The 57,671-nt window shown below is 40.5% G+C and carries 35 protein-coding genes (2 of these 35 cut by a window edge); 25 read left to right on the plus strand and 10 right to left on the minus strand.

What is annotated here, in order from left to right; translation table 11 throughout:
- Together asnB and ACFVSW_RS04655 are read left to right on the plus strand one after the other, a co-directional pair.
- Nucleotides 1-224: the 3' portion of an asparagine synthase (glutamine-hydrolyzing) gene (asnB, locus tag ACFVSW_RS04650; protein WP_387312817.1), read on the plus strand. The gene continues 1,621 nt to the left of window position 1, outside the view; the window shows 224 of its 1,845 coding nt (coding positions 1,622-1,845); the start codon falls outside the window, past its left edge; its stop codon occupies nucleotides 222-224.
- A 416-nt stretch (nucleotides 225-640) separates the two neighbouring features.
- Entirely contained in the window at nucleotides 641-1,999 is a 1,359-nt protein-coding gene (locus tag ACFVSW_RS04655) for a glucoamylase family protein (RefSeq protein ID WP_387312820.1), read from the plus strand.
- A 37-nt stretch (nucleotides 2,000-2,036) separates the two neighbouring features.
- On the opposite strand, the gene ACFVSW_RS04660 is transcribed toward ACFVSW_RS04655, so the two are convergent.
- The 3 genes from ACFVSW_RS04660 to ACFVSW_RS04670 all read right to left on the minus strand — a co-directional run bounded on the left by ACFVSW_RS04660 (nucleotide 2,037) and on the right by ACFVSW_RS04670 (nucleotide 8,642).
- Nucleotides 2,037-3,005, minus strand: a complete 969-nt coding sequence (locus ACFVSW_RS04660) for a LacI family DNA-binding transcriptional regulator (protein WP_387312822.1) — start codon at nucleotides 3,003-3,005, stop codon at nucleotides 2,037-2,039.
- Between the two features lie 109 nt (nucleotides 3,006-3,114).
- Nucleotides 3,115-6,459, minus strand: coding sequence for a GH36-type glycosyl hydrolase domain-containing protein (locus ACFVSW_RS04665; protein ID WP_387312825.1), 3,345 nt, complete (start codon nucleotides 6,457-6,459; stop codon nucleotides 3,115-3,117).
- Nucleotides 6,460-6,476: 17 nt separating this feature from the next.
- Nucleotides 6,477-8,642, minus strand: coding sequence for a glycoside hydrolase family 3 N-terminal domain-containing protein (locus ACFVSW_RS04670; RefSeq protein WP_387312827.1), 2,166 nt, complete (start codon nucleotides 8,640-8,642; stop codon nucleotides 6,477-6,479).
- A gap of 504 nt (nucleotides 8,643-9,146) precedes the next feature.
- Between ACFVSW_RS04670 and ACFVSW_RS04675 the strand changes: the two genes are divergently transcribed.
- From ACFVSW_RS04675 to ACFVSW_RS04685, 3 genes are all read left to right on the plus strand, one after another.
- Nucleotides 9,147-10,400 (plus strand): sugar ABC transporter substrate-binding protein, encoded by a 1,254-nt coding sequence (locus ACFVSW_RS04675; RefSeq protein WP_387313422.1) that lies wholly within the window; start codon nucleotides 9,147-9,149, stop codon nucleotides 10,398-10,400.
- Between the two features lie 85 nt (nucleotides 10,401-10,485).
- Nucleotides 10,486-11,373: a carbohydrate ABC transporter permease gene (locus tag ACFVSW_RS04680; protein WP_387312830.1), complete on the plus strand. Its 888-nt coding sequence runs from the start codon at nucleotides 10,486-10,488 to the stop codon at nucleotides 11,371-11,373.
- Nucleotides 11,374-11,403: 30 nt separating this feature from the next.
- Nucleotides 11,404-12,234, plus strand: coding sequence for a carbohydrate ABC transporter permease (locus ACFVSW_RS04685; protein WP_387313423.1), 831 nt, complete (start codon nucleotides 11,404-11,406; stop codon nucleotides 12,232-12,234).
- Between the two features lie 59 nt (nucleotides 12,235-12,293).
- On the opposite strand, the gene ACFVSW_RS04690 is transcribed toward ACFVSW_RS04685, so the two are convergent.
- Nucleotides 12,294-13,046: an ABC transporter permease gene (locus ACFVSW_RS04690; protein WP_387312834.1), complete on the minus strand. Its 753-nt coding sequence runs from the start codon at nucleotides 13,044-13,046 to the stop codon at nucleotides 12,294-12,296.
- Nucleotides 13,043-13,774, minus strand: a complete 732-nt coding sequence (locus ACFVSW_RS04695) for an ABC transporter ATP-binding protein (RefSeq protein ID WP_387312837.1) — start codon at nucleotides 13,772-13,774, stop codon at nucleotides 13,043-13,045. Before ACFVSW_RS04695 ends, ACFVSW_RS04690 begins: the two co-directional genes overlap by 4 nt.
- A 285-nt stretch (nucleotides 13,775-14,059) precedes the next feature.
- Here ACFVSW_RS04695 and ACFVSW_RS04700 point away from each other — a divergent pair, with 285 nt between their 5' ends.
- Complete coding sequence (locus ACFVSW_RS04700; protein ID WP_387312839.1) at nucleotides 14,060-18,988, plus strand: bifunctional 2',3'-cyclic-nucleotide 2'-phosphodiesterase/3'-nucleotidase; 4,929 nt, start codon at nucleotides 14,060-14,062, stop codon at nucleotides 18,986-18,988.
- A 706-nt stretch (nucleotides 18,989-19,694) separates the two neighbouring features.
- On the plus strand, nucleotides 19,695-23,489 hold the full coding sequence (locus ACFVSW_RS04705; protein ID WP_387312842.1) for a S8 family serine peptidase: 3,795 nt from the start codon (nucleotides 19,695-19,697) through the stop codon (nucleotides 23,487-23,489).
- A gap of 844 nt (nucleotides 23,490-24,333) precedes the next feature.
- Here the strand turns inward: ACFVSW_RS04705 and ACFVSW_RS04710 are convergent.
- Nucleotides 24,334-25,287, minus strand: coding sequence for a C40 family peptidase (locus tag ACFVSW_RS04710; RefSeq protein ID WP_387313425.1), 954 nt, complete (start codon nucleotides 25,285-25,287; stop codon nucleotides 24,334-24,336).
- A gap of 457 nt (nucleotides 25,288-25,744) precedes the next feature.
- On the opposite strand from ACFVSW_RS04710, the gene ACFVSW_RS04715 reads away from it, so the two are divergent.
- Both ACFVSW_RS04715 and ACFVSW_RS04720 read left to right on the plus strand, forming a co-directional pair.
- Nucleotides 25,745-26,854, plus strand: coding sequence for a lactonase family protein (locus ACFVSW_RS04715; protein ID WP_387312845.1), 1,110 nt, complete (start codon nucleotides 25,745-25,747; stop codon nucleotides 26,852-26,854).
- Nucleotides 26,855-26,947: 93 nt separating this feature from the next.
- Nucleotides 26,948-29,263: a xanthine dehydrogenase family protein molybdopterin-binding subunit gene (locus ACFVSW_RS04720; protein WP_387312847.1), complete on the plus strand. Its 2,316-nt coding sequence runs from the start codon at nucleotides 26,948-26,950 to the stop codon at nucleotides 29,261-29,263.
- A gap of 105 nt (nucleotides 29,264-29,368) precedes the next feature.
- Here the strand turns inward: ACFVSW_RS04720 and ACFVSW_RS04725 are convergent, their stop codons facing one another.
- The 3 genes from ACFVSW_RS04725 to ACFVSW_RS04735 form a co-directional block, all read right to left on the minus strand.
- Complete coding sequence (locus ACFVSW_RS04725) at nucleotides 29,369-29,524, minus strand: hypothetical protein (RefSeq protein WP_252286368.1); 156 nt, start codon at nucleotides 29,522-29,524, stop codon at nucleotides 29,369-29,371.
- 262 nt (nucleotides 29,525-29,786) lie between these two features.
- Entirely contained in the window at nucleotides 29,787-30,653 is an 867-nt protein-coding gene (locus ACFVSW_RS04730) for an alpha/beta fold hydrolase (protein ID WP_387312850.1), read from the minus strand.
- Nucleotides 30,654-30,914: 261 nt separating this feature from the next.
- Nucleotides 30,915-31,403 carry a hypothetical protein gene (locus ACFVSW_RS04735; RefSeq protein ID WP_387312852.1) on the minus strand — a complete coding sequence of 163 codons (489 nt, stop codon included), beginning with the start codon at nucleotides 31,401-31,403 and terminating at the stop codon, nucleotides 30,915-30,917.
- Nucleotides 31,404-31,696: 293 nt separating this feature from the next.
- Here ACFVSW_RS04735 and ACFVSW_RS04740 point away from each other — a divergent pair, with 293 nt between their 5' ends.
- The 4 genes from ACFVSW_RS04740 (at nucleotide 31,697) to ACFVSW_RS04755 (ending at nucleotide 35,265) form a co-directional block, all read left to right on the plus strand.
- Entirely contained in the window at nucleotides 31,697-32,890 is a 1,194-nt protein-coding gene (locus ACFVSW_RS04740) for an oxalate decarboxylase family bicupin (RefSeq protein WP_387312855.1), read from the plus strand.
- Between the two features lie 223 nt (nucleotides 32,891-33,113).
- On the plus strand, nucleotides 33,114-33,914 hold the full coding sequence (locus ACFVSW_RS04745) for an alpha/beta fold hydrolase (RefSeq protein WP_387312856.1): 801 nt from the start codon (nucleotides 33,114-33,116) through the stop codon (nucleotides 33,912-33,914).
- 21 nt (nucleotides 33,915-33,935) lie between these two features.
- A complete protein-coding gene (locus ACFVSW_RS04750; RefSeq protein ID WP_387312858.1) occupies nucleotides 33,936-34,916 on the plus strand; it encodes a sensor domain-containing diguanylate cyclase in 981 nt (326 codons plus the stop codon).
- A gap of 220 nt (nucleotides 34,917-35,136) precedes the next feature.
- Complete coding sequence (locus ACFVSW_RS04755) at nucleotides 35,137-35,265, plus strand: hypothetical protein (protein ID WP_387312861.1); 129 nt, start codon at nucleotides 35,137-35,139, stop codon at nucleotides 35,263-35,265.
- A gap of 220 nt (nucleotides 35,266-35,485) precedes the next feature.
- Here ACFVSW_RS04755 and ACFVSW_RS04760 read toward each other — a convergent pair whose 3' ends face one another.
- Nucleotides 35,486-37,255: a hypothetical protein gene (locus tag ACFVSW_RS04760; RefSeq protein ID WP_387312864.1), complete on the minus strand. Its 1,770-nt coding sequence runs from the start codon at nucleotides 37,253-37,255 to the stop codon at nucleotides 35,486-35,488.
- Between the two features lie 349 nt (nucleotides 37,256-37,604).
- Here ACFVSW_RS04760 and ACFVSW_RS04765 point away from each other — a divergent pair, with 349 nt between their 5' ends.
- From ACFVSW_RS04765 to ACFVSW_RS04820, 12 genes are all read left to right on the plus strand, one after another.
- Complete coding sequence (locus ACFVSW_RS04765) at nucleotides 37,605-40,271, plus strand: bifunctional 2',3'-cyclic-nucleotide 2'-phosphodiesterase/3'-nucleotidase (RefSeq protein ID WP_387312866.1); 2,667 nt, start codon at nucleotides 37,605-37,607, stop codon at nucleotides 40,269-40,271.
- 441 nt (nucleotides 40,272-40,712) lie between these two features.
- Nucleotides 40,713-44,513 carry a glycoside hydrolase family 30 protein gene (locus ACFVSW_RS04770; RefSeq protein ID WP_387312869.1) on the plus strand — a complete coding sequence of 1,267 codons (3,801 nt, stop codon included), beginning with the start codon at nucleotides 40,713-40,715 and terminating at the stop codon, nucleotides 44,511-44,513.
- A 247-nt stretch (nucleotides 44,514-44,760) separates the two neighbouring features.
- Entirely contained in the window at nucleotides 44,761-45,393 is a 633-nt protein-coding gene (locus tag ACFVSW_RS04775) for a YesL family protein (protein WP_387312871.1), read from the plus strand.
- A 132-nt stretch (nucleotides 45,394-45,525) separates the two neighbouring features.
- Nucleotides 45,526-46,878, plus strand: a complete 1,353-nt coding sequence (locus ACFVSW_RS04780) for an ABC transporter substrate-binding protein (RefSeq protein ID WP_387312873.1) — start codon at nucleotides 45,526-45,528, stop codon at nucleotides 46,876-46,878.
- Between the two features lie 69 nt (nucleotides 46,879-46,947).
- Nucleotides 46,948-48,783, plus strand: coding sequence for a sensor histidine kinase (locus ACFVSW_RS04785; RefSeq protein ID WP_387312874.1), 1,836 nt, complete (start codon nucleotides 46,948-46,950; stop codon nucleotides 48,781-48,783).
- Nucleotides 48,761-50,380: a response regulator transcription factor gene (locus tag ACFVSW_RS04790; RefSeq protein WP_387312876.1), complete on the plus strand. Its 1,620-nt coding sequence runs from the start codon at nucleotides 48,761-48,763 to the stop codon at nucleotides 50,378-50,380. Before ACFVSW_RS04785 ends, ACFVSW_RS04790 begins: the two co-directional genes overlap by 23 nt.
- Nucleotides 50,381-50,558: 178 nt before the next feature.
- A complete protein-coding gene (locus ACFVSW_RS04795; RefSeq protein WP_387312878.1) occupies nucleotides 50,559-51,503 on the plus strand; it encodes a carbohydrate ABC transporter permease in 945 nt (314 codons plus the stop codon).
- A 12-nt stretch (nucleotides 51,504-51,515) separates the two neighbouring features.
- Complete coding sequence (locus ACFVSW_RS04800; protein ID WP_387312881.1) at nucleotides 51,516-52,349, plus strand: carbohydrate ABC transporter permease; 834 nt, start codon at nucleotides 51,516-51,518, stop codon at nucleotides 52,347-52,349.
- Between the two features lie 14 nt (nucleotides 52,350-52,363).
- On the plus strand, nucleotides 52,364-54,190 hold the full coding sequence (locus ACFVSW_RS04805; protein WP_387312883.1) for a hypothetical protein: 1,827 nt from the start codon (nucleotides 52,364-52,366) through the stop codon (nucleotides 54,188-54,190).
- 14 nt (nucleotides 54,191-54,204) lie between these two features.
- On the plus strand, nucleotides 54,205-55,326 hold the full coding sequence (locus tag ACFVSW_RS04810) for a glycoside hydrolase family 88 protein (RefSeq protein WP_387312886.1): 1,122 nt from the start codon (nucleotides 54,205-54,207) through the stop codon (nucleotides 55,324-55,326).
- Nucleotides 55,327-55,383: 57 nt separating this feature from the next.
- Nucleotides 55,384-57,249: a DUF2264 domain-containing protein gene (locus ACFVSW_RS04815; protein WP_387312888.1), complete on the plus strand. Its 1,866-nt coding sequence runs from the start codon at nucleotides 55,384-55,386 to the stop codon at nucleotides 57,247-57,249.
- A gap of 197 nt (nucleotides 57,250-57,446) precedes the next feature.
- Nucleotides 57,447-57,671, plus strand: the beginning of a protein-coding gene (locus tag ACFVSW_RS04820) for a FadR/GntR family transcriptional regulator (protein WP_387312890.1). Its footprint extends 453 nt past the window's final position; 225 of the gene's 678 nt are visible here — the first part of the coding sequence; its start codon is at nucleotides 57,447-57,449; its stop codon lies off the right edge, out of view.

The raw sequence follows: 57,671 nt of genomic DNA on the forward strand, positions 1-57,671 counted from the left end.
AATATATGAAACTCGTAAAGAATAAGCTAACCGCCATCTTGGACCAGAAATCATCCCCCATCCATGAAATCGTTTCTAAGCAAAAGGTGAAAGAAATCATCGACTCAGACGGTTCCTCCTTCAAAACCCCGTGGTTCGGCCAACTCATGACCGGCCCCCAGTTGATCGCCTATCTCATTCAACTGAATCACTGGCTGGAACAATATCGGGTTAATATTGTGTAATGAAGCTATATCTAGAACCGATTTTCGCCATCCTTGTGGCGGGCTTCCCCTTTTATCTAAAGGCTGTGTTAAAGAACATGTTGATTTTGAGCACAATGTTGATTGGAGTGGAAGGCGCGAGACTCCTGCGGGAGCAGCGGGACAGGTGAGACCCCGCAGGCGCTATAGCGCCGAGGAGGCTCACCGCCCGCCCCGCGAACCGCTCGCGCCTGGAACGGAAATCAACATTCACTTTTAACACAGCCTATCTAAAAGAACCTAAGAGGCTAACTCTTTGGTTTTTTTGATTTGATATTTATTTGTAAAAGATTAATATTACATGAATATTTCAAATCGATTACATTGTTTGCGTTTTCATTTTTGAGTGTTATTCTATTATAGAAACGTTTCGATAAACAAAGAAGGGAGATTTTAAAATGGTCAAAATCAAATATATCATGATGATAGGTATATTGTTCTTACTTACTAGCTTAATAGTCTCACCAGCAGCCAATGCTAACGGAAATGGAAAAGGGAACGGAAAAAATATCGGTTTCGAAAAACAATTAGAATCGACAGCAAAGAAAACGTATCGTTACTTTCAGGACTATACTGACCCGAAAACAGGGTTAACTAGTGATATCGTCCGTTTTCAAAATGGTGAAGATGAAGCTAAACATACATCGCCAACAAATATTGGGATGTACCTATTAAGTACAGTCTCAGCTGAAGAGATGGGGATCATCACACGTAAAGAAGCGGTTTCCCGACTGCAAACAACATTAAACACTTTAGAGAAGTTAGAAAAATGGAACGGTTTGTATTATAACTGGTACAATACAGACGGCAGCTTAAAAACAGATTGGGGACAATTTATTTCACAGGTAGATAATGGCTGGCTATCGGCAGGTTTGATCGTTACGGGTCAAGCTTATAAGGAATTGGCGAAACAGTCAAACAAGCTTGTAAACGCAATGAACTATTCCACTTTATATGATCCAGAAGTTGGCCAGTTCCGCGGCGGATACTCTGTTGACGAAGGGAAGCTGACCGACCACCATTATGGCATGTTCTATACAGAACCCCGTTTGGCAAGCTACATTGCCATTGGAAAGGGAGATGTACCATCAGATCATTGGTGGAAAATGTACAGGACTCTTCCTGCAGAGTGGGATTGGCAAGCACAAATTCCAGAAGGACCAACTGTTACATATGATGGTGTCCCTGTATTTGAAGGTCATTACCAATACAATGGAGTAAGTTATGTACCGAGCTGGGGAGGAAGTATGTTTGAAGGCCTTATGCCAGGGCTGGTAATAAAAGAAAAAGAACTTGGAGCAAATGCACTTGGTTTAAACAACAAACGCCATGCTGAATTGCAAATCGCATACGCAAAAGAAAAAGGGTATCCTGCTTGGGGCTTTTCACCAGCAGCTACTCCAGATGGCTATAGTGAATTTGCAGCTACACCGCTAGGGACATCTGGATACAAGGATGATGGGACTGTAACCGCACATGCCACATTCCTCGGACTTGAGTATGCTCCTGAAGAAGCATACAAAAACATCAAAGCCTTAAAGGCATTAAATATGTACGGCAAATATGGCTTTTATGATTCGGTAAATGTAGTAACCGGTGACCTGGCCAAAGCCTATTTAGCCCTTGACCAAGGTATGATTATGGTCTCGATCGCAAACTATTTAGATGATGGCGTTATACGTAATCACTTCCATAAAAGTGAAATTGGCAGCAAGCCAGAAGAATTACTGAAGAAGGAAGTATTTTCAATTCAGTAAAACAACGGTAGGGACGAGAGGGACTGCCCCCATGTCCCTACCTAATTTCCTGCACTGATTTTCCCTCAATCAACGTCACATAAATTCGTTCATGTACCACTGGTTTATTGGCGATCAATTTTATCAATTGCTCAGCGGCTAGTGCTCCCCATTTCCGCTCAGAATAATCGATGGTTGCAAGACGCGGCTGTGTATACTGTGTTAATTCAATATTGTCAAACCCGATAATATGAATATGCTCGCCAACCTTAAACTCCGTTTTGGAAATGTAATTATACATGCCAATCGCCATTTCATCGTTGAGGCAAAAAACCGCCACCGGTTTAGTGTATTCCTTGATAATTTGTTCAGCAGCGCTTTCACCTGAAGGCTTATTGAAATCGCCTTCGATTTCGACGTATTCAATATGACGATACCGTTCAACTGCCTGCCTTGCTGCCTGTAGACGTTGGTTAGAATCATAGGAGAATTTCGGACCTGTCACTACATAGATTTTGTTGTGCCCTTTTTCAATTAAGGAATCCATTGCCAAGGTCGCACCCGACCGATTATGAAGAAGAACCTGATTGATATTCGGATGGTCTAACTCTCTGTCCAACACGACTAATTTATGGCCAAGCTCCGCATACTTGACTAATTCTTCACTTGAGAATGTCACATCCAAGATAATCGCCCCATCAATCATCCGCTCGGGAAGAAAACGATGTGACTGCTTGCCGCTGCAGACAATGAGTTCATACCCATCCTTACTAAGTGAATCCTGCATCCCCTGTAATAGCTGACCATAAAAAGCACCGCTATAGTTTGTTAAAAAAGCGCCAATGATTTTCGTTTCTTGCTTCTTTAATGATCGTGCCGCTGCATTAGGAATATAATTCAATTCTTTCGCAATCGCATGAATCTTTGCCGATGTTTCCGCTGTTACCTTTGGGCTGCCATTTAATGCGTATGAAACGGTAGAAATGGAAACACCTGCTTTTTTCGCGATATCTTTAATACTGACCACGACACACTCTCCTATCCTTCGATTAAACGTTACTATTATTATACAATGTTCCAGGCGGGAACAATATATGGAAAAAAAGACCGCGGCCAATGATGGCCGCAGGTATTCATTACATGAAAATCTCAATCGTGTTTGAAGTACTTAGTAAAGATTGTTCAAGCTGTTGTTTAGTAATTCTCACACCACTTTGGCGATAGCGGTTTTGTAAAGCTTCGATAGAAGCTTCCTTTCCATTAAGAAGAACTCGATTTACGGAATTACCCTCGAGGTGGTAAATAAATCGGACCGGTTTCCCGTTTAACATAAACGTAAATTTTAATCCGTCCAGTGTTTTTGGAAGCACAGGATCAATGATGAGATCTCCGTCATGATGGCGAATGCCTAAACAATTAGAAATCAATTGATTCATATAAATTCCTGGTCCGCTTGAATAAATGCGCCACCCGCCTTTAACGGGAACCGCACCATGTCGAAGGTCATCAAACCGCTCCTGTGCTTCATAGCGGTCATTGAATTTCGCATCTGAGCTGCTAAAGTAAGCATTGCTTTGTCTGATTTCCGCATTTGGCACCACTTGTTGAATCCCAATCGGATTAATCGTTTCTAACCCTTTCCATGCTTCATCACTTTTTCCAAGCTTCGCCATTGCTTCGACAAAACGGATATGAGCATGAACATATTGAAGGCCAATTTCCCTGCCAAAATTCGCGGCCTGCTCCGCCCGTTTAAAGTGAGTGCTCACACCACCGGCATAGTTTGCAGGCCGGTCCATTAAACGTACGCCGTCTGGATGGTAGAGTTTTTCTTTAATAATTTGATAATGTGCTTCTGCCTTTTCCGGTGATAATAGTTCGGCAATCATGCTCCGGGTCATCGGGAGGAGGCGATAGTGAATGCCTGTTTTATTGTCACTTGGGTGTAGCATCAATTCCAATTCCTTCGGGTTTTCCATATAGATAAACCCGGGAATGACCTCTGTTTGCAGCATATAGTGATTAAAATCTGCTTCGATTCCAGCTGCTAACTCTCGAAGTTCCATTGCCCATTGTTCATCTGTTTCTTTTAAAAGCTGGGAAAGCTGATTGAAAACTTGGTACGTTAGGGCAACGGTCCAGCTGCTTACCATAAATTCTTTTAACTGGGCATTTGCAGGCTGGAGGGTGTCATCCCAATCACCATCCCCATACGACGAAAGGTGAGTACCATGTAAAAAATGCTCCTGAATATAGGAAATCTCTTTTTTTGCATGTTGCTCAATCGTTTCCACTTTTTCCGTGAATTCGAAGCTGCCTCGCTTTGTGTAAGGAACTTTTTCAGCAAGAATGCTAAAATCGCCCGTTGCCGCTAAATAATCACTTAAAACTTTTAGCGGCCAGACAATAATGTCTCCATGACTATCTTCCTGTTGGATCTTGTAGTATTGATCAAACATAAACCATTGCGGCCAATTTCCGTTATCCTCATATTGATGGGAAAACACCGTGAGTAAAAGATCCTTTACTGCTTCGTATTTTTGCGCAGCCAGAAAAAATTCTGTTGGACCCTGACACACATCGCGAGTTCCCCATGCCGCGCCGCCATATTGTTCCAAACCATGGGGGACGGAATAGTGAACAAGCATATTATGTGTATACCACCAGGCAAGGGCATTTACCTTTTTCAACTGATTTGTTGGCAGACCATTTTGGGTTAATTCGAAGCCATTCATAACCGACTGATAGAACTCGCGATATTTTTCAATTTCTTCTTCAGCAACAAGTTTCGTAAACGGTAATTCCTCACCGTGAAGCAGACCTTGAATTGTCATCGTCCATTCAGTGGTACTGCTAATTTCAAGCAAGGTAAGGGATGCAGCACTGGTTTGGATATTCTTTGAAAACTTCTGTTCGTCTGCCGGTGAAATCTCAGCTCCAAAAATTTTTAAACGGTATTGTAAATCCGGGTAAACCTCAGTGCTGTCAGATTGCTTACTGGCAAAAAAGGAGAGTACTTGGTCTTTTTCCTTCATCCTAAATGGCGCATCGTATTCGTTGTTATTCATCGAAATTTGATTTGTCACAAGATAGCGATACGATTTTCCGTTAGCCGAACGAACGGATAGTTGAAGCTCCGGTGTGTCTACGGCAGTAAAATTGGTGACAATCAACAGATCATCATTTGTTTTGTAATACCAACGAGCATAATTAAAGCCAAGCTCAAACATCGAAGGCATCGTCAATAGACGGAAAACACCATCCACTTCCACATAGATGCGCTGACCGGAAGTTTTCATGACATTTAGCGGATTTCGAGCATTAGTCAGCATTTTATTAAAAGACGTATTTCCGACGACAAGCTGCGAGTTGAAAATACCGTACATATAAGAAGTAGATGTTAAGACATTTTCCTTCCTCGTTGCGTTATGTCCCGTCATTAAAATATGACCATGAGGACGCTCGATGAGAAGTTCTTTTTCTTTTAAAATAATATGCTCATGTGCATCAGTAAAGAAAGAAAGCAGTGTAGCGCCGACCCATTCTTCTTGATGGCGATTTGGGAATAACTCTTCAATTTCTGTTGTTGTCATCGAAATGGTTTGTAATGGTTTTCCAAAGGAAGAGGAAAGGCGGACCTGTTGGAGGGATTCCTTTGCTGGTGCGCTTTCTTCCTTGATAAGATTCCATGCTTCGACGATTTCCGCATCATATTCTAATGCCGTAACGGCTGCCGGATGATTTTCTTTAAAAAGTCCATAAAAGACAAACTGCGCTGTACCTGCAAGTTTTACCCGTTCGGACTGTAATGCTGTATAAGCGAATTCATATTGATACACTTCATTCGCCAGCTTTTCTTTTGTTAGTGCTTCCGGTTCATTTGTTTCCTTGTAGGATAATCCATAGAACTGAAATCCGTCTGTCGAATAGCCGGCTGCCTTTGTTAATGCCCCCTGTTGCAGATAAGGGAAGTTCGCTTGTTGCGGCTGGTTTTGCCTTGAACAAACAATATAGCCCTTCTTTGAATCCTCAAAGACTTTATGATCAATATATTGTGAGACGAATGCTTCATTGGTTCGGACGGCTCCTTTATCAGCGAGTCCTAGGTCCTGTCCATAAATGATATCGACCTCGATGTCATGACCGGTAACGGTCACATCCCAGAACCAAATGCCTTTTTCGGTAAGGGAGAAGGTGACCTGGTAGTCTATCCCGTCAACGGTCCCTTTCCAAACCACGTTAGCGTCTGAAACGCTTACCTGGCTTTCTGAATGAACGCCAAGCATAGGGATTGCCTTGATTTCCGCTCCCAGATGAAGACGTAAATAAAGATTGTTTAAGGCTCCGTCAATCGGGTTGGACAGCCATTGATTGATCATGCATGTTTTAGAGGATGCCTCGTATAGGTCTCCACTTTTTAAAAAAGAAAAGCGGTAATCACCTTTTGTTATGTGAATCATTTCATCTGCCTTTGTTGTCATCGTTTTCTCCTCGCTTACTATTTTACTAATTTGAATGCATGTGCCTTTACGTTGTTGCTAGCTGAGCCGACATATGCGATGAAATTGCCGCGATCACTGTGAAACTGTAAGTCTGCATGATGATAGCGCAGTTGCTCTTCTGAAATGGTAAAGGTTACTTTTTTTGATTCGCCGGGCGTGAGGCTGACTCTTTGGAACCCTTTTAGTTCTTTAAGTGGACGCACGACTTCCGCTGCAACGTCTTGTATATATAGCTGGACAATTTCTTCGCCTGCTATTGAGCCGGTATTTGTAACTTGAACCGTTACGGTTAACGGTTGTTCTTCTGTTAAATAGGATTCAGAAAGCTCTACATCACTATAGGAAAAAGAGGTATAGCTTAATCCGAAGCCGAATGGAAGGAGCGGCTCATTCGGAATATCCAAGTATTGTGAAACATAACGTTCTTGCGCATCCGGTGCATCTTTCGGGCGGCCGGTATTAAAGCAGTTGTAATAGACAGGAACCTGCCCAACTGAAAATGGAAACGACATGGTTAATTTGCCGGATGGATTCACATCACCATACAATAAATCGGCGATTGCAGCCCCGCCTTCTGTACCTGGGAACCATGCTTCTAAAACCGCATCTGTCTGATCGATCACACCATGCAAATCAAGAGGACGGCCATTAAAAAGTACCGACACGATTGGTTTCTGCAGTTGTGTTAGGGCAGCAACTAATTGAAGCTGGCTTTCAGGTAAACGGATATGGGCTCGACAGCCCGCTTCCCCGCTCATATCGGAATGTTCGCCAAGGGCAAGCACAATGATATCTGCATGTTGAGCGACCTTTACTGCTTCCTCAAGTTGTTCTTTGGTGCCAGTGTCAATGCCGCATCCTTCAGCCACAGTCAGGTTTGCTGGATGGGTCTTCATCGTTAACCCTTCGTATACCTGAATCGCTGTTTCTTTGGAGCCCATCCATGACCAGGGACCTAAAATATCGCCATTTTTAGCAAAGGGACCGATTAAGGCAATTTTCTGGTCTTTTTGAAGTGGTAAAACACCGTCATTTTTTAATAGGACAGCCGATTTTGCGGCAAGGGTCCTTGCCAGCTGGCGATGTTCCTCACTCATGATGATTTCTTCTTCTTTGTTAACATCCGTTCCGCGGTGGGGTTCTTCAAACAACCCCAATTTATCCTTAAGTTTCAGGATGCGAAGCACGGCTTCGTCAATTAGTGTCTCATCTACTTCTTTTGCCGCGACTAATTGCTTTAAATGATTCACGTAGCAGGTGGTCATCATCTCGATGTCGACTCCGGCTTGGATGGCTTTAAAGGCTGCTTCACTTTCATCCTCGGCAATACCATGTGGAATCATTTCCTTCACTGCACCCCAATCAGAAATAAGCACGCCATCAAAGCTCCATTCGTCGCGGAGTAGATTGCGCATTAGCTTCTTATTTCCAGTGGCTGGGATGCCATCGACTGTATTGAATGCCGTCATGACCATCTCACAGCCCTCATCAAGCGCTGCTTTATAGGCTGGTAAGTAAGATTCACGCATTTGTCTTTCGGACATGTTAACGGTATTGTAATCACGACCGCCTTCTGGTGCTCCGTATGCAGCGAAGTGCTTGACACAGGCAGCCACTCGGGTTTTATCATTTGTCAAATCTTTCCCTTGAAAGCCGCGGACAAAAGCCCGGGCAAATTCGCTATTTAAATATGGATCTTCGCCTGCTGATTCCATTACTCTTCCCCACCGAGGGTCACGGACTAAGTCGACCATCGGTGCAAAGGTTACATGTACACCTGAAACCGCTGCTTCTTTTGCGGCAATTTCTACACTTTGCTCGGCCAACTCCAAATCCCAGGAACAACTAATCGCAAGAGGGACCGGAAAAATCGTTTTAAATCCGTGAATAATATCAGCCATGATTAATAAAGGAATTCCAAGGCGGTTTGCTTTTAGATGTACTTCTTGAACTTCAATAGCTTCTTTTGCACCTGAAATTCCTAAAACAGAGCCGCTGTTTTGAACGATTTCATCGGTAATTCCCATTTCAGCCATTGGCCCGGTGATTTGACCTTTATCTTTTGAACCTTTAAAAAAAGGACCGGCTAACTGCATCAGTTGACCGATTTTCTCATCTAATGTCATCTCTTTCAGAAGAGATAGAAGGTTTTGTGTGTCCATCTTAAATCCTCCATTATTATGAATAATAAGTCATGAAAACTAAGTTGATAGAAACGTTTCGATTACTGTAATAATTGAATTATAAGCGCTTTCTAAAGGGGAGTCAATTCAATTATCGAAACGATTCTATTTTTTATGATCTGGAATTTTAATAGTGTTCATGGTTTTGCTTTATTTTAAAAAAAATATCAAAAAAATAGTTGAAAACGATTTCAGTATGGCATATAATTTGCTTATCGAAACGTTTCTACTTACGTGTTTACTTATAAACACGTTATAATTTTTATTGCGGTCGAAACGTTTCACTGTTTTTGTTTCTCTATTAATTTAGAAACGTTTCATTAAAGGGGGTACTTTAGCAGGTTCTGGGGAAACTAGAATCAATCTATAAGTATAGTTGTTTTGTTGCAATGAAAATGGGATATATGATTACTATGTCCTTAGAAGAAAGCAAAATACTTTTTCTAAAATACTTAATGGGGGTCAATCATGAAATTCACAATGATGAGTAAAAAAATAGCGACAGTCGCTTTATTAGGTTCGTTAGTGTTCTCAGGTGCGCTTGCCGGCTGTTCATCTTCCAATTCAGACTCTAAGACAGCTAGCAAAGATGGTAAAACAACAATTACTGTTTGGGGAATGGGAGAAGAAGCGAAATCTTTGCCTAAAATTGCCAAAGATTTTGAAAATGAAAACCCAAATATCAGTGTAAAAGTACAAGCTCTTCCTTGGGATAAAGCACATGATAAGCTGTTAACGGCTGTTGCTTCTAAAAAAGGCCCGGACGTCATTCAAATGGGTACAACCTGGATTCCGGAATTTGCTGCGGCAAATGCAATCATGGATTTATCTTCTTATACTGATAAATATCCAGAACTAGCTGCAGATAATTTCTTCGATGGCTCAATTGAAACAACAAAATATGATGATAAAGTAGTCGGCGTTCCTTGGTATATCGATACACGTGTTCTTTATTATCGAACAGATTTATTAAAATCTGTTGGTTATGATCAAGCGCCAAAGACATGGGATGAGTTAAGTGATGCCGCGAAAAAATTAAGAGAACGTGGTAAAGATAAATATGGTATCAGCATCGATACAAAAGAGCAAAGCTTAGCATTCATGTTTGCTCGCCAAAATGGCTCCAAATTAATTGAAAATAACAAAACACTGTTTGATCAAAAGGAATTTGTGGATGCAGTGAAATATTTAAACGGCTTCTTTAAGGATGGCTCTGCACCAGTTGATTTAGGAGTAGACATTATTCCGGCTTTTAAAGGAGAGGGAATTCTCCCAATGTTTATCAGCGGTCCATGGATGGTAAAAATTATTAACGATCAAGCACCTGAATTAAAAGGAAAATGGGCAACAGCTGTTCTTCCGGCAAAAGAAAATAATATGTCAACCTTAGGTGGATCTGATTTATCTGTATTCCAATATACAAAAAACAAAGATGCGTCGCTTAAGTTTTTAGCTTATATGAGCAAGCCTGAAACACAGCTTAAATGGATGGAATTAACGAATTCCTTACCTGCAGCCAAAAAAGCATGGGATGATAAGTCATTACAAGAGGATCCACAATATAAAGTTTTTGGTGAGCAAATGAAAAATGCGCAGCCAATGCCTACGATTAAACCATTTGAAAATATTGCCCAAACATTCTTAAGCAGCTTCGAACAAATTTACCGTGGCGGAGCGGATGTTCAAAAAGAAATGGACAACTTCAACAAAAAGGCTGAAGAAATTTTAAATAAATAATGGTAAAAGGTTGTAGCTAATCAACTTGAAATTCAAGTTGATTAGCTACAACTGTTCTTATTTTTACAAAAGGAAGGTACTTCCCATGAAAGGTAATACAAAGAGCAAAACACCATATTTTTTCATTGCGCCAGCGATTATTTTGTTAATCGCATTTTCGATACTACCGATAATTGTTGCATTATTTATCAGTTTTACAGATATCGATTTAGGAGGTCTAGCTGACTGGTCGCAAATTGATTTCATTGGGTTAAAAAATTATAAAGAGGTAATCAGTGATCCGATTTTTGTCAAATCCATCCTTAATACTCTTTTCTATGTGGTCTTCGGCGTTCCGTTTGTCATCATTTTTTCCTTAGGAATTGCTCTTCTTATTAACTTTGGGAAGGCACGTATTTTTCAAGCCTTTAGGGTTGTATTTTATATGCCATCGATTACAAATGTCGTGGCAGTTGCTGTGGTGTGGAGTTATTTATACAATCCACAATTAGGGTTATTTAACTACATTTTGAAATTGCTACATTTACCTGCTGTTCCTTGGCTCCAAGACCCAATTATGGCGAAGGTTTCATTAATTGCGTTAGCCTTATGGAGGGCCATTGGTGTGAATATGATTATCTTTTTAGCTGCCCTGCAAGGAATCCCAAAGACGTATTATGAAGCGGCACAGCTTGACGGTGCAGACGGATGGAAACAGTTAACGAAAATTACGATTCCATTATTGCGGTATGCAATCTTCTTTGTTTCCATTACGACGATGATTGGATGGTTACAGTTCTTTGAAGAACCATTTGTGATGACGAATGGTGGGCCGCTTGATAGCACGACTTCAGTTGCATTATTTATTTATCGTAACGGTTTCCAACTCAGCAATTTTGGCTATGCTGCAGCTGGGTCATTCATTTTATTTATTTCGATTATCATCATCACGATGGTCCAATTTAAGTTTCAGAATAAAAAAGTCGATTATTAATGTGAGGTGAAACCAATGAAATCAACCATGATAAATAATCAACGGAAAAAAGAGCAATCACAGCAATGGTTTGTCGGAGTGATTTTGACAATAGGCGGCGTTTTAGTTGCGATTCCATTTATTTGGATGATCTTATCTGCGTTTAAAACAGAAAATGAAGTGATGCAGCTGACCCCAACTCTTTTTCCAAGCAAATTTACATTGGAAAACTTCCAAAATCTTTTTGAAAATATGAGTTTTGGTCTTTATTTAAGAAACACAATAATTGTTGTCTTTTGGTCCTTTTTCGGTTTGATTTTAAATGCGATGGCCGGTTATGCCTTCGCGAAATTTCAATTCAAGGGCAGGGATAGGCTTTTCTATCTTGTGTTGGCAACCATGATGATTCCAGGGCAAGTCACGATGATTCCGGTGTATTTAATCTTAAATCAATTAAACTTAACCAATACAATGGCCGGTATCGTTCTTCCCGGTTTAGTCGGTGCCTTTAGTATCTTTTTGTTCAGGCAATTCATGGAGACGATCCCAGATGAATTACTTGAGGCAGCCAGACTTGATGGTGCAAGTGAATTTAGGGTTTTCATGAAAATTGTCCTGCCTATTTCAAAACCTATTCTGGCTGTTCAGGGGATTTTAACCTTTATCGCGGGTTGGAACAGTTTCCTATGGCCTTTAATCATTGCAAATGACGAAAACCTGTATACCTTATCAGTCGGTTTATCATTATTAAAAGGTCAATATGGCGGCAACTATGCCTTACAAATGGCCGGTTCCACCTTCATGGTCGTCCCAATCATTATCATTTTTATTATCTTCCAAAAACATATTATCGAGGGTTATACAATTTCAGGAATGAAATAACTGGACGAGGGGACATCCCCTCGTCCCTTTTTTATAGAAATTAATTCAACTTTAATTTCTCATTCATCCCGTAACATCTGCATTCTTTGGTTGAATAGTGATGGATAGGATAGAGTCCCGAGCATGATGCTTGTGACGGCTGCGGTGGTTAGGAGCAAGAATAAAATGAGCAATTGGAATTGAACGGCTTGAATCGGATCGGCCCCGCCGATGATTTGGCCGCTCATCATGCCTGGAAGCTGGACGAGCCCAATGGTTTTTTGGCTTTCAATTGTCGGAATCATGCTTGCTTTTATGGAAGTGATCAGTTGGGTGTTGATGGCCTGTTTTGGTGTTCCGCCAAGGGACAGGATAAGTTCCGTTTCGGCCTGTCGTGATTCTATCTCTGCAGAAAACCGGTTAAGGAACAAAATGGCGAGGACCATGGAGTTGCCAATGACCATACCGCTGATTGGGATGATATATTGAGCCGCCCGCGGCGTAATGTTGAAGCCAAGGATAATCCCTTGCGTCAGCACTTCAATAAAAATCAAGGTAACTGCCACTTTCCATGTGATGCCTTTAATCACACTACCTTTTTTTCTAGCATTTTGCGTGGCTGCGCCAATCATGACCATCACCATCAGCAGTATATAGAGAGGGCTATCCGCTTCGAAGACGAATTGGAGAATATAGCCGACCGCAAACAGCTGGATGATCGAACGCACTGTTGCGATAATCGTGTCTTTTTCCAGCCCTAGTTTAAGTGTTTTTGATAAAAAAAGCGGGATCAGGACGAAAATAAGTGTGATGGATAGTGCGAGATAACTCATTGTCCTTCCCCTTTCACAAACCGTTTCACTTTTTCATTTACCGGCGCCTTCAGCAAGCTGCTTTCCCCCGTTTCAATCACTTTCCCATCCATCATCACCCAGGTGTATTCCCCGATTGTCAACGCCTGCTCCAGATTATGAGTAATCCAGATGATGGTGGTGTTGAACTTTTGGTTTATTTTCACAATCAGTGCTTCAATTTCCTTCTGGGACGCCGGGTCAAGCGAAGAGGTGATTTCATCGAGCAAAATGACTCGGGGACGATTAACCAGTGTACGGGCAATCGAAACCTTTTGGCGTTGACCGCCCGATAGATCTTTACTATTTCGGTGCAAAAATGAAGCATCCAGGCCAACTTGGGTCAATAAATTCCGCGCATCTTCCTCCGCTAGTTGTTTCCCCTGCAGCTCCATGGGCAAAGCCAGATTTTTGTGCACGCTGCCGCTGATCATTGGTGCACTTTGAAGCGCCATGCCCACGTAGCGCCGCAATTGGACCGGTTCGTAGCTATCGATGTTTTGCTCGTTAATAAAAATTTCTCCTGAATCAGGTGACAGAAGCCCATTGCATAGTTTGAGCAGTGTCGTCTTTCCAGCTCCTGAAGGACCGACCAAAGTGGTGATTTTGCCTTCAAGAAACGATCCGGTAATACCTTTTAAAATCGGCTGATTGTCAACGGAATAATGCACATCCCGAAAATGGACAGCCGGTCTATGGTCCAATGACATCATGTTCACTTCTTTCCATGTTCCTTTTGGGAATGAATTATATCACAGATAGTGACAAGGGGACAGGCACATTGTCCCAATCAGTTACCTAATCCCCCACTCCAATTTATGATCCCACCCATTTTGGTTTTCTGAGATGTAAAATCATTGCAATTAATGAATTTTTGTAAAAAATATTATAAAATTTTAAATCTGTGTAAAATTTTATGAAAATTCTATCATTCATCCATGAAGGTTAGTACAATAGGTTTGAAAGATCATAAACTCTTGAAAGGTGGGAAAAAGTTGAAAAGAAAGATTACAAGAACCATTCGCAGCAAAATTTTAAAAAGTTCTCTCGCATTAACACTCGCAGCAAGTATGATTCCCTTCTCATTTAGCCCTGGAGTGGCTAATGCAGAGGCAGCAGGAAACACCGCGACTCTTCGTATCTTAGAAACAACGGACCTACATAATAACATCATGTCCTACGATTATTATCAGGATACCGGTGCAGGTATCAACTATGGTCTATCCAAAACAGCAAGCTTGATTGGGCAGGCAAGATCAGAGGTTCCAACGGAAAACTCGATGCTGTTTGATGCAGGTGACACGCTTCAAGGTAACCCGATGGCCGATTATGTGGCAAAAGTGAAGCCAATCACCAAAGCAGATACACACCCGATGTTTAAAGCTATGAATCTATTAAAATATGATGCTGCGATTGTCGGTAATCATGAATTTAACTTTGGTTTAGACTTTCTTGACACGGCGCTAGCAAATGCTGCATTTCCAATTGTAAACGCTAACATTTATATTGATGATAAGGATGGAAATCCGGATAACGATAAAAACTACTTTACGCCATATGAAATCATTGATAAAAAAATCAAGGATAAAAATGGTCAAGAACAAACAGTTAAGGTAGGAGTTATCGGCTTTGCTCCTCCGCAAATTATGCAATGGGATCGAGATAAAGTTGAAGGAAAACTGATTATTAAAGACATTGTTAAAACCGCTAACAAGTTTATCCCAGAAATGAAGGCAAATGGCGCTGACGTCATTGTCGCCATCGCTCATTCTGGCTGTGACATTGCTTCAGAAGGAAAAGAAGCGGCGGAAAATGCTGTTTTTGACTTAACGAAAGTCGACGGCATCGATGCCATGCTTTTTGGACATTCACATGCGAATTTCCCTGGCTCTTCTTTTAATGGTAAAAAGGGAATTGATAATGAGAAAGGGCATATTAACAATACGCCAGCTGTTGAAGCCGGTTATTGGGGAAATAACCTAGGTGTTCTTGATTTAGAATTAGTTCAACAGGCAGATGGAACGTGGAAGGCTGACAGAGCTAATTCAAAATCCGTTAACCGCCCTGTTACTGCTGCAACAACTGCAGTTGATGAGATTGTCAATGCAGTAAAGCATGAACATGAAGCTACACTAGATTATGTGCGTGGCAAACTTGGGGAAACTCCAGCTCCATTGAATACGTTTTTTTCACGGGTAATTGATGACCCGGCACTTCAACTTATTAATGAGGCACAGACTGACTTTGTAAAGAAATATATTGCCGAGCATCGTTCGGACTTGAAAGATATACCGGTCATTTCCGCTGCAGCTCCATTTAAAGGCGGATCAAGTTATACAAATATCCCTAAAGGTGATATTTCGATTAAAGGTGCGAATGACCTTTATATCTATAATAATACGCTTAAGGCCCTTCAATTAACAGGTGCCGAAGTAAGAGAGTGGTTAGAATTGTGTGCGGCAGCATTCAATAAAATTGACCCAAACAAAGAAGGCATTCAAGATTTACTCGATAACGGTTTTACCCCTTACAATTATGACGTGATTGACGGTCTCAAATACCAAATTGATGTAACAAAAGATGCCCGCTATACAAGAAGTGGTGTGAGAACTTCTTCTCAGGAACATCGGATAATCAATTTAACGATGATGGATGGAACACCTGTCAAAGATGATCAAGTATTTATTTTAGCAACTAATAACCACCGTGCTGGCGGCACAGGGAACTATCCTGGTACAGGTGCTGACGCAAAACTAATTCTTGATTCATTGCTCGAAAACCGCGAAGTATTGATGGATTATATTAAAGAAAAGAAAGTAGTCAATGCTGTTGCGGATAACAACTGGAAGATTGTCCCTGTTGGCGGTGTAGCTAAATTAGTATTCAACTCTTCACCAGATGCAAAAAACTATTTATCTTCAGCACCAAATCTTAAGGATCTTGGTCCATCAACGATTCGACCTGGATATCAGCTCTATGAATTAGATCAAAATGTCCATGTGAAACTATTGGGTATCAACGATCTTCATGGACAATTGGATTATTCGACAACGGTTAGTGGACAGCTTGTGGGCGGTATTGAATATTTAGCAGGATATTTGAAAGAAAAAGAAGCAACAAACCCTTCCCATACGTTAAAGGTTCATGCGGGCGATGCGGTTGGGGCCAGCCGTCCGGTGTCTGCGTTAATGCAGGAAGAGCCGACTATTCGCTTCTTAAATGAACTTGGTTTTGATGTGGGTACTGTTGGTAACCATGAATTTGACCAGGGCGTTACCGAGATGATGCGTCTAATCAACGGCGGAAGCCATCCTAAGACCGTTGATAAGTATGGTCCCTTTGAAGGTGCGAGTTTCCCATACACGGTAGCAAACGTTATCGATGAAAAAACAAAAGAACATATTTTACCTCCATACGTCATCAAGGAAGTAGACGGAGTCAAAATTGGGTTTATTGGAGTCGTGACAACAGAAACTCCAACCATTGTTACGCCAAGCGGGGTAGCGGGAGTGAAATTTACCGATGAAGTAGAGGCCATTAATAAATACACGGCCGAACTTAAAGCAAAAGGCATAAAGGCCATCGTGGTACTTGCCCATGAAGCTGGAAGCTCATCTACTAATGGCTCGAACCCGACTGGCAAGGTGGTTGAGTTTGCAAAAAAGGTTGATGATGAAGTTGACGTAATTTTTGGCGCCCACAACCATGCGTATATGAATACAACTGTAAATGGAAAATTACTGATTCAATCGTATTCGTACGGAACAGCTTTTTCAGATGTTGATTTAACAATTGATCCAGTTACACAGGATATCGTGGCAAAAGAGGCCAAAATCGTAAGAACGGTGCAAAACAAAGAACATCTTGATGGTAAAACGAAAGCGAAGCTTGATGAATATCTAGAATATATTCAACCAATCACAAGTGAAGTAGTAGGGGAAGCCGCTACTGCGATTAGCCGTTCTACTAGTTCAGCTGGCGAATCGGCATTGGGTAACTTAATTGCCGATGGCATGCGCGCGAATACCGGAACGAAATTCGCCTTTATGAATTCAGGCGGAATCCGTGATGATATCAAAAAGTCAGGTCCGATTACTTGGGGCGATCTTTTTGCCATTCAGCCGTTTGGTAACGATATTGTTACGATGAAATTATCGGGTGACCAAGTAAGAATCTTACTCAACCAACAATGGGCTGATTCTGGTTCGAAGATTATGCAGATTTCCGGATTGAAATATACTTGGACAAGTAAATTACCGATTGGAAAAAGAGTGTTAGATATCTATCTTCCAGATGGTACGGAAATTGACCCTAAAGGCGAGTATACGGTCACTGTCAATAACTTTATGGCAGATGGCGGAGACGGCTTTACCATCCTTAAAGAAGGTAAAGAAAGAGTAACCGGGACAACTGATTTTAAAGCATTGTTTAATTATGTTAAAGCTCAATCGGCTATTAAACCAATAGCCCCAGTTATTGAGGGAAGAATTTTAAGAGATGTTGTAAAAACCCCAACTGTTCAGGTGTCGCAATTTGATCCGGTTTTACGCGGACAAACAAGTCCAGGGGCTAAGATTGTTGTCTCCATTGGCGAGAAGAAATTCGACGAAGTCACAGCTGATGCTTCAGGTAAATTTGAAGTTGAAATTGGTAAACAAGCTGTCGGTACAGAGATCACTTTAGACATTACAGATACTCTTGGTAATAAAGGTACGTTCAAAGTGGCGGTAGCAGCACCTGCAGCACCGGTCGTAAATCCAGTAACTGATGTGGATGTTGTGGTCACCGGAACTTCCGAAGCAGGAGCAAAAGTAGCGGCGAAAGCAGGCGATAAAGAACTGGGTACTGCGGTTGCTGATGCAGAAGGTAAATTTGCCATCACTATCGCGAAGCAAGCAGCCGGAACCATTATTACGGTAACAGCTACAGACACGACTGGAAACGTGAGTATCGCAACAGAAGTAACCGTCAGCGATGCAACAGCACCAGCAGCACCGCAAGTAAATGGTGTTACGGATGCGGACGAGGTCCTTACAGGTACAGCTGAAGCAGGCTCAACAGTGACAGCAAAGGTTGATGGAAAGGAAATCGGCAAAGCGACTGCAGATGCAGAAGGCAAGTTTGAAATCAAAATTGCTAAGCAACAAGCAGGCGTGAAAATTTCCGTAACGGCGACAGATGCGGCAGGAAATACAAGTGCGGCAACTGAAGTAACCGTAAGTGCGAAAGTGGTTGAGCAGCCAGCTAAACAAGGTTGGAAATTAGAAAACGGTAAATGGTATTTCTATGACAATGATGTGGCCACAACAGGCTGGTTAAAAGACAAAGAGAAGTGGTACTACCTAGGTGCCGATGGAGCCATGGTAACGAAAGCGTGGGTTCAAACCGGAGCGAAATGGTACTACTTAGGTGCCGATGGAGCGATGGTAACGAAAGCGTGGGTTCAAACCGGAGCAAAATGGTACTACCTAGGTACTGATGGAGCGATGGTAACGAAAGCGTGGGTTCAATCGGGAGCGAAATGGTACTACTTAGGTGCCGATGGAGCGATGGTAACGAAAGCGTGGGTTCAATCGGGAGCGAAATGGTATTACCTAGGTGCTGATGGAGCCATGGTAACAAAAGCCTGGGTTTTATCCGGCGGAAAATGGTATTTCCTTGGCAGTGACGGGAAAATGCTCGAAAATGAATGGCTGCTTGATAAAAATAAATGGTACTACTTAGGTAAAAATGGTGCCATGGCTGCCACTTCATGGGTCCTATCAGGCGGCAACTGGTATTTCATGGACAACAATGGCGTCATGAAAACTGGCTGGGTATTGACAGGTGGAAAATGGTACTATCTCTACACAAATGGAAAAATGGCAGCGAACACGGTTGTTCAAGGTTATAAACTTGGAGCAGACGGAGCATGGATTAAATAGTAGCGTAATTTGAAAGATTCATTGAGTAATGGCCTTTTCTCGTTATGAAAGCGAGAGAGGGCTTTTTTGTCGTCAAGGATATGGATGTGGGGACAGGCATCTTGTCCCATTTTATTTAGGTCCACTGTCGTGCCTTTTTTTTACGAACGGTCGCGATAAACCTTGGTACGACTGAACGCCATCACATTTCGAGAAGATTGATAGGTTATTTTGGTAGCGGGTAATAAAATAACCGAAAATATCGGGGTTAAGTTAGATCCGCACTCCCAACTCAAAAAAACCAGCCCCTCTAAAAAGGGACTGGTTCAAAATCACTCGAATGTATCCTCCTCTAAATAGTCTCCTCAGACAATCCAGAACTGCCCGGTCTTTGGTTCATATTCGATAAGCCATTTTTCAAATTCAACGCTCTGATTATTGCTTTTTCCAATTCGGCACTTAAAACGCCCCGCTAAGCTAAAATTTAAAGCGGTAAAGTATGAAAGTAAGGCAGAGAGCAATGGCTCTTTGCCTTTTTCTTTTAATAAATAGTGTACTATTAAAAGAATTACTAGATTAATTTAATGTCTATTCAAACTATTCAATTAAATATCTAGGAAAATATTGTATTGCACCCTATAATAGTAACGATTGAGATTTATAATGGAGGGGGATTAAGAAGTTAATAATTATCGGACTTTTATTGAATCGAGAGGGAGTAATCGAATTGAAGAAAAAGAAACAATTTCACGTACGTTTATTTAATATGGTTGCAGCATTCCTTATGGTATTTTCATTACTATCACCAGGACTTGCGAATGCTAAATCAATTAAGGCATCATACCGTTATGTAAATGATCCCCAAACTGCATCAAAGGCAAAGATAAGTAATCGTTTGCTAGATAATTTTAAAAAAGAGGACAAAGTTACCTTTTTAATTAAATTAAAAGAAAAAGCAGATACAGCAAATGCTATAAAACGTACAAAAGCGATTGCGAAGAAAGAAAAACTCACTGCGAATAAAGAAAAGTTTATCCAACGCTCGGCCGTTGTCTCTGAATTAAAAGCGACTGCACAGGTAGAACAACAAAACGTATTAAAATATCTGAAACAAGAAGTACATAAAGGGAATGTCGAATCGTTTAATTCCTATTTTATCGTCAATGGTATGGCTGTTACGGCAACGAAAGAGGTGGCAGAAAAGATAGCAACCTTTTCTGAAGTTGAAAAAGTATTACCGAACGAAACAAGACAATTATTTGTTTCAACAACTAAAGAGGAAAGTCCTGATTCAAATCTAGCAAATGTCGAGTGGAACGTTGAGCGAGTTGGAGCCCCAGCGTTATGGGGAAAAGGAATCGACGGTACAGGTGTAGTTGTTGCAAGTATTGATTCCGGTGTTCAATGGGATCACCCCGCATTAAAGGAAAAGTATCGCGGCTATAATGCAGCAACGGGCGAAGTTGATCACGACTTCAATTGGTTCGATGCCACTGCTGGACGAACGATTCCATATGATGATTTAGCACATGGAACACATGTGACTGGGACAATGGTCGGTAGTGAACCAGACGGATCAAACAAAATTGGAGTAGCACCGGGTGCCAAATGGATTGCGGTTAAGGCATTCTCAGAAACTAGCGGCAGTGATGCGAATTTGCTGGCGGCTGCAGAGTGGATTTTAGCACCAAGAGATTCAAAGGGGAATACGCGGGTTGACTTGGCACCAGATATTGTTAACAACTCCTGGGGTGGTGGACCGGGTCTTGATGAATGGTATCGAGATGTAGTACGAGAATGGAGAAATGCCGGGATATTTCCTACATTTGCAGCAGGAAACACAGGCATGACGAATATTGGCGGTCCTGGATCTGTCGCAAATCCTGCAAACTATCCCGAAGCCTTTGCGGTCGGAGCAACTAATAAAAATGATATAGTGGGCGATTTCTCATTACGCGGACCATCACCATATGGTGAAATAAAGCCAGATATATCAGCACCTGGAGCGAATATTCGTTCCTCGGTACCTCGTAATGATTATGATGGTGGTTGGGATGGCACATCGATGGCGGCCCCTGCTGTATCAGGAATTGTCGCGCTATTATATGGAGTGGATGCAAGTTTATCAGTTGATGAAATTGAAAAAATTTTACTAGAAACAGCAACGCCTTTAACGGATAAGGAATATCCAGAGTCACCAAATAATGGGTATGGCTATGGATTGGTTAATGCTTACAATGCTGTATCTTCTATTAGAGAAGGTCTAGGGACTTTGGAAGGAAAAGTCGTTCAAACGCTTGCGGATTCTGAACTGCCGATTAGAGGAAAAGTAAGTGCTCTTGAAAGCAAACAGTACGTCAACACAAGTCCTGATAACGGCTCATATAAATTTCCACATGCTGTCGGAAAATATACCGTTCAAGCTGAAGCATATGGATATCAATCTAAACAACAATCAGTAACGTTTGAAAAAGATAAAGCTATACACGCCGATTTCACCTTGAACGAAATCCCAAAAGGAACTGTAAGTGGCGTCATTACCGATAAAATATCAGGGGAAGTTGTTGAGGGTGTGACATTACTCCTGATTGAAGATGCCAATATTGCACCTGCTGCAACGGATAAGGACGGTAAATATACCATTACAGCTTACGAAGGTAGTTATACATTGAGAGCAATGAGAAGCGGCTATCACAGTCAAGATATTACTATTACAGTTAGCGGCGATAGCCGAGCAGTTGATATTGTTCTTGATCCTTTTTACACGTATTCGGGTGGCGAAATTGGCTATGACAATGGAATTGTTGATAATGGCAGTATGTATTTTGGCGGTGGAGTTGGATGGGCAGTAAAAATGTCATTGCCAGAGAATAAGAAATCAGCGATTGTCACAGATGGAGTGTTTCACTTCAAGAAAAGTAAATACTCAGACACGTTTGGAACAGAATTTAATGTGGAAGTATGGGATGCTTCTGGCCGCGAGGGATTACCGGGTAAAAAACTTGCTGGACCGATAGCTGCCGAAGCCATATTGGATGATTGGACAGTAGTTGATTTAACTGATTACAATATCAAGGTTGATGGAGATTTTTATATGGTGTATGTCCAAACGCTGAATTATCCAGATGCACTGGCTTTAGCAACCGATGATGGTAATCCCTATACAGAGCGAAGCTATCAATATCTTGATGGTGAATTTTATCCAGCATTTGTTGAAGACGGAAATTATATGATCCGTGCACGTGTAAGTTATGAAGTGGAAAAGCCCTTCATTACTTCGCCAAAACAGGATGAAGTATTCAAAGATGAAAACATCATGGTAGAAGGAACTGCCTCACCGACAACTACGATTAAGTTGATGAATAATAATGAAGAGGTAGGTATTGCAAAAGTTGGCGATGAAGGCAAATTTTCAATCCCAATGAAAATTACAGACGGTGAAAATAGTTTAATAGCGGTCTCCATGTTAAATGGTAAGGTGACGGGAAAATCGGATCCTGTTATTGTTTCACTAATATCCGATAAACCTGTCATTAAAGATCTTAAACCGGCCATTGACCAATCTATGTTCCCTGGTGAGAAGCTGGAAATCTCCTTCCAAAGTAATGTAATCGGTGGAGAAGCAAACTTTGAAGTGAAACTACCTACGCAAAAGATGACGCAATCCTCTGCTAAAAATAAAATGGAAGAGGTAGAGCCGGGAGTTTATAAGGGTGTTTGGACAGTTCCGGATGTAAAGATTCAAGATGCCATTATTGAAGTGGAACTAACAGATACCACTGGAAAAAGAGTTACACAAGAAGCACAAGGTAAACTAACGATTAAGCAAACTGAAGTGCCAGTCGAAGAAGTGAAAACGGGCTGGAAAGCTGAGGATGGCAATTGGTACTACTATGACAGTAAAGGCAGCAAAGTAACAGGATGGGAAAAAGTTGATGCCAAATGGTACAATTTCAACAAGAGCGGTGCCATGCAAACGGGCTGGCTAAAAGACGGAGCAAAGTGGTACTACTTAGGTAAGAGCGGTGCCATGCAAACGGGCTGGCTAAAAGACGGAGCAAAGTGGTACTACTTAGGTAAGAGCGGTGCCATGCAAACGGGCTGGCTGAAAGACGGAGCGAAATGGTACTACCTCGATAAGAGCGGTGCCATGCAAACGGGCTGGCTGAAAGACGGAGCGAAATGGTACTACCTCGATAAGAGCGGTGCCATGCAAACGGGCTGGCTAAAAGACGGAGCGAAATGGTACTACCTTGATAAGAACGGAGCAATGCAAACGGGCTGGCTAAGAGACGGAGCGAAATGGTACTACCTTGATAAGAACGGAGCAATGCAAACAGGCTGGCTGAAAGACGGAGCAAAGTGGTACTACCTTGAAAAGAGCGGAGCCATGCAAACAGGCTGGCTGAAAGACGGAGCAAAGTGGTACTACCTTGAAAAGAGCGGAGCCATGCAAACAGGCTGGCAAACGATTTCCGGAAAACGTAACTTCTTCAATAGTAGCGGGGCATGGGTAAAATAATCCAGAAGATGGGACGGGGGCACCTCGTCCCATTTTATTTCTCCCTCTCAGACTTTCTCTTGCAGATTAGAATGCTAGATTTGTTGATGATACACATTTTCTGTTCGATTGTGCCCGTTCACTCAATTTTTTCGAAGTTACGGTCGCAGTTTGAGCCAATTACGACTAAAAAGGTGTATCTAAATCCTCTACTCGGCCGTTTGAGTGGATTTTGAGCTTCAACGTCGAAGTAGAACCTTTCTACTTGGACATTTGAGCGGATTTTGGGTCTAAACATCGAAATAGAGCCCGTCTACTTGGACGATTGAGTGGATTTTGGGTCCAAACATCGAAGTAGAGCCCGTCTACTTGGACGATTGAGTGGATTTTGGGCCCAAACATCGAAGTAGAGCCCGTCTACTTGGATATTTCAGTAGATTTTAAGTCAAAACATTGAAGTAAAGTCCGCTTACTATGATGTTCCCCCGAATTTCCCCAAAAATATCTCCTTAAACCTTTGCTGCGTCGCATTTTCCGCCGATTGCGATCTTCCACATGATTTTCATGGAATTTGAGCCAAAAAGTTGAGGTAGAACCCATCTACTTAAACGTTTTTGTGGAATTTGAGCCAAAAAGTTGAGGTAGAACCCTTCTACTTCAACGTTTCCATGGATTTTGAGTAATAAAGTTGAAGTAGAACTTCTCTACTTAAAGGTTTCCATGGATTTCGAGGCATAAAGTTGAAGTAGAATCCTTCTCCGTCGCATTATCACTTTAATATCAATCAGACATTCATCCTATCAATATTCTAATATAAAAAAACATCCACTCGATTTTTTGTAACCTCCCGAGTGGATGTTTAATATTATTTCACATATCTCCGTGCACCAGCATATTCTTTCCCAAATCCGGAAGCTTCAATATCATCGATGCGAACGTGGGTTGAGGAGTTAGGCGAGTGGAGCATTTTACCATCACCTATATAGACGCCTACATGGTGAACGCTTCCTTTTCCCTCATTGTAGGCGAAGAAAAGCAGGTCGCCCGGTTGAAGGTCTTTTCTATCAACTGGTGTGCCGTATTTGGCTTGCACAGAGGAATCTCTTGGAATCAAAATACCATTTGCTTGATAGATTGTGTAAGTAAATCCAGAACAATCAAACCCGAATCCTGATGTGCCAGCCCATAAATACGGGAGATTCAAGAATTTTTTTCCGGTATTAACGATATCTTCTCCGGTTGGGGCAGGAATATCTGCTTCGGTTTTATAGACGGTGACATCTGCTTTTTTCAGCCATTTCTTACCGTGACTTGGCGTAGCGACTAATACTTCGTTTTCAAATTCTTGCATAACCGGCAGCCGGGTATTGAAACTAAGCTCAAGGAATTCGCTTTTTGCGTGTTTGTCCTCATATAACCAAGCTGTTGGCGAAGTAACTAAGGCAAACGGGCGGTGCAGCTGATTTTCATAGCTTTTTTCCTTCGTTAATTGGGCTGCTGGCATCCAGCCTGGATAGCCTACATCACTTTTAGGAGTAAATTGATTGTGGACCGCAACCTTCACCCAATCTCCTTGGCTTTCGAGGACGGTCACTTTGGATCCATATAGGGCTTGTGTTTCCAGCTTCCCGACAAGGCCGAGTTTATCTTGATACGTCATGCTCGTCGTCCATTTTCTTAAATCAGCCGGATTAGTGGCAGAAGGGGTGTCGACTTCTCTTGAAATATTTGGTTTTGTCCATACCGTTGCCACGGAAACATCAATATAGTACGTATCGTTGTCGTTTCCCTTGCCGGCATCGTCTATGTCTTTTGCCATTGCCCAGCTTGCTGATAAAAAGAACATACCTGCTAAAAGTAATACAAATACAAATCGTTTTCTCCAAAACACTGTAACTATCATCCTCTCTTTTATTGTTTTAATAGGAAAGAAAAACTTTCCTCTAATACCTTTGCCTCGCTCTAAGAGGGAAACACTTAATGAGGTAAAAAAGATGTAGATAACTTTTGTGTTTTTCAAATGAAGTGTTTAAATAAATCATAGTGGTAAGCGCTTCCAATAACAACGGTCGGATTTACCTATTTTTGGAACAGGTGCCTCGTCCCAATTACCTAAAAGTGGAGGGAGAATTGTTTCCGTTTCGGGATTACCAAATGCTCGTTTTGCTGAAGATAGTTCAGTGGGATAAGTGTCTGATAATCCTTTAAACCAAATATTTGGGGAATTGAAATGGTAAAAACACCATATAAAACTATGAAAGGAGGAATGTTAAAAAATGCAGACAATGAACAAATATTACCGTGCGAATGCGAGTATGGTTTACATTATGACTAATAATGAAGCAATGAATCAAATCATTGCCTTTCACAGGGACATGAATGGAATGCTCACCTTTGTGGGTTCCTACCCAACTTATGGTAGAGGTACTGGTACAAAGGAAGTCTCCACGGCAACTGCAAACGATGGTGTCGATCCCCTTGCGTCACAAGGAGCCCTAACTTTGTCCCGTGATGGACGTTTCCTTCTTGCGGTGAACGCAGGAGACAATAGTATCAGCAGTTTCATCATTACTGACAGCGGTGCACCCGTTCTCGTGGATGTGAAGCCATCGGGGGGTGCTCAGCCCAATAGCGTAGATGTGTTTGGTAATCTTGTCTATGTTGCCAATGTAGGTAATCCGGCAAACAATTTTGCATCCAACATCACGGGCTTTCGCATAGATGATAACGGACGCCTTACTTCTATTGCTGGGTCCTCCCGCTCTCTCAGCACTTTCAATGCTCAGCCCGCTCAAGTTCTCTTCACTCGTGATGGTAGTAAAATCCTTGTATCCGAGCTTACTTCAAACCATCTTAGTGTATTCCATGTAAATCAAAATGGTACGGTTACAGAGCCAATTGTTAATGATTCTTATGGTCAAGGACCATTGGGTGCTTATTTTCTGTCCTCTGGAATCCTTTTAGTTACTGAAGCCGATTCAAATGCCCTGTCATCCTATTCAATGAGCAACGACGGGATTCTTCATGTGATTAGCGGCTCAGTCCCAAATGGATATAAGACCGCTTGCTGGGTTGTAACAACGCGGGATGAACGTTTTGCCTACGTTACCAACACCTTAAGTGGCACCATCTCCACCTACCGAATCGATCCCAATGGAGCACTGTCAGTGGTAAGGCATATTACGAGTACACCATCAGGTACAGCTCCTGGGCTGCCGATGGATGTGGGAGTGAGTAAAGATGGACGGTATTTTTACACTCTAAACGGAAATCAGGGTACAGTCTCCGTATTTTCCATTCAAGATGATGGAAGTCTAGTTAGATTGCAGGTTGCTGCTTGGACTAACTTTCCTTACCTCGGATCGCAAGGGTTAGCTATTCTTTGATTTTTTCAACGTTACTGTATTTATCTTTATTTACACGAATATTAATTTAATGGGAAAGGTTTCATGAAAACCCGACGGTTAGGAGGGATTGACTTGGACGTAATTGGAAAAAGCGTCATTCGTAAAGACGCTTGGGATAAAGTGACAGGAGACGCGAAATACACAGATGATTACCATTCAGTTGGGATGCTTTCTTGTACAAAGGTCATCAGTCCCTATGGACACGCTACGATCACTTCGATTGACAAGACAGAAGCCCTAAAAATACCAGGAGTTAGGGCGATTATCACAGGAGAACATTATCCACTTATAGGTGAGGCCATTCGCGACCGCCCGCCAATTGCTGTTGGTAAGGTCCGTTACCACGGAGAACCAGTTGCATTAGTTGTTGCTGATACACCTTCACAAGCTAAGAAAGCAGCTAACTTGGTTAAGGTCAATTATGAATTGTTACCTGTAGTAAATTCACCTACACAGGCATTCCAAAAGAATGCTCCCCTCGTCCATGAGAGGTTAGGCGAATATAAAAAGGAGGAAGATTCACACCCGGTTCCGGGAACAAACATTGCAACGCTTACCAAAATTCGCAAGGGGGATATGGAAAAAGGATGGTCTGAGAGTGAGGTAACAGTAGAAGCAAGCTTTTCCTTTTCCCCCTCAGATCATGCCGCAATGGAAACAAGATGTTCAACTTGTGAGATTTCACGAGATGGAACAATCAATATAATGACCGCATCTCAGGCGCCTTATATGGTCAAAACACTGATATCTGATTACTTTGGTGAAGATATAGGTAAAATTGTTGTTCGCACGCCGTTTGTTGGAGGAGGCTACGGTGGAAAAGCACCTGTTCAGCTTGAAGTATTTGCATACTTAGCATCGAAGGCTGTTGGTGGCCGACCCGTAAAGGTTTTTAATACGCGTGAAGAGGATATCATTACATCTCCATGTCATATTGGTTTAGATGCTACAGTAAAAATTGGGGCTGACCGTCACGGGAAAATTAAAGTTATGGAACTCCTTTATTTGTGGGATGGGGGTGCTTATTCGGATAAAGCCATTGATGTAACGAGATCTGGAGCGGTCGATTGCACAGGACCCTACAATGTGGAGAATGTATGGTGTGATTCATACTGTATGTATACCAATCATCCGTATGCCACCCCATACAGAGGATTTTCTCATTCGGAGCTTTCTTTTGTGATCGAAAGAACACTGGACCTACTTTCACAAAAACTGAAGATGGATCCACTTCAACTTAGGTTTTTAAATGCCATTAGGCCAGGAAATACATCACCGACAAGGGTTCTTTTTAATAAAAGCAATTTAGGTGACTTACCACATTGTATTGAGAAAGTAAGACATTTAATCAAGTGGGACGAAGGGCCGATTAAACAGATAAATGAACGTTATGTAAGAGTAAAAGGCGTAAGCTGCAGCTGGAAAACGTCCACGATTGATGCCAACGCTCCCTCAGGTGTTATTTTAACATTTAATCGGGACGGTAGTATCAATTTAATGTCAGGCGTAATCGAAATTGGAACTGGCACTAAGACTGTGCTTGCTCAAATTCTCGCTGAGAGACTTAAAATGGATGTCGATAAAATTCATGTCAGAATGGAAGTTGATACCCAGACCATGCCAGAACATTGGAAGACCGTTGCCAGCAGGGGAACATTTATGGCAGGCAGGGCCACCTTAAATGCCGCAGAGGATGTGATTAACCAATTAAAAGAAGTGGCCTCATGTGTGCTGAGAGCACCGAAAGAAGATTTAGAAGTGGCAAATAGTCGGGTGTTTTTAAGGGATGATCCATCCATTGGCCTCCATTTTAAAGATATTGGTTATGGGTATAAGTATCCAAATGGTAACGCAATTGGTGGTCAAATCATTGGCAGAGGGAAATATATTTTACGTCACATAACGTATTTGGATCCCGAAACTGGAGCTGGGAAGCCTGGTCCGGAGTGGTCTGTTGCGGCTTATGGAGTAGAGGTAGAATTTGATCGTAAAGATTATACTTATCGACTGGTTAATGCTGCTGCGGTGGTGGATGCTGGCAGGGTGATGAATGAAAAAACAGCATTAGGTCAGGTTATGGGGGCAATGAGTATGGGGCTGGCATTCGCTGGGAGAGAAACATTTTATTTTGATGATTTAGGGAGGGTTTTGAATCCGCAGCTTCGGACCTATCGCCCGCTCCGCTATGGAGAGAATCCTAATTACTTGGTTGGTTTTGTTGAAAATCCACAAATTGATGGTCCATACGGAGCTCGTGGAATAGGAGAACTAGGGCTAATGGGAATGCCTGGGGCCCTCGGGAATGCATTGTCCGTGGCTGCTGGTGTTTCGCTTCATAATCTGCCCTTAATTCCGGAATTGATTTGGAAAGCAAAGGAGAAGCAATAAAGAAAACATAAATAACCTAGTCAATCCTGAGGAACCAACTAGGCAATATCCATTTCGATTTAAAAATTTTCCACAAAAGGTGGAAATGTACTTATACACTAAAAACTATTGTGTTAGTCCTTCGTCAGTAGCAATTGGTTGAATCTCATTCGTACTACCCTTTTTATTTTTCTCATTAGTACCGTTTTGTTCCTCGAGTTGATGAAGCTGGTTTTTTACTGCTTGAGAATTTATCATATTACTCTGAGTGTCTTTATTCATTTGTCTAGTACCTCCTTTGATATTAAGATGGTTCCTGATTATGATGAGTAGATCAATTAAGATTTATGCAAAATTTGAATTTAATTTTAAGTACATGGAGTCAAAGGAGTATGAAAACAGGTAGAGGGATAATCGGTTATTAAAACATGGTGGAAATAAATAAATTTTATACAAAAAAACGTCATTTTAATCGTAAAAATGACGTTTTTTAATCTTCTTATCACTTTTTCATTTCAATCTCAATTCTCTTTGCCATCTTTCATTAAGCGGAGAGGAACAGCTTCACGAGAACCGCTGTGTCGTCAGGATTCTCTTCTGGGAAGAAGTGGCCACCCTTTATCGCCTGCCCTTGCACTTTCGGAGCCCATTGCCGCCATATGCCGAGCGGACCGCCGTCTTTTGCATAGTAAGTGTCAAGCCAACCGCCCTCCGCCCACAGGTGCAGCATCGGACACTCAATTTTTTTCGACGCTTCTTTGTCCGCGCGGTCGTGTTCGACATCGATCGTCGCTGCAGCTCGATATTCCTCGCAGATACCATGCACGCGGGCCGGATTGTAATAGGTTGAAACGTACTCTTGCAAGACTTCGCGGCCGAAGGAACCTTCGCCGAAGGGGTTATGGAAGACGGCCTCGGGAGCACCGAGTAGATAACTCTCTGGCAGCGGTGGTTTCTGCGACAGTAAACTCCAGGGCCAGTAGGTTTGAGCAAAGCGCGCATCTGCCCGTTTCCACGCTTCTAAAATCGGAATGACGTCAAACACGGCCAGACGCTCCACATTCTTCGGATGATCCAAGGCCATACGGTAGCTGACGCGTCCCCCGCGGTCGTGACCGATCACTATGAAGGTCGGAAAGCCAAGTTTGCTCATCACCTCAACCAATTCCTTCGCCATCGCGCGCTTTGAATAAGGAAAGTGATCATGGCTGGAGGCGGGTATCCCGCTGTGGCCGTAGGCGCGCAAGTCTACGCAAATCACAGTATGATTTTCCGCAAGCTTCGGCGCGAGGAATCGCCACATCAGGCTTGTGCGCGGGAAGCCGTGCACCAATAGAATTGCCGGTCCTTGTCCATAACGGCGCACGAAAATTGTGTTTCCCGAGACCTCGACAAGAAAACTGTTAAACATCCTTTTACCCTCCATTTCACTTTGTTATACCGTTGAATATATTCGGTTAACTTCGCCAATTTGCATGACCCAACAACGATAATTTGATTTAGGAGGCTAAAAGGATACAGGGGTAGGCTTGGATATTTCCCGTTATAGGGCTAAAGGCTGTAAGTATAATCTAATCCTTTTTGTTTTATAATTACTTATTATTTTTCTAGCAAAAGGCTGAGCATCATCGTCAGCGTTTTGCTATTTAATTTATTTTTTGACTTATTAGCCTTAAAAAGAGGCTACATCAGGATCAGCAGTATGAGATTGTTTTGGGAATAGGAATCCTGTGGTGTAAGGTGATGATTGTCCTTTTAATCGAAAAGCTTTTTCAATTTCAACTGCAGCACGACGTGCATCTTCTACGGTTCGCTTGCCAGTCACAATGTCGTTCATCAAGTTTAATGCCATAAAATTCGCCGCTTCTTGATCGCATTTAGCCGTAGCTTCACCAGCCGTTCGGTCTGGATATAAACTACCATCAAACTGTGCTAATTCATCAAAAAATTGAACAGGAACTTTATAATCAATGGTTTGTTCTAAATAATCAAGATGGGGAGTCGGTGTGTTATGAGGGACAGTATCAAGATGCACAATCGTCCGCTTCCAAGGACCATTATTATACCAGATGATTCTTCTTGAACTTGCTTCATCAGGTAAACCATATTTATTGATTAGCAAATAAACTGTATTTTTGGGTTCTCCAGTCCATCTCTCCAAAAAATTTGATCTAAAATTGGATGAATACTGGGATGTTGACGGTAATAACCGCTAAATCCATAATCCATTTAAAATCCCTCCTGCCATATTTTATTCTGACCATTTGTCCATCGTTACAGTGGGCAGCTTGGCAAGCACAAACAAGATTGTGTGTAAGTGTACTTATACAAGCGGGTGTATTTCTTGAATAAGGGATGCACCTGTTTTTTATCAATAAGCACTTTTTGAAGCCCAAGTCATACACTATGAAAAAGAATTTTCCCTATGTAATCCCATAAAAGAGGAGTGTAGGTATGGAAAAACGATCCATTAGTCAAATGGGTGGGAATGTGCCTCAACCTATCCGAAGTGATGGAGCAGGAGGGATTGATTCCGGACCTCGTAATATTATGCGTGATCTTCAAAATCCGAATATGCTAGTCCCACCTATTACGGATGCGGGCTTGCTCCCAAACTTGAAATTCTCATTCTCAGATACTTCAATGAAATTAGATCACGGAGGATGGTCCCGCGAGATTACGGTGAGGGAACTTCCTATAGCCACCACCCTTGCAGGAGTAAATATGAGTTTAACTGCCGGCGGAGTACGTGAACTCCATTGGCATAAACAAGCAGAATGGTCGTATATGCTGCTAGGCCGGGCACGTGTAACTTCGGTTGACCAACAAGGACGAAATTTTATTGCCGACATCGGACCGGGAGATATTTGGTACTTCCCCCCAGGTATTCCTCATTCGATCCAAGGGTTGGAACATTGTGAATTTCTGCTCGTCTTCGATGACGGGAACTTTTCCGATCTTTCCACCTTATCCATCTCCGATTGGTTTGCACATACTCCCAAAGATGTTCTGTCTGCAAATTTCGGAGTACCAGAGAGTGCTTTTAACTCTATCCCTTCTGAACAGGTATATATTTATCAGGTAGAGGTACCAGGTTCACTAGAAAGTCAGGAAGTCCAGTCACCCTACGGAGATGTTCCTTTAACCTTCAAGCACGAGCTATTGAAACAAACACCAATTAAAACGCCTGGTGGTAGTGTACGAATTGTGGACTCTTCAAACTTTCCAATTTCGAAAACAGTTGCAGCAGCACTCGTTGAGATTGAACCGGGTGCAATGAGAGAACTTCATTGGCATCCCAATAACGACGAATGGCAGTATTACCTTACTGGACAAGGGCGAATGACTGTATTTACTGGGAATGGTACAGCTCGTACATTTGACTATAGAGCAGGTGATGTCGGATATGTACCCTTTGCTACTGGACACTATATTCAAAACACCGGTACCGAAACGTTATGGTTTTTAGAAATGTTCAAAAGCAATCGCTTTGAAGACGTGTCACTAAATCAATGGATGGCACTGACTCCTAAAGATTTAGTTAGGAGCAACTTAAATGTTGGAACAGAATTAATTGATTCTCTACGGAAGGAGAAATGGCCTGTTGTGAAATATCCCGGGTATTCCTACTACCCAAAAAACAGGTAGATAAGAGGAGATTTGCTCACCCATAGAGTTGTGGAGGTGGTTACTATGTACAAGACAATTTATCCTGGGGGGTTACTTGAAGATCCAGCTGCCAGAATTGGTGGCTTCTTTGTTCATGTCCTTGTTAAGAGAAAAATTAATTAGTAGATTTTTACTAGATATTTAAGGTGTAATCCATCAAAATGAATATAATGAAAATAATTAGGAAGAGGAGAATTTGTTCATGAATGATGTAATAAAACGAAATAATGTACGGGTGATGGGACAGGGAGAGCAAACAATTATATTTGCGCATGGATTTGGTTGTGATCAGAGCATGTGGCAATATATCGCTCCTAAATTTGCTGAGAGATATAGAATTATATTATTTGACTATACAGGGTCAGGAAATTCAGATATCACGGCATACCAATCTGAAAAATATAGCACACTTCAAGGGTATATGCAGGATGTCTTGGATATTATTGAAGAAATGGGTCTTCAACATATACTATTCATTGGCCATTCTATTAGTTCGATGATTGGGATGCTTGCTGCAATTGAGCGTCCGGATTACTTTGATAAATTAATTATGATTGGGCCTTCGCCTTGTTATTTAAATGACACAGACGGGTATGTTGGCGGCTTTGAACAAAGTGATATTACCGAATTACTTGCTTTGATGGAAATGAATTTTGCAGGTTGGGCAAGCTATATGGCGCCATTTGCTATGGACCAATCGAAGGATCCCAAGCTAACGCAAGAATTAGAGAATAGCTTTGTCTCAACGGACCCGCGTATAGCAAGGGAGTTCGCGGAGGTAACATTCTTTTCGGATTATCGCGCGAGCATACCATCAGTGAAGGTACCTACACTTATTATTCAATGCTCGAATGATAGCATTGTTCCAATAGAAGTAGGAGAATATTTACATAAGCATTTACAAAATAGTACGCTTCAAATCATAGATGCAAGAGGGCATTATCCACATATTAGTCAGCCAGTAGAAACAACTAAGATTATTATAGATTATCTAATGAATTAATGAATAAAAGGGAGATTAGTTATGGATGAACGATTAATAGAGGCAGCTTGTGGGTTTATATCGATTGACCATAATGGATCTATTATCGAGGTTAATAATACCTTTCTTGAATGGATGGGCTTCAAGCAAGAGAATTTAGTAGGAAAGCATTTTGAATCGTTATTGACGACAGGGAATAAGCTGATTTTTCATTCTTATTTTTATCCGAATATTAATTTGCATGGGCATGTAGAAGAGCTATTCATTAATTTAAAAAATCACACTGGTGAATCCGTTCCATATTTGATGAATGCTAGACGATTTGGGCAGGATGGTCTAGAAATGATTGACTGTATATTGGTTAAAATGAAGAAGCGGATTGATTATGAGTTAGAATTACGGTCGACTAAGAACCAAATGGAAGAGGCCTATTTAGAAAAAAATCTAGCCCTTGAAAAGCTTGAACAAATCTATCTTGAAATTGAAAAGAAACAGATTGAACTAATGGAAATTAATTCAGGATTAGTAGAAATATCGAATACCGATAAGCTCACAGGCATTCCGAACAGAAGACTCTTCCAAGAAAAGCTAGAAGAGCAGATTGAATTGTACCATAAAGGAGAAAAAACATTCTCTCTACTAATTATTGATATTGATCATTTCAAAAAAGTAAATGATACATATGGCCATCAAATTGGCGATATTGTACTTGTGAAATTAGCAAACATCCTAAAGACTCAGGTGCGGCCCGAAGATATAGCTGCACGGTTGGGCGGTGAAGAATTTGTCATCATTCTTCCGCATACTGATGTGGGTGAGGCATTATTGATGGCTCAGAAGGTTAATCAAGAGGTTGAACTAGCTGAATGGAAAGAAACAGGCAGCTTAACAGTGAGTGTTGGGGCAGCGACATTTACTGCTAAGGATTCAGAAGCATCTATCTTGAAAAACGCAGATCAAGCTCTCTACGCTTCCAAGGAAAATGGTCGAAATCGCGCCACACATTTTAGCGAGTTATCATAATAAATGCGTGCCAAGAGCGGAGACCCCCGCTTAGCTAAAGTTTTAAGCAGTAAAGTATGAAAGCAAGGCGAAGAGCAAAGGCTCCTCGCCTTTTTTGTATAGAGAATAACTGAGTGGATTTTATGTAAATTCGAATTATTCGAATAAATAACTAGGGAAATATTGTTTTTTTTCTATAATCGTAACTATTGAGATTTAAACTAGAGAGGGAGGAAGCGAATTGAAGAGAAAGAGACAATTTCAAATGAAATGGTACTACCTCAACAAGAGCGGCGCGATGCAAACAGGCTGGATTACAATTTCCGGTAAACGATACTTCTTCAATAGTAGTGGAGTGTGGGTGAAATAATCCCGGAATAGTTTAACTGAATGATGAAAGGGAGACTACAATTGTGATGTTGTTGTCTCCCTTTTTACGTATATTGGTCAGACCTGTATTTGGAGACGAAATGCAAAACTAATCGACGGTTAATTTCGGATGATCTCGTTGGATTTCATAAGGAAAAATTACTAAAGCCAGGCATATGGCCTGGCTTTTCTAAGATATGCGCTTGGGGGCGCCTAGAATGTTATTTTACCCAAACCCCGCCTGAGTTGAAGTAATACTTCTTTCCGTTAATGGTTTGCCAGCCAATTTTCATTGCCCCGCTTTGGTCTAGGAAATACCACTGATTGTTAAGCTTCAGCCATCCGGTTTTCATTGCTCCGCTCTGGTCAAGGTAATACCATTGACCGCTAAGCTTTAGCCATCCGGTTTGCATTACTCCATTTCCATTAAAGTAATACCATTTTCCTCCGGACTTAAGCCAGGCTGTTTGCATTTGGCCGTTTTCCTTTAGGAAATACCACTTGGAATTGGATTGCAGCCATCCGGTTTTCATTGAACCATTTGAGTTAAAATAATACCACTTTCCGTTAATCAAGAACCAGTTGGTTTTCATAATATTGCCATCAAAGAAATAGCTTTTCCCATTTATGGTTTGCCAGCCATCCTGCAGGAAACCATTTTCATCCAAGTAATACCATTGGCCGCGTATGTTTAGCCAGCCTGTGAAAACATAAGTCCTTTCCGTTTTTATATAGCTCAAGTAGCCTGAAGATTCTGCTTTAATTTTTACGACAGCTGGGGTAGTTCGAAAATATGATTCTGCTCCAGCATCCGCCTTCAAATACATGGTGTTATTTTCTACTAGCAGACTAAGGAATAGGGATGTATCCAACGTTAATTTGTATTCTGATGGATCTAAAATTACCTTTTCCCCATTCCACTTTGTGGCTTGTACTTGCAACGGAATCAATAGATCCTTTGTGCTGAACGAATGAACATTCGGTAAAATGTCAATCGCGGAAAAACCTTGTCCCATCATGCTTTGGTAGTTTGTTAGTGTCGCCCCAGAGCTGTTAGGAGTTAACAGCCAGTTGCCATCGTCGCTTAAAGTAAAAGGGCTTCCATGGGTAAGCGGCATCATATATTTGCAAATGGATGTACTTAGGTCGTAAATATAGATTCCATTAACAGTACTAACAAGTAGGTCTTTTCCGTTTGGATGCAATTTAATTTTTAAAAAATTTACACTCCTGTTCCAAACCAACCCAGTAAAGGTTTTTGTGGTCATGTCCAGGACACTCAATTCATGAGGTTTCGCAATATATAATTTTTTGCCATCGGGACTAAGTTCCATAGACTGTACTTCTAAATAGTTTCCGAAATATTCCGGATCGATAGTATAAAGTTCTTTGCCGGAAGCAGCATCGATAAATTCATAAGGATAGTCCTGCTGGTGGCCTAGGATTAAGATTTTCCCGTCCTTATCAAATGTCATATTGGGATAATCGGGAACCGTCTTTGTGAACAGCTTTGTCCCAGTTTGCAATTGATATACGGAGATGGTAGCTGGAGTGCTGTTGTAATTGGTAACCGCCATGAGCGTATCATTCCGATCAAAGACAATTCGCTCTCCTCGGTCCGAAAGCGTGTAAATAATTTTTTTATCAATGGTGGAAGCGACAATGGTCTCCGCGCTATAGTAACCGGCTGATACTAGATATTTTCCTTTGGGACTCAAAAGAAAGTCTTGATTTGAATGGGGACGGGGTAAGGAAAATTCATCGGTCGTCCCTGTAGTTCTATCATAGACGGTGAAATTTGTGGTGTTCTTCTTGTCGCCAAAGGCCTCGTATTTTTGCATATAAATCTTTTTTCCGTCACTGGTCATATTGGCACTGTCCCCAGAAAAGGTATATTGCTCGACATTGTCTATTCCTGCGGCCTCCATTTGCTGAGCATATACCAACATTAATAGGCTGCATAAAAATACCGTTAAGCTGATTTTTTTCATTGATCTCTTCCTTTCACACTACTGTTATACCTCTACACTAATAGAATCGCAAGAATAGTAGAAGCAAGGTGATGCTTCCATAAAAATATTATTAATGGCAGACAGCAGTTTTTACATTATTAAATGTAGCTTATCTCTTTCTATTTTGGTAGAAGATATTTATGGGAATTCGTGGGACATTGGGAAGGGACGAAGGGACGGTTCTCTGTTGTCATGAAGCAGAAGAACCGTCCCCACGCTTCCCTCCATTTGTATGTGCAAACGCTATCACCCCAATACTTGTAAAGTTGCTAGAGTCATTGTATAATTTTTCGGGGTACTAAATATTGTGTCGAAAGGTGGATGATTTGTGTTGAAAAAAGGAAAAGTTTTTCTGAATGCTATTTTAATAGCTTTTCTTGTTGCTGCCTCAGTACAAGGCTTATTTCCTGCTGGAGTAAAAGCAGATAGTGAAGCTGGTACAGGGAACACAGCAAAGTTACGTATCTTGGAAACTACGGATCTTCATTCTAATGTTATGCCGTATGATTATTATCAAGGTACAGACCAAGGAATTAAATATGGTTTGGCAAAGACTGCAACACTGATCAAGGCGGCTCGAGAAGAAGAAGGAGTTAAAAACTCAATGCTTTTTGATGCGGGTGATTCCATCCAAGGGAATCCTTTGGCAACGTATGCTGCCAAAAACCTGAAGAAAGGTGAAGTTCATCCATTATTTAAAGCAATGAACACCCTTGACTACGATGCAGCGATTGTCGGGAACCATGAGTTCAACTATGGTTTGGATTATCTGGATCGTGTCTTAAAAGATGTTAACTTCAAAGTGATAAACGCGAACGTTTATCGTGCTGACAATGGAGAGAACTATTTTACTCCATATGAAATTATTGATAAAACCATTGTCGATGATGCTGGCAATGAATCGACGATTAAGGTTGGAGTCATCGGTTTTGTTCCACCACAAATCTTGAATTGGGACAAGTTCCATCTGGATGGAAAAGTAACAGTTGAGGGGATTACGGAAACAGCAAGAAAATTCATCCCTAAAATGAAAGAAGCTGGGGCGGATATTATTGTCGCGATTGCTCACTCCGGCTGTGACATTCAGGAAGAAGATGATCAAGAAGCCGAGAACGCGGTTTATGAATTAACGAAGGTTCCTGAAATCGATGTCATGCTGTTTGGGCATGCACACACAACATTCCCAGGGGCAAGTGGCTTTAACAATAAACCGGAAATTGATAATAAAACAGGACATATTCATGGCGTTCCTGCCGTTGAAGCAGGAAAATGGGGCGACAATTTAGGCGTCGTGGATTTAAAACTTGTTAAAGATGAAACGGGCAAATGGACTGTCGATAAGAAAGCTTCTAATTCAGCGAATCGTCCAGTTTCCGTGGATACTCCATTGGATCAAGAGATTGTTGATGGAGTAAAAGACATGCACGAGGCAACGATTAAGTATGTGAATGAAAAAATCGGCGAAACGAAGCAGCCTTTGTTCAGCTTTTTCTCAAGGGCAGTAGACGATGCCAGTTTACACCTTGTGAACCTGGCGCAAATCGATTATGCAAACAAATGGATTCCATTAAATAAACCGGAATTAAAGGGAATTCCAGTTGTTTCGGCAATGGCTCCTTTTAAAAATAATACAAATGTCGCTGTCGGAGATCTTTCAATTAAAAGTGCAACAGATTTGTACAACTTTGACAATACGATTAAAGCGGTAAAAATGACCGGGGCTCAAGTGAGAGAGTGGCTTGAATTTTCGGCTTCATCTTTTAAACAGATCGATCCAACTAATGAGGAACAACAAAATTTACTTGATAACTCTTTCCCAGGCTACTTATATGATGTAATTGATGGTGTTAAATATCAAGTGGATGTTACCCAGCCTAGAAGATATGACTGGAACAAGGGTGTCCTTGAGAATGCGGCTTCACACAGAATCATTAATTTTAAGATGATGGATGGTTCGCCGATTAAGGATGATCAAGAGTTTATCGTTGTGACCAATAACTACCGTGCAGGCGGCGGCGGGAAGTTCCCGGGCTTAGTTGATGGAACGGCTGAGCTAGTGCTTGATTCTACTGATGAAATCCGTGATATTTTGATGGATTATATCAGAGAAAGAGGAGTCATTAACATGACGCCGGACAACAACTGGTCGATTGCACCGGTTGACGGAAATGTAACCATGACATTTACAGCTTCTGCGGTTGCAAAACAATATCTGGACTTAGTGCCAAACATTAAAGCTCTTGGTGAAGAAAACGGCGGCAGCCAAACCTATCAATTAGTCCCAAGTGCCAATGAAGAACAACCGGAACCGGTTAAAGAAGGTTGGCAATTCGAAGACGGCCATTGGTATTTCTATGAAGATGGCGCGGCACAAACTGGTTGGTTAAAAGATAAAGTAAACTGGTATTACCTTGGTTCTGATGGGAAAATGCTAGAGAATGCCTGGGTATTGTACAAAAATACTTGGTACTACTTGGGGAAATCAGGCAAAATGCTAGAAAATGGCTGGGTACAGGACAAAAATGTCTGGTACTACTTAGGTAAAGACGGCAAAATGCTAGAAAATGCCTGGGTATTGTACAAAAATACCTGGTACTACTTAGGTAAATCAGGCAAAATGCTTGAAAATGTCTGGGTGCAGGACAAAAATGTCTGGTACTACTTAGAAAAATCAGGAAAAATGCTTGAAAATGGCTGGGTAAAGGACAAAAATGTCTGGTACTACTTAGGCAAATCAGGCAAAATGCTAGAAAATGGCTGGGTACAGGACAAAAATGCCTGGTACTACTTAGGAAAATCAGGCAAAATGCTAGAAAATGGCTGGGTACAGGACAAAAATGCCTGGTACTACCTAGGCAAATCAGGCAAAATGCTTGAAAACAGCTGGGTGCAGTACAAAAACAAATGGTACTATCTTAAAAAAGATGGAACCATGGCAGTAAACACAACCGTCCAAGGATACAAGCTCGGAGCAGACGGAGCATGGATTAAATAAGAAAACAAAGGCCAATTCCCAACGTTAACACGGGAATTGGCCTTTTTGTTCAGTATCGTTGCTTTGTCGAAAAATGAATGTCAGCAAAATAAGCAGGTTTTTTTAATAAATTTTTTATATGTCTTTTTTCATAAACAAACCTAAGATGTAAAAATAGAGTTAGATAAGGTCAATTTAATGGTATAAATAATAAATTATAAACTGTTATGATGAAAGAGTTAGCTGATAGTTTTCTGAATTTTCCTTATAAAAAGGGGGTTAAATATGTAGCAGTTTTTTATACTTCATTAGAATTTCATATCAAGGATTTAAACACCTCTTTTTTACAACAACCCCAGAAAAAACACATCTTCTAACGGCAATATCTTAAAATGAGCCGCCGTAAGCGAAACGATTCATTGCGTTTAATATCTCTAGTGAAGGGAATGAAAAATTATAAAAGTGGAAAGTAAAAGCAGAAAAAAATTAAAAAAGATGATTGGATATTTATCTGTCGCTTCCATGCTAATTGGGTCAGGTGCCTTTATAGGGAATAAAGAAACCAAAGCTGAGGTAATCACAAAAACAATTACAATTGATGGAAACAATGTCGATCAATATAACCGATTTAAAGGCTTTGGAACAGTAACAGCGAATAATACATCCCGGCTGATGTTAGATTATAAGGAAGAGCATCCAAAAGAGTATTGGGAAATAATGAATAAGCTGTTTAACAAAGAAACAGGGGGTGGGCTGGCACACGTTAAAGTAGAGTTAGGTGCGGATGTTAATTCATCTTCAGGAACAGAGCCTGCAACCATGCGTTATGCAGATGAACTAGCAAATGTGCTGAGAGGGGCAGGATTCCAATTTGCCGCTGATGCCAAATCAATTAACCCAGATATCACAGTCGAAATTTTGCGCTGGGGTGAACCGCGTTGGTCATGGAATGGGGCTGCAACAAATAAATATGAGAACCGCTACCAATGGTATAAGCAGACAATCGATGCTGTTTATGCTGAATATGGTTTTAAACTAGATTATGTTGGAATCTCTCAAAATGAAAGAGCACAAAATAATGGTAAAAATGAAGTTGAATGGCTAAAATATTTTACTTCAAAAATCAAACAAGAGCCCAATTACGATGCAGACTACAAAGATATTAAACTCGTTGCTGCAGATGGCTACCGTGATACATCAACAATTAGTCGTACACTACTGGATAATCCAGATTTGATTGATGAAATTGATATAATCAGTTCCCATTATGGTCTGACTGGTTCAAACGAAATGACTCAATTGCAAAAGAAATTAATTGCTGAAGGCAAACAGCCAAAAGAAAATTGGGTGTCTGAGGGAATTGCCCCAATGATCAATGCCCGTTTTCGTGAAAATATGGAGCCAAATTATAAAGGGCTTGGAGGAAAAGCAGGGATTATCGATGTAACTTCCCGAATTATTTCAGCGTATTCATGGACAGGAGCAGGAAGCAATCCACTTAATGCGGTTTCTTTTGATTTTCAACCTTCAGTTGCAGCCTTTTATGAAGGTGCTGCTTATAATCCGAAACACTTGATTAGTGCGTATGACCCATGGTCTGGTTTTTATGAAGCAGATGGCGGTTTACAAGGTGTTCGTCATGTTATGAATTTTGTCGGATATGATAATCGCGCCACACCTGAAAATGAGCGCTGGATGTATGTAAAGGATGCAACATTTAGTGATGGAGCTTTCTTTGATGGCGGTGTAGATGTCGATACTAGTACACATAATTATTTAACGTTAAAAGATCCAGAAACGGATGATTATTCAACGGTTTTTGCAAATAATACAAAAGAGACACGTAAATATAAAATCAAAACAAAAAATCTTAATGGAAAAGAGAAAGCACCTGTGTATGTTTGGGAAACACGGGGGGCAGACGAAGGACAAAATGTTGATGCTAACTGGTTTAAAAATATCAACAAAATCACCCCAAAAGATGGTGAATATGAAGTAGAAGTGAAACCTTATTCAATCGTGACCATTTCAACATTAGATAAGAAATCTGAAATTGAAGGCTTCGAATATCAATCACAACCAGTTGATCTATCGAAAGACACTATCCTGCCATTACCATATACGGATGATTTCGAATACAAAAAGTATCCACTCGATGGCAAAGGCAGAGATTATGTTGACCGCCGAGGAGGGACACCACGTTATACTACTGACCAAACCGCCGCTTTCGAGGTGGTTAAAAAAGCAACTAAACCCCTAACTAGTGGAAGTGCAGCACGAACTGATTTGAAAATCCCGGATGCCAAAACCCACGGTAACATGCTGCAACAGAAAATCACACCAGACGTCATTGGTGCCGATTGGGCAGTTTGGGGCGGGAAAGATGGATCAGCATCAAGCAGTAACCCAAATACTACGATCGGTGATCATCGCTGGGCAAATTATAAAGCTTCTTATGACTTTTTACTTGATACTCATACACCTGAAGTAGAAGGCAGAAGTAATTATGCCTTACTCGGTGTGCGGCAAGTGAAAGCTGAGGGAGCAGATTCCTATGCACCATACAATGCACGGGTGTTTTCAGATGGAAAATACGAAATTCTTAAACTCGGTAAAGTTGAAAAAAGTGGAACAATTAAAGGCTTTGATAATAAGGTTTGGCATAATCTGGCATTTGAAGCGAAAGAAAACGTATTTACACTTTATCTTGATGGAAAAGTAATCGATGCTTATACGGACGAAGCTTCAACAGTAATGGCGGGCAGAGTGGCGATAGGCTCTGGTTATTATGAAACCCTTTTCGATAACTTACGTGTCGATCCAATTAAAGGATACACTTATGAATCAGATAAAATTGATAGTGCACAAGGGAAGAAATTTGCAACAGAAGAAGAGGCATTGAAAAATACTAATAGGTTGAATCCTATCGGGTATGTTGGGGAATGGGAATATACACAAGCCGGTTATGCCCATTTTAACCGCACGCTAATGACTGCAAAAACGGATGTTCCAGTTTGGAATGGTGTAACTGTAGGGCACAGAGACATGGCAACAGTCCCAGGAACATTAAATAAAGTATTCTACTCTACAGGCTGGTCATCTAACAGCGCAAATGCCTGGGCATCAGTTGGAGGTTTCTTTGAAGTTCATTTTAAGGGCACTGAAATCAGACTATTTGGTGAAACAAATCCGTCTAATGGAAAAGGCGATGTTTATTTAGATGGAGAGTTAGTAGGTGAAGCGAATTATGTAAATAATAGTAGTATTACACAGATGGTCTGGTCTGCAGGGGATCTTGAGGACAAGGAACACACGCTTCGGGTAGTTGCAAAAGAAAAATATATTAGCTTTACCAAAGCCGAAATCGAAACGACTGACCCAGTTTTAGCAGTCAAGGGATTAGGAGCTAATGATATTGTTAAAATAAAAGATGATGAATCACTGATGGGGAATGAAGAAAATACCGTTTATGCATTTAGAAAAAATAATCTCTGGGGATCAAATGATACGAATGCCTGGGCAAATTTTGATGATGACCCCTATATTTTGATTAACTTTACGGGTTCAGGTATTGATTATCTGGCTGGAACTGGAGAAAAGTCACTTTATCATTTTGAGCTTGATGGTAAAGATATGGGCAGCTTTGCTGTCAATTCTACCACCGGCATAAGGTATTCAGTAAGAGGGCTGGAAGGAAAACCGCATACCCTAAAGGTTTCTCTTAACGGCAATGAAAGAAAAGACACCTTTATGGATTATCGCGGTGTCAATATCTACAGTACTCCTAAAGTAAATGACCCTAACAGCAGCATGATTTTCGCATTTAAAGGCTCAGGCTTCAATTTATTTGGAGCGACTCCAGATGCATTAATTGACGTGTATATCGATAATCAATTAATTGACGAGAATTTTAGAATCTATTCTAGGGGAGACAGACAGACATCTTACACTATTCGCGGACTTGAAAATTCCAAGCACACTGCTAAAGTTGTTATCAAAGGCGGGACTTTTGTTTTGGATGGTATTGATATCATTACCGGCACAAATAAAGTGGAAGTAAATAAAGAAAAACTGCAGCAATTGTACAATGCAAATGTAAATAAAGAACAAAAAAATTACACTAAGGAAAGTTGGAAGGTTTTCCATAAGGCACTATTAGATGCAAAAGCAGTATTAAAAAATCCAAAAAGTACACTTGAAAAAGTTGTTGCAGCCCAAACATCTTTACAAGCAGCCGTAAAAGGATTAACGCTGAACGAATAAAGCGCATTAGAAAGCAATATTGTTGGCAGCTATCTGTTTTCAAATTGAGAGCAGATAGCTTTTTTCATACCAATTTGCCCGATTTGAATCACAGCATGTTTTGTTTTTAATGCCATTCATCCACTATTTTTTACAATAGGTAAAGAAAACCTCTAAAGTAGTCAAAAAAGTGTTGATACAAATTCATTCCTCTCTATTATAATAGGTCGAAAAGTGAGCTAAAGTAAAAAAAGGGGGTCATGTATAAATGGAGCATACTGGATGGATGGGAAAAACATTTAGTTTATGTCAATGGATTACACGATTGGCTTATATTAATCTCTTATGGATCATCTTTATGTTGCTTGGATTGTTCGTCTTCGGGGCTGCACCTTCTACCGCATCCATGTTCTCGATTCTTCGCAAATGGGTGCAGGGGGAATCCAATTTCCCTATTTTCACTACCTTTTGGGAAACGTACAAAAAAGAGTTTAGAAATGCTAATTTACTAGGTTTATTCCTCCTTGTAGTTAGCGTAATCTTGTATATAGATTGGCGATTGATCAGCTCCGTACACGGTATATTAAATCCAATTTTAACAGGATGTTTAATTGGGGTCGCCTTCCTATTTATGGTCGTTATGGTATTTGTTTTCCCAGTTTTTGTACATTACAAATTTAGTAATCTTCAGTATATAAAAACTGCCTTTCTAATTGGAATCTCCCATCCGTTATATACAATGACGATGTTACTTTCAGTATTCTTTGCTCTATTTATTAGTTTCTTCTTCACAGGTGTAGGAATCCTCTTTTTTGGAAGCGGTTTAGGCTTCGCCCTTATGTATATCTCTAACATGGTATTTAGTAAAATGAATCAGCAAATGACTGGGCAGAAATTATAACCCGATGGACCCTAATTTAATAGAATGTCAAAATAGTCTTATAACAGGTAAATTAATTGATATCTGTGTTAAAAACGATTTTGTTAAAATTTAGTTGTAAGGGTTTTCAATAAATAAATAGGGGGAAAGTTAATGAGAAACAAATTATGGACTCTTTTACTCTTTACCATCATTTTGACGGTAATAATGGCAGGCTGTTCGGAAAAAAGCAACAATGAAAAGGCATCCTCAAACGAGAAAAAAGATGAAAAGGTTACACTTAAATTTCTTACCCATGGAAATGAAACTTCCTACAACTGGACAAATACTATCCCTGCGTTTGAGGAGAAATATCCAAACATTAAAATTGATGTGGTAGTTCTCAGTGAAAAAGGAGATACGCAGGAAGCTATCCAAAAACTTGATTTGGCTGCTGCTTCAGGAGAACAAATGGATATTCTCATGTTCAGCGATCCTGCAATGTACGCACAGCGTGTAGGCATGGGAATGGCTGCACCTATTGATGAGTTTATTAAAAAAGATGGCTACAAAGTTACAGAAGAATACAAGGTAGATACCCAAATTGATGGGAAATATTATGCACTTCCAGGTAAATTCAATCCATGGTATGTCCTCTTAAATAAAGACCATATACAAGCAGCTGGTCTTGAGGTTCCGAAAGATTGGACATGGGATGAATTCATGGAATATGCAAAAAAGATGACAAAAGACGGTCATTATGGGACGTACTTCCACGGTCCGCAAAATGGTGGTTGGATGGAGTTTATGAAGCTTGCTCTTGCAAGTGAGCCAGATAATACGGAATTTATTAAAGCTGATGGAAAATCTAATCTTGATAATCCACTTTTCAAGAAAACACTTGAAATGCGATTAAAAATGGAGAAAGATGATAAATCAGCAGTCCCGTATACAGATATCCTGTCGCAAAAACTACATTACCGCAATCAGTTCTTTAATCAGGATTCAAGCTCTATTCTGATTGGAAGCTGGATGAATACGGAGCTTGGAGGAACAGATCAGTTCCCATTAAACTTTAATGTAGCGGTTGCACCATATCCGAAAAATGAAAAAAGCGATAAGGGCGGCTATACGCCAGTAACAACTGACTATATGTCCGTGGCAGCAAATTCGAAGTATAAAAAAGAAGCCTATACCTTCATCCGCTGGTACACGACAGAAGGACAAATTGTTCAAGGGAAAAGTATTCCATCATGGAGTAAAGTATCGGAAAACGACTTATCTGGAATCGTTGATAAGATTTTGAGTGGAACGAATAATCCGGAAAAAGTGGATAAAGAATCATTACTAAATGTCTTGAAAAATGCCAAATCGTCCAAAATTATTTCGCCTGTTTCCTATCAGTCTGAAATCTATAAAGTAATCAATGAAGAATACGAAAAACTAATCTTTGGAAAACAGGATGTTGATAAGACGATCAAAGTTTCGCAAGAAAGAGTTCAAGAAATTATCGACAATAACAAATAACAGATAGATAATAGTGGGGAGGGGTTGTAATTTATTACAGCCCCATCCTGTCATTAAGGGGAAAGACTTATGCTAAAAAGGCAACGTAGACTGGCACCACGTTCTTTTCGGTTTAAAGTCATATTTATTTCAATCATTTGTCTGGTTATACCTGCAACAATTACGCTATTTGTCTACAACTATTTAACAAAAGATACTTTAAGGGAACAGGCAATGTCCAATGCAAATAGAGAGCTGACCATTGCCAATGAATATGTGGAGAAGCGCCTAGAGGATATGCTATACATAGCAAACTTTATTCAACTGGACGCCGAGATGAATACGAGTTTAAAAGCGATAGCAAAGAACCCTTTGGAACAAGACCCGGAACAAGCTTATCAGAGGTTTCTTGATGAAACTAAAATAAACAAAACAATCAATAATATCACTTTGGTGGGGGAAAAGTCTTATGTTACGATTCTTTTGAAAAATGGTAAATCCTTTACCAATTACCCTTTTTCGGAATTGAATCCCATCAAATTAAATGATGAAGACTGGTTTAACCAATTGAAACAGTTAAATGGTTATGAATCGGTATGGATTAGCAGTCAGCCAACCGTGTTTATGTCAGTGAAAAAAGATAGTCCCTATCAAATATCCGTCGCTAGAACATTAAGGGATGAGAATGTAAAGATTTACGGTTATGTAATCGTAACAATCCCGGAAAGAAAGATCAATCAAATATTTGAAAGCATTCAGGGTCATGAGCAAATGGTACTATTAGATGCCTCTAATCATATCATTTCGCACAAGGATGATTCGAAAATTGGGGGATTATTCCAATATAGTGACCAGCTTAAAGAAGAAAATTCCTCAAATATTTTTCATTTTTCAAGTAAGGACTATGTGATTGCGGAACATAAAATTTCCTTCAATGGCTGGAAGCTGGTATCGCTCGTTACATATAAACAGGCAACGAATAAAATTAACAAAATATTCAATAAGGTCTTCGTGGTTCAGGCTGTCTCTTTCACTATTTTTCTAGTTATCATGGCTTATTTATTGAGAGCGATTACAAAACCGATTGCCCGTTTAGGAAATGTTGCAGAGGCAGTCCAAAAAGGGAATTTAAAGATCCGATCCCGTTTACGAACCATGGACGAGATTGGACATTTCTCCTTATCATTTGATCAAATGCTCGATCGTATTAATGAGATGATTGAGGAAATTACAGAGTCACAGGAGAGAAAAAGAATGGCTGAACTGGCCATGCTGCAGGCGCAAATCAATCCCCATTTCCTTTTTAATGTTCTTAATTCAATCCGAATGAAGGTTCTTGTCAAAGGAGATAAAGAAAGTGCGGATATGATTAGCTCTTTGTCTAAACTTTTACGGATGACAATTGATAGGGATAAAGAAACAATTGTCCTTCGTGATGAAATACAAATTGTATTAGACTATGTATTTATCATGAATATGAGGCAAAAGGAAAAGGTGGAACTAGAAATATCCGTGCAGGAAGAAGCGAATTTAATTAGAATACCAAGGTTTATTCTCCAGCCCATTATTGAAAATTCCATCATCCATGGTCTCAACCAAAAGGCTGGAACTATTTTTGTGAACACAGAAACGATAGAAAATATGTTTATTATTGTCATTGAAGATAATGGTCAGGGAATGGACCAGGAGGAATTAAGCCATTTAAGAAAGAAGATTGCGGATTTTAATCCTATCCATAACGCCATAAAACAAAAAAATAAAGGTTTTTCGTCAATGGGTTTGTCCAATGTCTATGAACGTATGTTAATCACGTTTGGCAAAGAATTCAAAATGGAAATAAAAAGTGAAGTAGGAAAGGGAACTCAAGTGATTCTGTCTATTCCAAAAGAAGGCGGGAATTCTAATGTACAAGGTAATGCTAGTTGATGACGATTATCCAGTAATAGAATTGTTAGCTAAAACAATAACGTGGGAAGATTTGGGGTTAACTCTTCAAAGTACGCACGAAAATGGTGCTAGCGCCTATGAAAAAGCACTGGATGAGGTACCTGATATATTAATTACCGACATCGGTATGCCAAAAATGAATGGAATTGAACTGACGAAGCGAGTGAAAGAGTTAAATCCGAACTTACAAGTAGTGATTTTGTCATGTCATTCTGAATTTGAATTTGCGCAACAAGCATTAAAACTTCATGTACAGGATTATGTTGTTAAGGACACCTTTGACCCAGAGGATTTATGTAATCTGGTCAGGAAATTGAAGGAAAACCTGGATTCACAACAAAATGAAATAGTAAAACAACGCCGAATTCAGCATATGTTGGAAAGAAATAGAGAGAGTGTAAAAGAAAGATTTATTCGAAATACTCTCTATCAGAAACATACAAATGAAAAAGAATGGCTATCTGAAGCCAAATTACTTGGAATCGATCTGGATCATTATGGATACGTTGCAGTATTGGGGATGGTACATGATTTCTCTTCTTTAAAATCCTATTTCCTTTCCGAGGAATTAGTGGGGTTTGCCATAAACAATATTATAACAGAGATGATTGAAGAATCTAGATCGTCTGCGGTCCACTTTTTTCTGGGAGCGAAAGAATTAATCGTGTTCTTTCCATATTCAGACGCATTAAAAATTGGATCTATGTACGAAGCTTCTGTTGGTATGAAAAAAATGCAAAAAGCGTTAAACAAATATCTTCATATTGATTTATCTTTTATGGTTGGGGAAGGCTGTAAACAGCTGCTGGATATAAAGCAGGAAGTGTCTCATTTAGTAAATGGAAAATATCAAAGTTTTTATATGGAGCCGGGCAGCATTCAAAAAAGTAGTGTTGTTCAACCCTTTAGTGATGATCTGTTTTCGAAATATGATGAAGCTGCGGCAGACTTCAGGGGGCTTATTTTGTCAAAGGACGAAAGGGAAATTACTCCGTTTGTTGAAAAATGGGTTTCATTTATCGGTGAAAAAAGATATTCTCCAGAAATTGTGAAGGAATGGATTCTAAAATTGTTATTGGACCTTAAGGTAAAATTAAAGGCGCTTCAGTTTTTTCATGCTAATCATCCGGTTGAATGTCTGACAAATGAGATTTCAAGCATCGACTTTTTATGTGATTTAAAAACATGGCTAATTAACTATTTTAACTCATTAGTATCTCTCTCAAAAAATGTATACAATCAAACAAAGCGAAAGGAAATCCTTGATACTTTCAGGTATGTTTCTATGAATCTCGAAAAAAAAATCAGCCTGGAAGAAGTGGCGGGCAATCTATTCTTAAACCAAAGCTACTTTAGCAGATTGTTTAAGAAAGAGGTTGGTGAGACGTTTGTTGAATATGTGACGAAAATGAAAATTTCCAGAGCAAAGGAATTGCTGGAGCAAACAGCAGATCCAGTAGGGAAAATATGTGAACGTCTAGGTTATGATAATCAAAGCTATTTTATCAAGCTGTTTAAAAACTATGTTGGAGTTACTCCAATTGAATATCGGGACGGAAAAGTCTCTGTTGGTTAGTAAGGTAAATTGATATATATTATTTTCACATTAAAGTTCAGATTATTGTGTTCTGAACTTTTTTATATTTTGAGGAGATAAGTCAAAATTGTGTAACGATTCATCAAAATACCGTTAAGGAAGGAAATAACGAGTATTTTATAATGAAAATATACTTAAAAATTTGAGGTGAAAAGGAATGAGTGCCAAAACAGAACTTTCAACACCTGTAAAGGATGTCGAAACTACTAAAAAGAATAGAATCAAAAAGGAAAAAAATGAAAATCTAGTTGGAATGCTGTTTGTTTCTCCTATGCTAATAGGGGTTTCCATTTTAGTATTACTCCCGATTATAGCTACATTCATTTTGAGTTTTGCAGACTGGAGCTTTATTACCGATATCTCACATTTGAAATGGGTAGGTTTGGAAAATTTTAAAAAACTATTTGCAGACCAAGTATTCATTAAATCTCTTATCAATAATGCGATATTTATCTTAACTGTCCCAATCTGTATGATTGCCTCCCTTTTATTGGCCATTGCAATCGACCGAAATGTGTATATGAAAAGCTACTTTAAAGTGGCGTTTTTCATGCCTTATATTTCTAGTATTGTAGCGATAGCCGTTGTATGGCAAGTACTATTCCATCCATCAGCAGGACCGATAAATGAAGTTCTTATGTCAATGGGGATAGAGAATCCGCCTAAGTGGATTGCCGACCCCAAATTTGCGCTTATTTCGATTATGATCATTCAGATCTGGGTATCAATTGGCTTTAATATGATTATTTACATGGCAGGCCTGCAGTCTATTCCGAAAGATTTATATGAAGCAGCAGACATTGATGGTGCCAATGCCTGGGTGAAATTTAGGCATATTACCTTTCCAATGATCTCACCGACTTCTTTCTTCCTATTTATTACTGGAATTATCTCAACATTTAAGGTTTTTGATCTGGTTGCCGTTTTAACAAAAGGCGGGCCAATGAATTCAACCACCATGATGGTATGGCGCCTTTATGAAACCGCTTTCGTCAATTTGAAAATCGGATATGCGTCAGCAATGGCAGTTGTCCTTTTCATCGTTGTATTTGGAATTACCCTGCTCCAATGGATTGGGCAAAAGAAATGGGTTAATTATTAAGGAGGGGTAAAAATGGCTAAAAGCATGGTTATTAGAAAAAGCCTGATTACATTATTTATGCTTGTCTTAAGCATTTTGTTTTTGCTGCCGTTTGTGTGGATGCTTTCCACATCATTTAAAATCGAGGCCGATGTCTTTAAATTCCCGATTCAATGGATTCCCGAAAAATGGAATGCTGTGAACAACTATAATGAAGTATGGTTTGGTAAATATCCATTTTACATTTATTACTGGAATTCCATCAAAGTAACGGTATTAACAACACTTATTTCCGTAACGGTTTCCGCTTTAGCCGCTTACGGATTTTCTAAGGTTAAATTTGCACTAGGGAATTTCCTCTTTATGGTTGTGCTGACGACTTATATGGTACCGCCACAGGCAAGTTTGGTTCCGCAATTCATTTTGTTCCGAAAAATCGGATTGTTTGACAGCCACCTAGGACTCATATTACTCGGGAGCTTTAGTGTTTTAGGTACCTTTATGCTTCGTCAGTTCTTTCTGAGTATCCCTAATGATTTTATCGAAGCAGCAAAGATTGACGGTGCAGGTCACTGGAGGATTTTTTGGTCCATTGCACTGCCAATGGTTAAACCTGCCATTGCTACTTATGGGATCTTGAGATTTATTTGGACCTGGAATGATTATCAGAATCCCCTTATCTTCATCCGTACCGATAAGTTATTAACGATTCCACTGGCCATGCAGAAGTTTACCACAATAAATGGTGAATTCTATTCCTTAATCATGGCTGCAGCGGTATCTGCTATTCTTCCTTTGGTCATCGTCTTTATTATTGGCCAAAAACAAGTAATTGAAGGGATTGCTTTAGGGGGAGTGAAAGGCTAAGGAGGTCGGAATTCATGATAACAGCTAATCTAAGGACTTTCTTACATTCAAATTCGTCCTTATTATTTTCAAGCAAGGAAGAAAAAAACAATTGGTGGAAAAACGTCAGGAACGCCTCTGCCTGCCAACCGTTAATTAATGAAATAAGAGCGGAAGGAAAAAGGCTCCTCCAAGAAGCCGATCAGGAGCTGACCTTTTCGTTATTCAGAATATTCACCGAATCAGGCGAACGCCTTGAATTCGAAAAGATATATTTTGAAAAGCGGAGGCGATTAACTACTTTTACCATATTGGTATTACTTGAACCGGAACGGCATGAGTATGTCATGGCATTGGAAAATACAATATGGTCGATTTGTAATGAGTATTCCTGGTGCTTACCTGCTCATTTGCTGAATAGCCCAGAAACATCAACGGTAAGGAATTATTCACTAATTCAACCCTATCAAGAAGGCTATACGATCGATTTATTTGCTGCAGAAACAGCTTTTGCCTTAAGTGAAATTTTAAAGCTGACGGATGATTATTTGAATCCACTTATTTGTAAGCGCATTTACCAGGAAGTGTATAAACGAATCTTCCATCCGTTTAAGGAAACCCAATTTGAATGGGAGACCCAAACCCATAACTGGGCCGCCGTTTGTGCCGGTTCTATTGGGGCAGCGGCCTTACATTTAATGGATGATGCTAATGAGCTTGCTATTGTGTTAGAACGAGTACTTCCGGCGATGGAATCCTATTTAAAAGGTTTTCATGATGATGGGATCTGTCTCGAAGGGTACGGGTATTGGCAGTATGGATTTGGATTTTATGTCTATTTTGCAGATTTATTAAAAAAGAAAACATCTGGTAAGGTGGATTTGTTTCATTCTAAAAAGGTCCATCAAATTGCACTCTTTCAGCAAAAGTGCTTTTTGAATCGGAACCTTGTGATCAACTTCTCGGATGCCCTCCCTACAGCTTCCGTGTTTTTAGGACTAAGCCATTATTTAAGTAAGCTATACAGTGATTTCGAAGTACCTGAAAGAGCGCTTCGAGCCAAATATACGGATGACCACTGCAGCAGGTGGGCTCACGCTATTCGCAATCTGCTATGGTTCGATGAATTTGCTCATGATCAGCCTTGGGGTCAAGGGGCCACCTACTCGAAGGAATCGGAATGGTTCATTTCAAGATATCAATCAGAATACGGCAGCTTTTCCTTTGCAGCCAAGGGTGGTCACAACGACGAACCCCACAACCATAATGATGTAGGTCATTTTATCCTTCATGGGAATAACGAGGTGTTTTTTAAAGATTTAGGTTCCGGATTATATAGCAAAGATTATTTTAGGGAAAAACGCTATTCGTTTTTATGCAATGGTTCACAAGGGCATTCTGTACCGATTATTAATTACCAATATCAAAGCGAAGGGTCTGCCTTTCATTCCGATATTCGTAATGTTTCTTGTGGTGATGAAGTTGAAACATTCGAACTTGATCTAGCGAACTCTTACGAATCCTCGGTACTAAAAACGTTAATTCGGAAGTTTACTTGGATAAAGAGTGGCCAGCCAAAGCTTATTTTGGAAGATTATTATTCTTGTACGGAAAAACCAATATCTATTGTTGAACGGTTTATCACCCCGGCACTTTCCATAACTGCTGATGAAGAGGGAGTTATTCTTGAAGGTAAACAACGGTTAAAAATTGTTTTCGACCGAAGCCAGCTTGATCTAAAAGTAAACAGTCTTGAGTTTATCAATCACTTTGGGGAACGAGAAGAAAACCTGGCACTTGATTTTACGATTGTGTGCCCAGATAAAGAATGCAATGCCAAGCTAATTTTTCAATTTGAATAGGGATGGTGAAGAGGATGTCAGAACAACAGTGGGTAAATGAGGCATGGGAAAAAGTGATGAAAAAAATCGAAAGAACTAGTAAAAGTATCGGTGCTAATTTTCCGCATGCAAGTGAAAATGGAAAGTATGTACTGGAAGAACCTTACTGGTGGACAGCGGGGTTTTGGCCGGGGCTGTTATGGCAGGTATATCGGGATACAAAAGATGAATCAATCAAACAGCTGGCAGAAGAATGTGAGGAAAAGCTAGATTCTGTCAGGAATGCATTTTATAAGCTTGATCATGATATGGGCTTTATGTGGACCTTAACGAGTGTAGCTCGTTTTAAGTTATTGGGTAGTGAGGATTCGAAACGAAGAGCCCTGATAGCTGCCAATCTATTAATGGGACGTTTTAACGCAAATGGCAGCTTCATTCGGGCATGGAACCCTTGGACAGAAGGAGAAGACAATAGCGGGATAGCCATCATCGACTGCATGATGAATCTATCACTTTTATATTGGGCCTCTGAAGAAACAGGTGACCCTAGATATAAAAGTATTGCCAGAAAACATGCGGATACAGTGGTAAATGAATTTGTTCGCGACGACGGTGCCGTTCATCATATTGTCCGATTTAATCCTGAAAGCGGGGAAAGAGTTGAGGCGATGGGCGGACAAGGGTATGGACCTGATTCTGCATGGTCAAGAGGAAACGCTTGGGCAATTTATGGATTAACCCTCAACTATCATTATACTGGAGAAGTTAAATACTTGGAGGCAGCAAAAAAAGTGGCTCATTTCTTTATTTCTCATCTTCCGGAAGATTTTGTCCCTGATTGGGATTTTCTCCTGCCGAAGGGTGTTGATTTCCCAAGGGATTCATCTGCAGGTGCCATTGCTGCATGCGGGTTACTTCTTCTAGCTGAAAAAGTATCCGTACCGGAATCACCGCTTTATCGGAGAATGGGAGAAAAAATCCTTCAATCCTTATATGAGAATTACACGGATTGGGATAGCATGGAAGAAGGTTTAATATTGCATGGAACAAGTCATTTTCCAGAGCAAAAATATATCGATAATCCTTTAATTTATGGAGATTATTTCTTTGTTGAAGGTCTTGCGAGATTAAAAGGGTATCAGGAATTATTTTGGTAGACTTTTGGTTTCCCAATATAGACATGGTTTTGGAAAACAATGAAGGAGGCCGTGGAGATGTTGAAACTTGATTTACCTATACAAAAGAATCCACTGAAAACAAGAGATGATTTAATCGAGGCAGTGAAGCAAATCCTTAACCCGTTAAAACCACATTACAGCAAGGGAAAGGCGCTTCTTAATCTTGGGAATACAGGAACCAGCTATTCGGACCCAATTGCCGGGATGGAGGGGTTTTCAAGAGTTCTTTGGGGGCTTGTACCATTAATTACGGGCGACGCGGAATCGGAATTATTGGAAATTTGTTTGCAGGGGATTAAGAATGGTACAGACCCCTCTCATGAGGAATATTGGGGAGAAATTACTGACTATGATCAACGGGCGGTAGAAATGGCTGCATTTGGTTATGCTCTTGCTCTTACACCTGAAAAGGTGTGGAAACCGCTTAACGACATTGAAAAAGAGAATTTATTCATATGGCTAAATCAAATTAATCATGTCAAGGTATATGATTGTAATTGGCTGCTCTTCCTTGTGATGGTTAACCTCGGATTTAAGAGAGTGGGATTACCATATGACCGAGAAAAATTGGAAGAAAACTTGGGACGGGTTGATCAGTTTTATTTAGAGGATGGCTGGTATTCGGACGGGATGGATGAACACTGTGACTATTATGTACCGTTTGCGATTCACTTTTACTGCCTGATATATGCTAAATTGCTGGGCAAAGAGGATCCAGTTAGGGCAGACAAGTTTAAAAGAAGAGCCGAAGCATTTGCCAGGGATTTTATTTATTGGTTTGCGGAAGACGGTTCTTCGCTTCCATATGGAAGAAGTCTTACCTACCGATTTGCCCAAAGTGCATTTTGGAGTGCCTTGGTGTATGCCGATGTTCAACCGTTTCCTCTAGGTGTATTAAAGGGCCTTATTCTCAGAAATTTGCGCTGGTGGTTCCAGCAGCCAATCTTTGACCCCAGTGGCCTGTTAACAATCGGTTACCGTTATCAAAATTTAGTTATGGCAGAAAACTATAACTCTCCTGGTTCCCCTTATTGGGCACTAAAGGTATTTTTATTTTTAGCTTTAGATGAAAATCATCCTTTTTGGCAGGCTGAAGAACTGCCGTTTCCGGAAATGAAGACAAAAGTCGTTCAACAGTCGCCGCGATTTATTGTGTGCAGACGGCAGGAAAATGATCATGTAGTGGTTTTTAATGCGGGGTATCAACACACCAATGAACACCCTCATGTGGCGGCGAAATATGAAAAATTTGCTTATTCCAACCTTTTTGGTTTCAGTGCCTCAAAGGCAGAATGGGGCCTTGCACAAGGTGCCTTTGACTCGGTGCTGGCAATCAGTGAGTGTGACAATCTCTATCGGACGAAACGAATGTGCGAGGAATATGAAGTGACCGAACATGTCGTTTATACTAAATGGAAACCTTGGGATGACGTTGTAATTAAAACATGGCTTGTCGCAGGGGCTCCTTGGCATATTCGTATCCATCGTATCGAAACAAATAGACAGATTGATTGTGCAGATGGCGGATTCGCACTTGGACTTGAACATAAAGAATATAAAAATTTAAAGGCGGAAATAATTCAGATCGAGCAAGAAAGTTTGCAAGTTTTCCCATGGGGTGCAAGCGGCATAAAAAACCTAAATGGCTGCGGCAAAGCGGAATTGGTTTACGCGAATGCCAACACGAATATTTTACATCCGCGAACGGTCATCCCTACTATCAAGGCAAGGTTTAAACCAGGTAAACACTGGTTCGTTAATGCTGTATTTGGAGAAGTGGGAAATAAAAAAGTGATTGATCAGTGGGGGAAGGTTCCCAAAGTGGAGTTCACTGACGAGGAGTTCATTGTTTGGCAGGGGATGGAGAAAATCACTTTAGGGGTCAGACACCCGCTCTGCTAAAGTTTAAAGCGAAAAAGTATGAAAGTAAGACGGAGGGGGCAACTCTCTGTCTTTTTTTTGAGTGTCGAAGGGTGGGACAAGGAGCCTGTCCCTATGTATCTATTTGACATTTCTGAACTTTCAGAATAAGCTTTACCTATCGGATAGGTAGACAGCCGGATGGCAGTGAAAAATTAGACCTAGTAGGTGACTGTCTAATGAAAAGTATTAAAAGGGTTTCTATGCATGAAATGATTGCAACGGAAATCAAGAGATTTATAAACGAGCACGACTTAAAAAGAGGAGATAAGCTTCCGTCTGTTGCGGAATTGACAGCGATTCTAGGTGTTAGCCGCTCGAGTATACGTGAAGGTCTGCGCTACCTTGAAGGGTTCGATATCATTGAGGTACAAAACGGAAAAGGAATCTTTGTTAAAGATGGC

The organism is Neobacillus sp. NPDC058068 (assembly GCF_042885335.1).
Classification (GTDB): domain Bacteria; phylum Bacillota; class Bacilli; order Bacillales; family Cytobacillaceae; genus Neobacillus.

Excerpts from the sequence above, each read along its gene's own strand:
- ACFVSW_RS04655 (WP_387312820.1), top strand. The coding sequence starts at position 641 with ATGGTCAAAATCAAATATATCATGATGATAGGTATATTGTTCTTACTT.
- ACFVSW_RS04715 (WP_387312845.1), top strand. The coding sequence starts at position 25,745 with ATGCAGACAATGAACAAATATTACCGTGCGAATGCGAGTATGGTTTAC.
- ACFVSW_RS04690 (WP_387312834.1), bottom strand. The coding sequence starts at position 13,046 with ATGAGTTATCTCGCACTATCCATCACACTTATTTTCGTCCTGATCCCG.
- ACFVSW_RS04790 (WP_387312876.1), top strand. The coding sequence starts at position 48,761 with ATGTACAAGGTAATGCTAGTTGATGACGATTATCCAGTAATAGAATTG.
- ACFVSW_RS04785 (WP_387312874.1), top strand. The coding sequence starts at position 46,948 with ATGCTAAAAAGGCAACGTAGACTGGCACCACGTTCTTTTCGGTTTAAA.
- ACFVSW_RS04805 (WP_387312883.1), top strand. The coding sequence starts at position 52,364 with ATGATAACAGCTAATCTAAGGACTTTCTTACATTCAAATTCGTCCTTA.
- ACFVSW_RS04745 (WP_387312856.1), top strand. The coding sequence starts at position 33,114 with ATGAATGATGTAATAAAACGAAATAATGTACGGGTGATGGGACAGGGA.
- ACFVSW_RS04675 (WP_387313422.1), top strand. The coding sequence starts at position 9,147 with ATGAGTAAAAAAATAGCGACAGTCGCTTTATTAGGTTCGTTAGTGTTC.
- ACFVSW_RS04810 (WP_387312886.1), top strand. The coding sequence starts at position 54,205 with ATGTCAGAACAACAGTGGGTAAATGAGGCATGGGAAAAAGTGATGAAA.
- ACFVSW_RS04710 (WP_387313425.1), bottom strand. The coding sequence starts at position 25,287 with ATGGCAAAAGACATAGACGATGCCGGCAAGGGAAACGACAACGATACG.
- ACFVSW_RS04730 (WP_387312850.1), bottom strand. The coding sequence starts at position 30,653 with ATGTTTAACAGTTTTCTTGTCGAGGTCTCGGGAAACACAATTTTCGTG.
- ACFVSW_RS04725 (WP_252286368.1), bottom strand. The coding sequence starts at position 29,524 with ATGAATAAAGACACTCAGAGTAATATGATAAATTCTCAAGCAGTAAAA.
- ACFVSW_RS04780 (WP_387312873.1), top strand. The coding sequence starts at position 45,526 with ATGAGAAACAAATTATGGACTCTTTTACTCTTTACCATCATTTTGACG.
- ACFVSW_RS04670 (WP_387312827.1), bottom strand. The coding sequence starts at position 8,642 with ATGGACACACAAAACCTTCTATCTCTTCTGAAAGAGATGACATTAGAT.
- ACFVSW_RS04680 (WP_387312830.1), top strand. The coding sequence starts at position 10,486 with ATGAAAGGTAATACAAAGAGCAAAACACCATATTTTTTCATTGCGCCA.
- ACFVSW_RS04665 (WP_387312825.1), bottom strand. The coding sequence starts at position 6,459 with ATGACAACAAAGGCAGATGAAATGATTCACATAACAAAAGGTGATTAC.
- ACFVSW_RS04750 (WP_387312858.1), top strand. The coding sequence starts at position 33,936 with ATGGATGAACGATTAATAGAGGCAGCTTGTGGGTTTATATCGATTGAC.
- ACFVSW_RS04800 (WP_387312881.1), top strand. The coding sequence starts at position 51,516 with ATGGCTAAAAGCATGGTTATTAGAAAAAGCCTGATTACATTATTTATG.
- ACFVSW_RS04740 (WP_387312855.1), top strand. The coding sequence starts at position 31,697 with ATGGAAAAACGATCCATTAGTCAAATGGGTGGGAATGTGCCTCAACCT.
- ACFVSW_RS04795 (WP_387312878.1), top strand. The coding sequence starts at position 50,559 with ATGAGTGCCAAAACAGAACTTTCAACACCTGTAAAGGATGTCGAAACT.
- ACFVSW_RS04760 (WP_387312864.1), bottom strand. The coding sequence starts at position 37,255 with ATGAAAAAAATCAGCTTAACGGTATTTTTATGCAGCCTATTAATGTTG.
- ACFVSW_RS04815 (WP_387312888.1), top strand. The coding sequence starts at position 55,384 with ATGTTGAAACTTGATTTACCTATACAAAAGAATCCACTGAAAACAAGA.
- ACFVSW_RS04775 (WP_387312871.1), top strand. The coding sequence starts at position 44,761 with ATGGAGCATACTGGATGGATGGGAAAAACATTTAGTTTATGTCAATGG.
- ACFVSW_RS04695 (WP_387312837.1), bottom strand. The coding sequence starts at position 13,774 with ATGTCATTGGACCATAGACCGGCTGTCCATTTTCGGGATGTGCATTAT.